Consider the following 47,020-nt stretch of genomic DNA (forward strand, 5'->3'; position numbering starts at 1 on the left):
GGCCCGAAGGCCGCCTGTTTTCGAAATTGGAGCGGGCGATGAGATTCGAACTCACGACCCTAACCTTGGCAAGGTTATGCTCTACCCCTGAGCTACGCCCGCCCCGTTTTCGGTATGCGCGATTTACAAACTATCGTTTCCCGCCGCAAGAGGGAAAAGCCCATATTCCATGAAAATTTCATCAGACTGACAAGATTCGCCGCGATAACGGATTCGTAACCATCCTGTTGCATGCTGAATTCAGGATAAAGCCTCCACACGGGAAGGAAAGATCAATGCAGGATACGGAGTTCGAGCGCGGCGTTACATCATCTGGCCGTATCATCGCGGCAGATGTCCTTACAGATTTGCGCGCCATCCGCCAGCTGGAAGGGGTGTTTGACGGTCTGGACGGGGCCGCGCGTGCCGCGCCTGCCCGCCGCAAAGGGGCCGTTTTCCTTACGGCCCTGAATGTCACGGTGGAACATGCCGCGCGCAAGGCACGTCATGGCAACTGACACGCAACACTTCACCCCGCCGGTCGGCGGGGTGCTGGCGGGCCGGATCAATCGCGGAAGTTGCGGCTTTCCTTGATCTGGTCCCAGGCCCAGACAACTTCTTGCAGGCGGTCTTCATCGGTTCTGGCGCCTGCGTTGCGGTCAGGGTGCAGGTCTTTCACAAGGCTTTTGTATTGCTTGCGAATCTCTGGTCGTGTCCATGTGTCGCGCGCATCCAGTATTTCCAATGCGCGGCGTTCGGTCGGCGGCAGTTTGCGCGATGCAGCGCCGCTGGTCGCCTTGCCGGGGTTGCGCGTTGCGTTGTCGCCCAGAACCTGATGCGGGTCCTCAATCCCAAGGCGCTGCCAGGCAAGGCGTTCGTCCTTGCTGCCCAGGGGCTGTGTCGCCCGCCCCCACACGCGGTCACGTTCCATCGCGTCCATCATCTCGGACTCGGTCTGCCCGTCGAAGTAGTTCCACTTAAGGTTGTATTCGCGCGCATGATCCTTGCAAAACCACAGGTATTCATTCAGCTGGTCGGGGGATTTGGGGCAGCGATATTGCCCTGCCTCCTCGCAGCCCGGATGCTCACATTGCCGCACCGACGTTTCCCACGCGCCCGACATGCCGCGCCGCCCGCGTGTGCGCTTCTTCTTGTCGCTGGACGCGCGAATGTCAAAATCAAATGGGGATTTGCGATCCATGCCTAAACCTGTTCTTGCCTGTGTCTTATGTCGAATGTGCCGTATTGCAACGAATATCCCGCGCGGGCCTTTCCGACTCGGAGGCAGCAGCTTAGTTATATTTTCGTCAGGTTAGAAGAGGGCAGAAAGACACTATGCATATTCGTGATCAAATCGAGGCAAATCTGCAAGCGGCGTTCAATCCGGCACAGTTGCAGGTCGTCGATGACAGCGAAAGCCATCGCGGGCATGCCGGTTGGCGTGAAGGCGGGCAGACGCATTTCAATGTGATGATCCGCGCCGAGGCATTCCGCGACCAGTCCCGCATTGCGCGTCATCGCGCGGTTCATGCCGCGCTCGGGCCGGACCTTGTGGGGCGCATTCACGCCCTGTCACTGGATATCGGTGTGTGATCAGCTGTCGGGCGCGTCGCCAGACCCGCCGCGCGTCGCCGTTTCACGAAACTGCGGTTCGCGCCGCGATTCGTGGATGGGACGCGCGCCGGATGCTGTGCCGATCACCGGCTCTGCGGGGGCGGCGGCGCGGGGTTCGGCAACCTGTGGATGCTCGGCCAGCATTTCGGCGCTGGGCCTGCGAAAAATCAGCATGTTGTTCTGAACCGTGACGGTTCCCGTCAGGCCCTTGCGTTCTTCACTGGGCAGAGAGTCGGACCGCCAGTATTCCCACCCTTCGCGTGCCAGATCGTTCAGCAAAATGGTCATCTGGTGCGCATAGCGTTCTGCCGGCGCTTTCAACCCTTTTACCTTTTGCCCTTTTACGGGCGCGGGCACCGCAAGGTATTCATAAGACTGCATGGCATTCCTGTCCTTATCGCACGACAAACCGGCACAAATTATCAGCCGCGTTTACGCCAGACTGCCGAATGTTGCAACATGATGCCGCGCGCGCCCTTAGCGCAGCGGGAATGTCGCGAACAGATACGCCGTGTTCAGTCCCGGATTCGGCTTATAGATGCCCGCGCTGGACCGGTGGTCCGCGCCGACCCCGAATTCCGCGCCCGATGCGGTCATATAGCCCACATCCAGCGATGTGCGGAACTGCAACGGCCCGCCCAGATTGCGCCCGCTGCCGCGTTTGTGCACACCGGCAAGTCCCGATACCCGCGCAAACAATCCGCCTTGTTGGGCGCGCAGCGTATATGCGGCGCCCACGCCAATATAGCCCGAACTGTTGCCCGCACCCGACAGGCCCACCACAGGCTGCAAGCCCCAGATAAGCGGCTCTCCGATATAACGAACCTGCGCTTCCGTGGAGCTGACAGAAAGCTGGCTTCCGACACTGCCGAAAATACGCGGGCTTTCTGCAAGGGCGGGTTGGGCAAACAGGGCCATTACAACAAGGGCTGGCTTCAACAGGTTCATCATACAAATCTCGACTCTTGGGGGCACAATTCCATGCATCGGGGGCTGTCAGTCGCGCCTGATGACGGAATTTCCGTGAAACGACAGATTTGCATACGCCAATTCTGCTTTATAAACAATTAATTCGCGCGCACCTTAAAAAGGCGGTGTTTTTTTGCAACGCTCTGGCTGTCGCGACAGTGATGCTGCCGCGACACTGCACAAGCATAGTGCAGGCGTTAAAGCCCCAGTTTTGCGGTCACAATCTCGTTCACGGCCTGCGGATTGGCCTTGCCGCCTGTGGCTTTCATGACCTGCCCCACGAACCAGCCCGCCAGTTTGGGGTTCTGCTGTGCCTTCTCGACCTGCGCGGGGTTGGCGGCGATAATGTCATCGACAGCCTTTTCAATCGCGCCGGTGTCGGTCACCTGTTTCAGCCCGCGGTCCGCCACGATCTGCGCGGGGTCACCGCCTTCGGTATAGATAATTTCAAACACATCCTTGGCGATCTTGCCGGAAATATCGCCCGACTTGATCAGCTTGATGATTCCCGCCAGCTGTCCGGTGGTCACGGGGCTTGCACTGATCTCGTGCCCTTCCTTCTTCAGGCGTCCGAACAATTCGTTAATGACCCAGTTCGCGGACAGTTTCCCGTCCCCTGCGTCCGCTGCCACCGCCTCGAAAAACGCGGCATTGGTGACATCGGCGGTCAGCACGCTGGCGTCATAATCCGTCAGGCCGAAATCGCGCATGAAACGCGCTTTCTTGTCATCGGGCAATTCTGGCAGGCTGGCGGCAATGTCATCGACCCACGCCTGTTCAATTTCCAGCGGCAACAGGTCGGGGCACGGGAAATAGCGGTAGTCATGCGCTTCTTCCTTGGACCGCATGGACCGTGTTTCATTCTTGTCGGGGTCATACAGGCGGGTTTCCTGCACCACGCTGCCGCCATCTTCTAGAATGGCGATCTGGCGGCGGGCCTCATAGTCGATCGCGGCCTGAATGAAGCGCATGGAGTTCATGTTCTTGATTTCGCAGCGCGTGCCCAGATGGCCGAAATCCTGAGTGGCCTGATATTTTTCATACTGGCCGGGGCGGCAGACCGACACGTTCACATCGGCGCGCAGGTTGCCGTTTTGCATATTGCCATCGCAAGTGCCCAGATACCGCAGGATCTGGCGCAGCTTGGTGACATAGGCTGCGGCTTCTTCCGGCCCGCGAATATCGGGGCGGCTGACGATTTCCATCAGCGCGACGCCGGTGCGGTTCAGGTCCACGAAACTCATGTTCGGGTCCATGTCATGGATGGATTTGCCCGCATCCTGTTCGACATGAATGCGTTCAACCCGAACCAGCCGCGCAATGCCCGGCCCCATTTCCACCAGCACCTCACCCTCGCCGACAAGCGGGTGATACAACTGGCTGATCTGATAGCCCTGCGGCAGGTCGGGGTAAAAGTAGTTCTTGCGGTCGAAGGCAGACCGCAGGTTGATCTGCGCCTTCAGGCCCAGTCCCGTGCGCACGGCCTGTTCGATGCAGAATTCATTGACCACCGGCAGCATGCCGGGCATCGCGGCATCAACGAAGGCCACGTTCGAATTCGGCTCTGCCCCGAATTTGGTGGACGCGCCTGAAAACAGCTTGGACTGGCTGGACACCTGCGCATGAATTTCCATGCCGATCACCAGTTCCCATTCTCCGGTTGCGCCGGATATGGTTTTGACTGGCGGGGCTTCATAGGTCAGATCAAGCATAAGCGCGTATTCCTGTGAAAATCCTGTTTCCGCCTTCTAGCGGCAGGGCGGCGGCACAGCAAGAGGCAGCAGTTTGGGCGGGGTTTCGCCGATTTTGCCCACCCAGCGGCTGCGTGATTTGTGTTTCACGGGCGAATCGCACAATGGCGCGCTGCAGCGCATATGGGTGCTGTGCCACATTCGGAAACCAGATGACACGAAAACTGCCTTTGCGCCTGATGGCCGTTGCCGCCTTGGTGACGCTTTTGGGGGGCTGTATGGTTCAGGCCACCGACCAGAATGACGGTCCGGAAATTGTGACCCGCTGGGACCACCGCCCCGAAGCGACATTGTGGACTGCGGCGCAGTTCGAGGCCCTTGACCATGAAGGGCGTGCATTGGTTGAAACCGTGCCCGATGATATCGACAGTTTCTGCCCCGGATATGAAACCGCCGATGATGAAGGGCGCAAGGCCTTCTGGACGGCGCTGTTTTCGGGCCTTGCCGGATATGAAAGCACATGGCGCCCCGACGCTGCCGGTGCCGGTGGCCGGTATCGTGGTTTGCTTCAGATATGGCCGACATCGGCGCGGTATTACGGGTGTGACCTTAGCCACCCGAACGGCCTTTATGACGGGGCGACGAATTTGCGTTGCGCATCGCGGATTGCCGCACAGGCGGTGGAACGCGATCAGGTGGTCGTTGGCGGCCCCGGAAACTGGGGTGGCGTGGCCAAGGACTGGCCGCCATTGCGCAATGCCAGCAAACGCAATGACATCGCGTCCTTCACCCGCAGCCTGCCTGCCTGTCAGGTGTGATCCGGCGGCCTGATCAGGCATGTCGCCCCTGAAAAATGTTATCTTTTTAGGGTTTGCTAACCTTTTTGCGGCAATGATGTCTGGCAAACGGGTGGCAATGCACGATGGATCAGGCAGAAGCGGAACAGAATAGCCGGACAGACCGGCAAACCCCCTTGGAAAGGATGGCGGCACGCACGCGTGCTGCGGCCAGTGCCGATAACGCGGCCTTTGACGGGGCGATTCGTGTTGCGTTCGGGCGTATGGCGCGCACGCGCCGTGGCTTGGATGCGGCGGTCACATCGGTGAAGATGTCACCGGCCAGTCTGGCCGAAGTGGTGGAAATTGCCGAACCGGGAATGTTCCTGTCCCTGCTGGAAGGGGAGGGCGACAGAATCGGGCTGGCTGTTATGTGTCACAGCCTGATGGCCGGACTGGTCGAGGCGGTGACCACTGCGCGCGTCGCCGATGCCCCGCCGAACCCGCGCAAACCCACGCGTACCGACGCCGCCCTGCTGGCCCCGTTGCTTGATACCCTGTTGCAGCACATCGCCCAGCGGCTGGCAGTGGCAGGGGGCGCGGCCGCGCAGTTTGACGGCTATGTCTACGGGTCTTTCCTTGATGATCCGCGCCCCCTTGGGGTGTTGCTGGAAGATGTGCCGTATCAGATGCTGCGGCTGCGCGTGCAATTCGGTGACGGCCCGCGCGAAGGGGATATGTATCTTGTCCTGCCGGATGTCGCGCAGGCACAGGGCACAACCGGACCCGCGCAGGACACCACCCGACAGGCGCAATGGACGGCCCAACTGGAAGCAACTGTTTATGCCGCCGAAGTGCAGCTTGATGCGGTGCTGTGCCGGATGCAGATGAAACTTTCGGCCGTATCAACGCTGAAACGTGGTGATGTGCTGTGCCTGCCCGAAAGCGCGCTGGAAGCGTTGTCACTGGAAACGCTGAAAGGGCATGTCGTTGCCAAGGCCCGTCTGGGTCAGGCGCGCGGGCAGCGCGCCGTGCGCCTGACCAGCCAACCCGGAGAGGCGCCGGAAGACTACGACGTGCCCTTCACCCTGCCGGTATCCGCCGCGCGCATCCTGCCAGCCGGTCCTTTTGACACGGGGGTGGACACGGATACCGACAGCGAAATGGATACGGATATGCACGGTTTCGCCATGCCCGACGATCTGCCCATGCAGACAATGGCCGAAGATATTGCCGCAATGCCAGACGCACCGACAGATGGGCAGTAGCGCATGATGCTAATGCAGTGTCATGCCAGACGGAACTGCAACGCCGGGTAAGTCTGGCCTGTCGCGGGCGTTGGGGCTTGGATGAAGCCCGCGCCATCGGTGGGCCGGGGTCTGCCGATCCGGCGTAATAGAAGTTCACTTTATGCTGGCGGCATATTCCGACTTGCAAGGCTTGGCCTGCCATCAGGGCAATCGGCAGGCCGCGGGACGGCCCGCCGATGGTGCGGCGGCCTGCGGCCTTGATTCCGCACCTTGGGCATTGCCCAATGCCTGCTTCCGGCCAACACCACCCGACCGGATGTTTCAACATGATCCGGTCACACCCGCAGTGGCGGACGGATCAGGGCAAGGCCGCGTGGCGGTTGACGTCCTTATACAGCAAATAACGAAACGGCGCAGGGCCGCCCGCATAGCAGGCTTGCGGGCAGAAGGCGCGTAACCACATGAAATCGCCCGCCTCCACCTCGACCCATTGCTGGTTCAGGTGATAGACGCCCTTGCCCTGCAACACATACAGCCCGTGTTCCATGACATGGGTTTCGTCAAACGGAATGCTTGCGCCCGGTTGCAAGGTGACGATGGTTACATGCATGTCATGGCGCATATCAGCTGGGTCCATGAAACGGGTGGTTGCCCATGCGCCATTTGTGCCGGGCATGGGGGCAGGGGGGATATCCTGTTCCTGCGCGACAAACGGGTCAGGATGGTCCAGACCCTGCACCGCCTGATACCGCTTGCGGATCCAGTGGAACACCGTTTTTCCACCGCTGTCATTGTGCAGCGCCCAGTCGCTTCCAGCAGGCACAAACGCGAAGCCGCCCGCACCCAGCATGTGGGTTTCCCCGCCAATGCGGACACGCAGCGCCCCTTCGACGACGAACAGCGCCCCTTCGGCCTGCGGGTCGGTTTCGGGCCGGTCACTGCCGCCACCGGCGGCCAGTTCAACGATATATTGCGAGAATGTTTCGGCAAAACCGCTAAGGGGGCGGGCCAGAACCCAGAATCGCGCCCCTGTCCAGAAAGGCAGGTAGCTGGTGACAATGTCCGACAGCGTGCCCTTGGGAATTATGGCGAATGCCTCGGTGAACATCGCGCGGTCGGTCGTCAGCTGCGATTGCGGCGGCAACCCGCCCGGTGGCACATAATAGCCGGGCTGTGGCGTGGGGCGCGTGATATCTGCGGTCATTGTGCTGCTCCGTCCGGAAGGGTCACACAGGCGTAGCATGGCCACAATGGGCCATGCCAGCGCGGTTTTCACAGACAGAGTTTCCTGAAATCCCGAAGAATTGGCAATCAGGCAGCTTCAGGTTACTGCGCAGGGACCAGCCGCATCAGGGGCACGTCCTCGCCATCGGCCAGCACATAGATTGTCCCGTCCTGCGGATCGACGGCGACATCGCGAATGCGGTGCCCTTCCCCCTCCAGCAGGCGGTCCACCGGTTCCAGCGTGCCGTCGGTTTCGTCAAACAGCCCCAGATACTGGTGGAACAGGTTGCCGATCAGCAAATGCCCCTGCCAGTCCGGAAAGGCATCGCCCGTGTAGAACGTCATGCCCGATGGCGGAAAGTGATCCTCGCGCCCTGCGGGCCAGACATAGACAGGGGCGTTAAATCCGTCGCCTTCCTGATGGGGTTCGGCAAACCGTTCACCCCCGCGATAGGTCACGCCATTGGCGGCCAGCGGCCAGCCGTAATTGGCCCCGCGTTCAACGATGTTGACCTCATCGCCGCCCGCCTCGCCATGTTCGGCCAGCCAGATGGCGCCGCTGTCGGGGTGCAGGGTCATGGCCTGAATATTGCGGTGGCCATAAGACCAGATCGCGCCTGCCGCCCCTTCGTCATCCACAAAAGGGTTGTCGGCAGGAATCTCGCCGTCCAGTGTCAGGCGGATCACTGCGCCATTCTCGCTTGTCAGGTCTTGTGAAATATGGTCCGGCCCGAAATCCTTGGACCCGCGATCCCCGAAACCGGCAAAGACATGCCCGTCAGAAAACACGATGCGCGACCCGAAATGCGCGCCGGAATCAATTGCGGGCGTAACGCTGTGCAGCACTTCCAGATCGACAAGCGCGCTTTCGTCGCGGTCCAGCCGCGCGCGTCCCAGATGGGTTGTCGAATTCTGACCGCCCACGCGGCCCGCCCATGTCATGTAGACCAGTCCAGAATCGGCGAAATCGGGCGCGGGTGCAATATCCAGCAACCCGCCCTGTCCGCGCGTGTCGACATCGGGCGCACCGCTGATGGGTTGCATCTGGCCGGTGGTCTGGTCCAGCAGCACAATGTCGCCGCCACGTTTGGTGATGATCATGTCGCCATTGTCAGGCAGGAACGCCATGGCCCAGGGGTTTGTCAGGCCCGTGGCAACCGTTTCCACGTCAAAGGATGATTGGGCGCTTGCCGGCAGGGAAAATGCTGCGGTAACGGCGCATGCGGCGGCAATCTGGCGTTTTGATATGGTCATATCTATCCTCATGTCTTGGCATCATATGCCAAAGACATGGGCTTTATCGCGCTTGCGGCAAGTCACAACAGCTTGTGCAGGCGGGGTCCGGCGCGGCCTATTCCCGCCCGATTGCCCGCAAAACACGGTCCAGCGCCTCGCCTTGTTGCGATGTTACCGGCGCGTTGCGCACGGCGTTGTAATACGCTTCGGGGTCATAGGTCGGAATGCCCAGCCGCAGGTGATCGACCGTCAGCAGGCCCATGGCCGCCATCAACCCGTAGCTGGCCACTTGCACCCCTGCTTGCGATTGCAACAGGACTGTGCGCGCATCCATCAGGTCGTTTTCCGCGTTCAGAACGTCCAGCGTTGTGCGCGCACCAAGGCGCGCTTCCTCTCTCGTGCCGTCAAAGGCGCTTTGGGCCGCGCGAACCTGTTGCTGGCTGGCGGCAATGCGGGCGCGCGCCACTTCCAGATTGGCCCATTGCACGGCCACATTCTGGATGACCTGCGCGACGCTGCGGTGCATGCCGGACCGCGCCGCATCGCGCCGCGCCAGTGCCTGCCGGTGTTGCGCGCTGATGGCGCCGCCCTGATAGATCGGGCGCGCATACCGCACCCCCGCCGAGGCCGATCGCGTGCTTGGCCCGCTGTTCAGCAAATCCGATGTGACCCCGATGCTGGCATCAGCGGTCACGCTGCCATGGCGTTGCGCGGCGGCGCGTTCGGCGTTCAACTCTGCCGCGTTCGCCTCGAACTGGGCCTGTTTGACGGACGGGTGGGTGTTGCGGGCGATATCCTGCGCGGCCTGCAATGACGATGGCAGGCTGGGCAGGGCAGGGGGCTGGCGCAACTGGCCGGGGTAACGTCCGGTGACCAGCTTGTATTCCTCGCGTGCGACGGCCAGATCCCCTTCGGCAGCGGCAAGCTGGCTGCGGGCGGCGGCAAGGCGCGCTTCGGCCAGCGACACATCGGTGCGCGTAATCTCGCCCAGTTCAAACCGTTCCTGCGCGGCGTTCAGTTCCTGTTGCGTCAGGCGCATGGTGGTCTGGCGCAGTGTCACGGTTTCCACCGCGCTGCGCACATCCATGAAGGCGCGCACGGCATCCAGCAGCACCTGTTGTTCCACATTCAGCAGCGCCTGCCGTGTTCCCATGACCAGCGCTTCGGCGGACTGGCGCGCAAGCGCGCCGCGCCCGAAATCGATCAGCGTGATTTCCGCCGACAGGTTGACCGATGCGGTCAGCGTTTCCTGTTGCAGCGCGCCGGTGGTCTGGCGCTGGCCGCGCGTCTGCGCCACGAAATTCAGAACCGGCCGCAAGGACGCGACAGCAAGCGCCACATCTTCGTCAGCGGCGCGCAAAACCGCGCGGTTCTGTTCCAGCAGGTCGGAATTCTGATAGGCGTTGATGAATGTATCGGCCAGCGATTGCGCGGCTGCGGGCATGACGGTCAGTGCTGTGCTGCATGCGACGGCCAAGGCGGCGAAAGTGGATCTGAACATTTCTGCCCTTTCAAGCGTTGCTCGATTGTCTTGACCGGGCGGATTCAGCGCCGCCCGTGTCCGGTCAGAAAGTGAACGCTTCCTGCTTTTCAAAGCCCGGCAAAACGGGCGCTGCGGCATTGAACACATCGCGCCATGCAATCTGGTCGCCCTGCCGCACACCAAGGCGCACAACCCCCAACTGCCCTTCCATGAACAGGCAGATGACGCGCCCGCCCTCGCGCAGTTGCGCAACCAGACCGGCGGGGAATTCCGACACACCGCCTTGCACGATCATCGCATCATAAGGGGCGTGATCGGGCGCACCTTCGCTTAGCGGTCCTTTGTGGACAATCACCGCTTCCGCGCCAACCTGCGCCAGCGCTGTTTCTGCATCCTGTGCCAATGTGTCGTCTTCTTCAACGGCGACAACAGCTTGTGCCATCTGTGCCAGAAGGGCGGATGAGTATCCCGCACCGCACCCGATATCCAGCACCAGCTCGCGTCCGGTGACGTCCAGCATGTCCAGCATCTTGGCCAGTGTGCGCGGTTCAAGCAGCACACGGTTTTCCGCAAGGGGAATATTCTCGCCGACATAGGCTGTCTCGCGCAGGGCATCGGGAACGAAGATTTCACGCGGAGTGTTCAGCATTGCGCCTATGATCGTAAATTTGGTCACATCCGACGGGCGCACTTGCGTATCAACCATCATGGTGCGACGGGCTGCATAATCCGGCATCGACTGAACTCTCCAGTTTGGTTTATGTAGAATGTCATTGCCACAGAACGCGCGCCACAGCAATATCCGTCGCGGCGAAAACATGTTTGTCAGCGCCGCTGGTGGCAATCCGGATCACACTATTGCGCCATATGCGGCCTGAATTTCCGCCGCAGTGGTTAATTCCGGCTTTTCAGGGCGGGGTGTGGCAGTGCATAAACATGTTTTGCACAGCAGGAGCAGGCCCATGTTTAAAGAGTTCAGAACCTTTATCACGCGCGGAAATGTCATGGATATGGCCGTCGGTATCATTATCGGCGCGGCATTTACCGCAATCGTCACGTCATTGGTGGATGATCTTGTAAACCCGCTTATCGGTATTTTTGTGGGTGGCGTTGATTTCAGCGCGGTCAGCTTCGGTCTGGGTGAAGCCCAGTTCATGATCGGCAATTTCATCAACGCGGTCATCAAGTTCCTGATTGTGGCCTGGGTTGTGTTCTTGCTGGTGCGCACGGTGAACCGGATCAGTTCCCTGAACAAGAAAGAAGAAGCGCCCGCCCCCGAAGCGCCCAAAGGCCCCACCACCGAAGAACTGCTGATTGAAATCCGCGATAGTCTGAAGGCGAAATAACGCCTGAACCACAGGGCGCGGGCGGCGCGCAACAGCGCGGCCCGTGTTCATATATCGATGGCGGTTGTCTGGACCACGTTGCGCAGCGCAAAGGATGATTGCATCTGCACAACGCCGGGCAACCGGCTAAGGTACCGGCGATGGATGCGCGCGAAATCGTCGCTGTCGGCGGCGATGACCTTCAGCAGGTAATCGGCCGTGCCCGCCATCAGGTGGCATTCCAGTACATCGGGCACGCGCGCGACCTCGCGTTCAAACGCGTCAAGGATATCCTCGCTTTGGCCCGACAGCTTGATTTCCACAAACACCACGGTCGCGCGGCCAATCCGGCGGCGGTCCAGCAGGGCCACATAATCCGCGATGATCCCGTCCGCTTCCATCCTTTGAACCCGCCGGTGACAGGCGGATGGCGACAGGTTTATCAACTCGGCCAGTTCCGCGTTGGTGACGCGCCCCTGCTTTTGCAAGACACGCAATATGCGGCGGTCCGTGTCATCTAGCTGCATTGCAGCGCAATCCTTTGTCGGAAAACGGGCGATATGCGCGAAATCTTCTTGTGATTTATTGCCTTGTGCGCGGAAATGTCAAGAATTCACCCCGACACAGCGATATTGTGCGAATATAATCACAGGGAGGTTCAGAATGCTGATTGGGTGCCCCAAGGAAATCAAACCGCAGGAATACCGTGTCGGGCTGACGCCTGTTGCCGCGCAGGAAGCCATTGCCAACGGCCATCAGGTCATTGTCGAGGCGGGCGCCGGACAGGGCGCAGGGTTTGACGATGACGCCTACCGCGCGGTCGGCGCGGATGTGGTGGACATGGCAGAAGAAATATTTGCCCGCGCCGGACTGGTGGTCAAGGTCAAGGAACCACAGGCGGGGGAACGCAAGCAACTGCGCGAAGGGCAGATCCTGTTCACCTATCTGCATCTTGCCCCCGACAGGGCGCAAACCCGCGACCTGCTGGCCAGTGGTGTGACGGCCATTGCCTATGAAACCGTGACCGACCGCGCTGGCGGGTTGCCGCTGCTGGCCCCCATGTCCGAAGTGGCGGGGCGGCTGGCCCCGCAGGTGGGGGCGTGGACCTTGCAAAAGGCCAATGGCGGGCGCGGCGTGCTGATGGGGGGCGTGCCCGGTGTTGCGCCCGCCCGTGTGGTCGTGATTGGCGGCGGTGTTGTGGGCACGCATGCGGCGCGCATTGCTGCGGGAATGGGCGCGGATGTGACGGTGCTTGACATGTCGCTGCCGCGCCTGCGCTATCTGGATGATGCCTTTGGCGGGGTGTTCAAGACCAGCTACGCCTCCAAGGGGAACACGGCCGAACTGGTGGAACAGGCCGATATGGTGATCGGGGCCGTGCTGATACCGGGTGCCGAAGCCCCCAAGCTGATAACCCGCGACCAGCTGTCACGCATGAAACCCGGTGCGGCGCTGGTCGATGTGGCGATTGATCAGGGCGGGTGTTTTGAAACATCGCGCGCCACCACACATGCCGACCCGATCTATGACGTGGACGGGATCATGCATTATTGCGTGGCCAACATGCCCGGTGCGGTGGCGCGCAGTTCCACCATTGGCTTGGGCAATGCGACCATGCCCTTCATGCTGGCACTGGCCAACAAGGGGTGGCGGCAGGCCTGCGAAGATGACGCGCATCTGCTGGCGGGGCTGAACACCCATGCGGGCCATCTGACCTATTATGCGGTGGGCAAGGCGCAGGGAATCGACGTCTTGTCGCCCGCCATGGCGCTGAAACTGTAAACCGGCGCGAGGTGGGGGCTTTTGTGGCCCTCGCCCCCCGCAGGCCACTTGCGCGCAGACCATCGCCGCGCGATATGGCATAAGGAGCAAGACACACAACCATATTGGAAGGCCCGATGCCTGTTCGCACACAAATCGCCTATTGGGGCATTGCCGGTCTGGGGTTTATCGCGCTGCTGTGGGTGATGGGCGATGTGCTGCTGCCCTTTGTGACGGGGGCAGCGATTGCCTATTTCCTGAATCCGGTGGTGATGCGGCTGGTGGCGGCGGGTGTGCCGCGTGTGCTGGCGGTCGCGGCGCTGATGTGCGTTGCGCTGGGCGCGGTCGTGCTGGCGGGGCTGCTGGTCATTCCAGCCGTGATTTCGCAGCTGGTGCAGTTCAGCGAAACCGCGCCCGACCTGCTGCGGCAGGCGCAGGCGTTCCTGACGCAGTATTTCCCCGATCTGGAGGAGACGCTGCAATCCTCGCTTGCCACGATGGGCAACGCCATCCGCGACCGTGGCGCGGATCTGGCGCAGGGGGTGTTGCGCGGGGTGTCGGGTGTGGTCAGCGCACTTGTGTTTCTGGTGATTACGCCTGTGGTTGCGTTCTATCTGTTGCTGGACTGGCCGCGCGTCATGCGCGGGGCGGATGACCTGCTGCCGCGACAGCATGCGCCCACGCTGCGCAATCTGGGCCGCGATGTGGACCGCGCCATTGCGGGGTTTGTGCGCGGACAGGTGACAGTATGCCTGATCCTTGCGGCCTATTACGCGACGGCGCTGGGCGTGGCGGGGCTGCAATTCGGGCTGGCCATTGGTGTGGTGGCGGGGCTGATTTCCTTTATCCCCTATATCGGCGCGATTGTGGGCGGTGTGCTGGCCATTGGCGTGGCGCTGTGGCAGTTCTGGGGCGAACCGGGCATGATTGCCGCCGTGATCGCCATTTTTGCCGTCGGGCAGGTGCTGGAAGGCAATATTCTGGTGCCGCGCATTGTGGGGAATTCGGTGCGGCTGCATCCTGTATGGCTGTTGTTTGCGGTGTCGGCTTTCGGCAGCATGTTCGGGTTTACCGGCATGCTGATTGCCGTGCCGGTTGCGGCGGCGATCGGTGTTCTGGTGCGCTTCGGTATCGCGCAATATCAGGGCAGTGCCCTGTACAGGCAGGAGTGACGGACCATGACGCCCCCCCGCGCCGGACAAATTCACCTGCCCCTTGCGCTGCCTGCGTCCTACAGCCGCGCCGATTTCGTGGCAGCGCCCTGTAATGCCCATGCGCTGCACATGATCACACAGGGCGGCTGGCCCGCAGGCAAGCTGGTTCTGACCGGACCGGAAGGGGCGGGGAAAACCCATTTGCTGCATGTCTGGGTTGCCGAACAGGGGGCGACCCTGTTGCGCGCGCAGGATCTGGATGGGGCCGATTTGCCCGCACTGGCCGCGCAGGGGGGCGTCGCGCTGGATGATGCGGGACAGGTCGCAGGACACCCCGCGCGGGAAGCGGCGCTGTTTCACCTGCACAACCTGCTGGCGGCAGGGGGCGGGCAGATATTGCTGACCGCGCGCAGCCCTGTGCGGGATTGGGGGTTGCGCCTGCCCGATCTGGCATCGCGGTTGCAGGCGGCGGCGCATGTGGCGCTGGCCGCGCCGGATGATGCGCTGCTGGCGGCGGTGCTGACAAAACTGTTCGCCGACCGGCAGGTCACCATTCCCGACACGCTGGTTCCGTATCTTCTGCCGCGGATGGAACGTTCGCTTGCTGGTGCGCAGCAGATCGTCGCGCGGCTGGATGCAGCGGCCCTTGCGCGCAAGAAATCCATATCGCGCATTCTGGCTGCCGAAATCCTGAACGACATGGACGACCAGACCGACCGGACCGGCACCAGCGATCCCGAATAAGTGAGCGCGGCGTTTTTCGCGCCCCGCCCCTCTTGTGTGTTGCGGGGGCGCTGCATAAGCTTGAGCTTATATATTTTTTGCCGGAGGCGTGCGTCTTGATCCGATTTCTAAGCGTTAGCATTTTTATGGTCATGGGGCTGGCGATTGCCCCCTTGGCGGCGCAGGATGATACGCGCCTTGTTGTCGGTCAGGTCATGGTGCTGGAACGCATGGCGCTTCCGGATGATACGATGCTGATGGTCGATATCAGCGATGACGCCGACACCAGCCTTGCGGCTGTCCGCATGCCGACAGATGGCGCGCAAAGCCCCTTTACCTTTGAAATTGAAGTGCCTGCCGATCAGGCGCTTGTGGTGCGTGCAGGGTTGCGGGCCATGGATGATGCGGTCTGGCTGACCGAACCTGTTGCTGTCGCGCCGGGCAGTGATGTGCTGGATCTGGGCACCATTCGGGCCTTGCGCACCCAGGCAATGGGGTTTGCGTCGCTTCTGGCCTGTGGCACCCAACTGATAGAGGTGGGGTTCCTGCCCGAAGATGTCCGCCTGCGGTTTAACGAACAACTTATCACGATGACCCCGTCTGTGGCGGCATCGGGGGCGTTGTTCACCGACCCCGATAGCCCCGCAACCTCTCTCCATATGAAGGGCGACACAGCCTTGTTGCGCATTGACGGGGCGGAACTGGCCGAATGCACCCTTATGCGGCCCGAACTGGACATTACCCAAGGGGTCTGGAACATTACCGCGATCGGCGACAAGGCGGCTGTGTTTCCGTCGCGCACCGAACTGGTGTTCTATTCCGATGGCCGGATGAGTGCGTCTGTCGGGTGCAACCGCCTGATCGGCGGCTACAGGCGTCATGGCGGAATCCTGTCCTTTGGGCGGATTGCCAGCACAATGATGTCCTGCCCCGATGGTATGATGGATCAGGAACACCAGTTCACGACAATGCTGCGGCGCGTGGACGGCTACCGCCTGTCGTCAGAATCCGGACGGCTGACATTGCTGGCCGGGGGGGTAGCTGTCATCACCGCGCGCCGGTAGCGCAGGCCGCAGATGGCCGCCCTGCGCCTGCACCGGTACAAACTTCGTCTACGCCGCAATAAAACTGTCACAATCCAGCGCTATCAGGACGCCATGACCCAGCCCCAGCCCTCTGCAGATTTCCTGAATGCCCCGTTCCCCGAACCACAGGTTCTGGACGGGTTCGACCCGCAAGGGCCGGAGCGTTTTTTCAACCGTGAAATGTCATGGCTGGCCTTTAACTGGCGCGTGCTGGAGGAAGCGATGAACCCGCGCGTGCCCTTGCTGGAACGGGTGCGGTTCCTGTCCATTTCATCAGCCAATCTTGATGAATTCTATACGGTTCGGGTTGCTGGTTTGCGGCAACTGGCGCGGGCGGGCAACAGCACGCCGTCGGATGACGGGCGCACGCCTGCCGAACAGCTTGTGCTGATCAATGAAGACGCCCGCCGCCTGATGGAAAAACAACAGGAAGTGTGGGTCATCCTGCGGCCGTTGCTGGCCGAAGCGGGCATTACCATCCTGTCGCATGAGGACCTGACCGCCGCTGACCGCACGGCGGCGGCGGATTATTTCCTGCAAAATGTCTTTCCCGTGTTGTCGCCGCTGGCGATTGACCCTGCACATCCGTTCCCCTTCATTCCCAATGCGGGTTTTTCACTGGCGATGGAACTGGAGGACAAGCGCGGGCGCAAACTGCATGCGCTGGTGCCCATTCCCGGCCAGATCGACCGCTTTCTGCGCCTGCCCGGTGACAGTATCCGCATGCTGCCGCTGGAAGAACTGATCCTTGCGGAAATGGATAACCTGTTTCCCGGCTACAGATTGCTTGGGTCGTGCACGTTCTCGGTGCTGCGCGACAGCGATCTGGAGGTTGAGGAGGAAGCCGAGGATCTGGTCCGCGAATTCGAGGTCGCCCTGAAACGCCGCCGCAGGGGCGAAGTGGTGCGCATGAAAATCTCCGCAGGGGCGCCGCAGGACTTGCGTGACATTGTCATGGAAGAACTGGACGTGTCCGACACCGAAGTGGTCGAGGTGCATGGCATCATGGGCATTTCCACGCTGAAGGAACTGGTGCTGGACGACCGCCCCGACCTGCTGTGGCCGGGGTTCACGCCGCGCGTGCCCGAACGTGTGCAGGACCACCATGGCGACATGTTCGCCGCGATCCGCCAGAAGGACATGCTGCTGCACCACCCCTATGAGACATTCGACATGGTGGTGCGGTTTCTGGAACAGGCCGCGCGCGACCCTGATGTGCTGGCGATCCGGCAAACCCTGTATCGCACATCGCGCAACAGCCCCATTGTGGCCGCGCTGTGCGAAGCGGCCGAGGCGGGCAAATCCGTCACCGCACTGGTCGAGTTGAAAGCGCGCTTTGACGAAGCCGCCAATATCCGCCAGTCGCGCAGGCTGGAACGTGCGGGCGCGCATGTGGTCTACGGGTTCGTGAACTATAAAACACACGCGAAAATCAGCGCTGTGGTGCGCCGCGAAGGGGACAGGCTGGTCACCTATACCCATTTCGGAACCGGAAATTACCACCCCATCACGGCGCGCATCTATACCGACCTGTCGCTGTTCACCTGTGACGCGGCGCTGGGGCGGGATGCAACGCGCGTGTTCAATTATGTGTCGGGCTATGCAGAACCCGCGATGCTGGAAAACCTGTCGATTTCGCCCATCAGCCTGAAACCGCGCCTGTTGCAACTTATCGCCGCCGAGGCCGAGCACGCCCGTGCAGGCCGTCCCGCGCAGATATGGGCCAAGATGAATTCCATCATCGACCCTGATGTGATTGACGCGCTGTATGATGCCAGCCGCGCGGGCGTGGAAATCAGCCTGATTGTGCGCGGCATTTGCGGTTTGCGTCCGGGCATCAAGGGATTGTCGGACAATATCCGCGTCAAGTCCATCGTGGGGCGGTTTCTGGAACATTCGCGCATTGTATGTTTCGGCAATGGCGCGGGCCTGCCATCGGAACAGGCGCGGGTGTTCATGTCCTCTGCCGACTGGATGGGGCGCAATCTGGTGCGGCGGGTGGAAACGCTGGTGGAAATCATGAACCCCACCGTCAAGGCGCAGATCGTGCGGCAGGTGATGGCGGCCAATCTGGCGGATGAGGCCCAAAGCTGGGTGTTGCAACCCGATGGCCCTGCGCTGCGCGTTCTGCCCCGCGAAGGCGAGGAACGCCGCCTGTTCAACTGCCACCGGTTTTTCATGGAAAACCCGTCCCTGTCGGGGCGCGGGTCGGCGGGGGCCGAAGATGTGCCCGAACTGACGCATGAAGATGATTGAGGCTGCGTAACGGGCCGGTAAAAAAGGCGCGCTGCACTGGCGCGCCTTTCTGTGTCATGGGGCCGGACGGCGTGATCAGTCGCGCAGCAATTCGTTGATGCCGGTCTTGGACCGTGTCTGCGCATCCACGCGCTTGACGATGACCGCGCAATACAGGTTTACGCCGCCCTTGGACGGCATGGTGCCCGACACGACCACCGAATAGGGCGGCACTTCGCCATAGGTGACTTCGCCGGTTTCGCGGTCCACGATCTTGGTGGATTTGCCGATATAGACGCCCATCCCCAGAACGGAGCCTTCACGGATGATGCAGCCTTCCACCACCTCGGAGCGCGCGCCGATGAAGCAGTTATCCTCAATGATGGTGGGTCCGGCCTGCATGGGTTCCAGAACCCCGCCAATGCCCACACCGCCCGACAGGTGCACATTCTTGCCGATCTGCGCGCAGCTGCCCACAGTGGCCCATGTGTCCACCATGGAACCGCTGTCCACATAGGCGCCAAGGTTCACGAAGGACGGCATCAGCACCACACCGGGCGCGATATAGGCGGATTTGCGTACCACGCAGTTGGGCACTGCGCGAAACCCTGCCGCGCGCCACTGCGCGGCATCCCAGCCCTTGAACTTGCTGTCCACCTTGTCCCACCAGCCGCCGCCCTGCGGCCCGCCGTCATGGGGTTCCATATCCTTGATGCGGAACCCCAGCAGCACGGCCTTCTTGGCCCATTGGTTCACATGCCAGTCGCCAGTGTCGCGCCGTTCGGCCACGCGCAGAGTGCCATTGTCCAGCGCGTCCAGCGTAGCCTCAATAGCGTCGCGCGTTTGCCCCTTGGTGTCGGGGGTAATGCTGTCGCGGGCATCCCACGCGGCTTCGATTGCGGTTTCAAGCGCGGCAGTGTCGGTCATCGGGGACTCCATTCCTCTGGTCATCGGTTGGGCTTGGCTATAGCGTTGGGACAGGCAAACCGCAACTTCCCCGCGCGATTGGAGGCCCTTTTGAACGAGAACGCCAAATACCGTATCTTTCCTGACGCAAGCGAAGACATCCAGCACTGGGATGACATTCCCGACACGGCGCAAACGCGCCACCCCGCCTATCGTCTGGCATTCGCCGACAAGGATTTCATGCTGCGTGACGAATTGCGCCCCGTGCGGCTGCAACTGGAACTGCTGAAGCCAGAATTGCTGATGAATGAACGCGGTATCCGGTCCACCATTGTCATGTTTGGCGGCGCGCGCATTCCCCGCCCCGAGCACGCGGATCAGGCCAGCACGCCAACGCTGGCGGGGCTGGCGCGGTTTTATGACGAAGCGCGCGAATTTGCCCGCCTGATGACATTGCGATCCGTGCAAAGCTACGGGCGCGAGGATGTGATCGCCACAGGCGGCGGCCCCGGTGTGATGGAGGCGGGCAATCGTGGCGCCAAGGACGCGGGCGGCATGTCCATCGGGCTGAATATCGTGTTGCCGCATGAACAGGCCCCGAATTCATATGTGACGCCTGATCTGTGCTTCAACTTCCATTACTTCGCCATCCGCAAGATGCATTTCCTGATGCGCGCCAAGGCGATTGCGGTGTTTCCCGGCGGGTTCGGCACGCTGGATGAACTGTTTGAAACGCTGACCCTGATCCAGACAGAACGCATGCGCAAAATGCCCTTTGTGCTGTTCGGGCGCGAATTCTGGCAGAAAATCATCAACTGGGATGCACTGGCCGAGGCGGGCACCATAAGCGCCGAAGATCTGGGCCTGTTCCATTTTGTCGAAACCGCAGCCGAGGCTATAGAAATCATTGATAATTTCAAACCTGACGGCTGCGATTGACCTGTTTTGGCCTGTCTTGACCTGACCCGATTTGGCGCGGGCTGTTTTCAGCCCTGCCAGTCTTCGCCCAGATAGGTTGAAAGATAGTCCAGCATAACCTCTCTCACATCGGGTTCAGGGTCCATCATGCCCTGATCCTCGACCATCCAGTCCAGCAATTCATCCCAGACGCGCCGCGAATAGCCGCCATTGGTGACTGTGCGCAGGCTGTGGCAGGCGATGCAGCCGTAATACACCTCATCGACACCCTCGCCGGGGGGCAGGGGGTAGAACTCGAAATCTTCGGGCACATCCGCAAGCGTTGTGATCCGTTCCTCTGCGCTGGCTTGATGTGGCGCGCCCAGAGTGAGCAGGGCGGCGGCCAGGGCCGCCCCGCAGATTGAAGTCAGGGGTTTCATGTTGGTGTGCTGTCCTTATACGGCCGTGAAATGGATGCGGTGGCAGGAATTGTTCAGATACCCGCGCGGGTTCCAGCCCGGCACAACCATGGGCTGGCTGTTGCCCTGATTGTCGGTCGCGCGTGCCCAGACTTCGTAATATCCGGCCATGGGCGGAATCACGGTCTGTTCCCAGCGCTGCCATGCATAGCGGTTGGCCGGTGCATGAAGCTGCGCCACCTGCCATGTCGCCCCGAAATCGATCGAGGTTTCCATTTTGACCACATGGTTGTCACCGGCCCAAGCCTGCCCGCGAATGGCAAAAGGCGCGCCCGCGCGCGTTTCAGCGCCCGCGACAGGGTTGGTGATGGCGGATTTCACGATCATGGACCCCATGACCATCATATCCTCATGCGCGACTTCTGCACCCGCTTCGACAGGGAAGCGCGGCACACGGTAGCTTAGGCCCGTCATGCCGGGGCCGTCATGTTCACGGTCGCGCACCCAGATGCGGGTGACCCATTTCTGGCTGACCGAACCTGCCCAGCCGGGGGCCACGATACGCGCGGGATAGCCGTGTTCAATCGGAATATCCTCGCCGTTCATTTTCAGCGCGATGATGGTGCTGGGGTCCATCATCTTGTCGATGGGGCCGCCGCGCGAAATGGCCTGGCGGTCGGGATCGCCGGACAGGTGTTCATCATAGCTGAAATGGCCCGTATACACCGCCGAGGGCTTCACTCCCGCGCGGCGCAGGATGTCGCGCACCCGCACGCCGGTCCATTCGGCATTGCCGATGGCCCCGATGGTCCAGGGGTTGCCGCGTGGCAGCGGGTTGAAGCCCGCGCGCCCGTTGCCGCCGCATTCAAGCTGCGCCTGCATGGTGACCTGCTCGAAATCATTCATCAACTCGTCATAAGAGAGTTCCAGTTCTTCATTCACCTCGCCGTCGATTTTCAACCGCCAGTCGGCCTTGCTCATGGGCATGGGCATGGTGCCGTTGTTGCGGATGAAGTGATGTGCCGCGGGGGTGATGTCGTCATCCAGCAGATGCACCGCGGCCTCGACATTCATGGGGCGGTCGTTATGCACGATCATGTCGGCATGTTTGGACTCGATGCTGAATTCGTTGATGGTTTCGGCAAGCGCCGCAGGCATGAGGCCCGCTGGCATATTGCTGCTGAACGGGATTGTGGTGCCCAGCACCGCCCCCATCGAGGCAAGCCCCGCGCCGCGCAGGAACCCGCGCCGGTCCGGCCCCGCCTTGCGCCCGAAAACCAGATATTCCGCACGTTCGGGATCGTCATTGTAAAGTTCGATAAGCCCGCGTTCTTTATGTGGCATGCTGTTCCATCCTCCCATGTCCAGAGCCAGAAGGGCACCGTGAAAGCGCCCGTAAGTATAAAGACGACTGCGCGATGTATATTATTCCATGCGGGTGCAAAAATATTTTTGCACCAAGGCAGGGGGCGCTCGCGCCCCCTCGGGCCTGCGGCCCTCACCCCCTGAGGATATTTGCGCCAGAATGAAACAGGCGTGCAGGTATCCGGGCTGTGGGTGGGGACGTGCCGGGCGGGGTCAGGCCAGACAAGGCAGCCGCGCGGCATTGATCAGGGCGATCTGGGCGGCGCTGGCGGGCAGGTGGTCGCGGCTTTTGGCATGGGCTGTTGTCGCGATGGTGGCGAAGCGCGACATGTCCATATCCTGCGAGACAATGTTGAACCGAAGCCCCGATGTTGTCCAGCTGGCCTGTTGCAGATGCTGGTCAAGATGGATGTCCAGGGCGCTGTCGGGCGCGTCATCGGGGTGGATGAACAGGCTGAGTTTGCAGGCATTCGCGCCCACATAGCCCAGATGCAGCCCGCCTTGCCAGTCACCGGAATAGGCCAGTTGCAAGCCGGTTGCGCGCATGACCGGTGTCAGCCATGTGAACTCATCAGGCAGATGCGCGGATGATGTGGCAATATCTGCGCTGGCCCAGCTTTGGTGCAGGTCAAGCGGGGTGTGTTGCGCGGTGCCGCGGGTCTGCGTGTCGGGTGCGTCAGGTCCGTTGGGGGGCGTTGTGAACCAGACTGCGCCAGCAATGACGGCCCCTGCCGCCGCAGCCGCCAGCGCCGCAGGCCAGCGCCATGCGATGCGGTCGGGCAAAGCAGGCAGCAGGGGCGGCGGAAGGACATCGCTGTGGAAGGTGGCGAGGGATGTTTTCAGCCGCTGCAAGGTGGCGACACGGCGGGCAAGTGCGGGGTCCTCGGCCAGTGCGGTGATCACGGATGCGGCCTGTTCCGGCGGGAGTTCCCCGTCGACAAATGCGTTCAGCATGTTGTCGGAGAATGGCTGTTGTGTCATTGGCCTATATCCCGGTGAAACGCCTGCCTTGCGCGCGCGGCAGGGCGATAAGCGTGTCGTCGTCTTGCAAGCTAAGCGCGAGGGCGGCGCGTGCGCGGCTGATCCGTGACATAATGGTTCCTTGGGGCACATCAAGCAGGTCCGAGGCTTCTGCATAGCTGAAGCCCGCGATATCCACCAGTGCCAGAACGTCGCGATGCGGTTTGGCCAGTTTCATGAAGGCCTGCCGCACGGCCAGCCTGTTCACGGTCAGGTCATCGGGGCGGTCCAGCGCGATTTGCAGGTCGATATCATCATCACTGGTCAGGTCCGGCAGGCGACCGGCGGCGCGCAGCCGGTCGACCCACAGGTTGCGCATGATGCGGAACACCCACACGCGCAGTGCGGTCTGGTCGTGCGGGACGCTGCGCGCGGACATGGCGCGCAGCATCGTGTCCTGATACAGGTCTTCGGCGTTCGGCAGGTTCGGGCAAAGTGCGCAGGCATAGCCGAACAACCTGCGGCGCAACGCCAGAAGCGCGTCATGGTGGCGGCGTTGTCTGGGCATTGGAACTCCCCTCCTGCAAGGGAAGCTAGCGCGCCTGCGACAGTTTGTCAGCCTGTTTCTGGCGCAGCTTTCCGGCGCAAGCCTGCCTTACAGCCGCATATGGCGTGCGCGTGCGCCGCGTTCTATGGCCGCCGCATGCAGGCGGTCGATCTGCAATTCATGGCGGATTTCTTCGAGCAGGCGCAACTCGGCCTGCGACAGCTTGCCATCCGATGCGGCCACGTCGCAGGCGATTGTATAGGCCGTTTCATTCAGTTTGTCGGGCAGGTTTTCGCGCACCAGCCCGAACAGGGCATCCAGCCCGTCTTCTTCTTCCAGCAGGTCGAACACGGTCTGGGCAATGGTCTTGATGCGGTCGGCATCATATTCGGCAAAGATGGGCAGGTGATTCACAAGCGCCTGAATTGCCACCAGTTCGGCGGTGCGGATTTCCTGATCGGCCGCGGAGACCGCGATCATAAGCGCGACCAGACAATCCTGCGGTGACAGAGGCTGAGGTAGGGGCGACATGGGAACGTCCTTTGGAATGTCTGTTTGGCGCGCAGAATATTGACGTGGCTTGCAAGGAGCAATAGGGAGTGAGGCTGTTATCCACCCCCCACAAGGAAGTGAAGTGTCCATGTCCGCATTGCGTGAGGCCGCCCTGACATCCAAAGCCTGGCCCTTTGAGGAGGCCCGCAAGCTGGTTGCGCGGATCAAGGGCAAGACACCCGAGAAGGGATATGTGCTGTTTGAAACGGGCTATGGACCGTCCGGCCTGCCGCATATCGGCACCTTCGGCGAGGTGGCGCGCACAACCATGATCCGCCGCGCCTTCGAGGCGATCTGTGATGTGCCCACGCGGCTGATCTGTTTTTCCGATGATGTGGATGGCATGCGCAAAGTGCCCGACAACGTGCCCGACCCTGATGCGCTGCGCGAACATTTGCAGCGCCCGCTGACATCGGTGCCCGACCCGTTCGGCAAGTATGAGAGTTTTGGCCATCATAACAACGCCATGTTGCGCCGGTTTCTGGACACGTTCGGGTTCGAGTATGAATTCATCAGCGCGACGGAATTCTATAAATCCGGCCAGTTCGATGCGGTGCTGTTGCGGGCCGCTGAACGCTATGACGATATTATGGCCGTCATGCTGAAAAGCCTGCGGGACGAGCGGCAGCAGACCTATTCCATTTTCCTGCCGATCCATCCGGAAACCGGCCGCGTGCTGTATGTGCCGATGAAACATGTGGACGGCAAGAACGGCACCATCACATTCGATGACGAGGACGGGCGCGAATGGACGTTGCCGGTCACTGGCGGCAATGTGAAGCTGCAATGGAAGCCCGATTTCGGCGCGCGCTGGGCCGCGCTGGATGTCGATTTCGAGATGTATGGCAAGGACCATTCGACCAACACCCCCATCTATGACCGGATTTGCGAAATTCTGGGCGGCAAGAAGCCCGAGCATTATGTCTATGAGTTGTTTCTGGACGAGAATGGCGAGAAGATCAGCAAATCCAAGGGCAACGGCCTGACGATTGATGAATGGCTGACCTATGCCAGCACGGAATCGCTGTCTTATTACATGTTCCTGAAGCCGCGCACGGCCAAGCGCCTGTCATGGGATGTGATCCCGAAGGCCGTGGATGAATATCACCAGCAGTTGCGCGCCTATCCCGACCAGACGCCGGAACAGCAGGTGGCCAATCCTGTGTGGCATATTCATGGTGGCAAGCCGCCTGCGTCGAATATGGTGGTCAGTTTTGCGATGTTGCTGAACCTTGCATCTGTGGCGGGGTCTACGGGCAAAGAGGGGCTTTGGGGCTTTATCCGCCGCTATGCGCCCGATGCGGCGCCCGAAACCCACCCCGATCTGGATCAGGCGGCAGGGTTCGCGCTGGCGTATTTCCGTGATTTCGTGGCCCCTGCGCGCAAGTTCCGTGCGCCAGGTGACATGGAACGCGCGGCGATGGAAGATCTGGCCGCACGGTTGCGCGCATGGCAAGGCGGGCTGGACGCCGAGGAATTGCAGACGCTGGCATTTGCCGTGGGCAAGGATCACGGGTTTGAAAACCTGCGCGACTGGTTCAAGGCCCTGTATGAGGTGCTGCTGGGCCAGTCGCAGGGGCCGCGTTTCGGCGGGTTCATCGCGCTGTATGGTGTGGATGAAACGGTCGCCCTGATTGACCGCGCCCTTGCGGGTGAACTGGCATAAGTGATCCGGACGTTCCCCTTTTGCGTAGGACTCCCATCCTAGCGTGAAAGGGGAACACCATGCGGGCCTTGTTTGCGGCCATGGGGCTTGTGCTGGCGGTCACGACCGCGCAGGCACAAGACAGCGCCGATATACGCCAGATTATCAAAGACCAGATCGCAGCGCTTCAGGCAGATGATTTTGATCGCGCCTTCAGCTATGCCAGCCCCAATATAAAGCGGCTGTTCGGAACGCCCGACCGTTTCGGGATGATGGTGCAGGACGGCTATCCGATGGTCTACCGACCCGAGGATGTCACCATGCTGGAGCAGTCGCAAACCCCCGCCGGTGTGGTCCAGCGCGTCATGATCCGCGATGCACAGGGGCGGTTGCATTTTCTGGCCTATCAGATGGTGCCCGCAGGCGATGGCTGGCAGATCAACGGTGTGCAACTGTTAAGGACGCCTGAAACAGGGGTTTGAGGCGAGGGGGGGCGCATGGCCTGACTCTGCCCCTCACACATGGATAAAGCCCGCGCCATCGGTGGGCCGGGGTCTGCCGATCCGCCGCCGGAGAAGTTCACTTTATCTAAGCGGCATACTCCCAAGATCATAGGCTTGGACTGCCATCAGAATAATCGGCAGGCCGCGGGACGGCCCACCGATGGTGCGGCGGCCTTCGGCCTTGTCCCGCACCTTGGGGCATCTCGGCAATGTCTCCAAAAGGCCAACCAGGCGTTGCCCCACAGAAGCAGCGCACGCTGCCCTCAGCGGGATTTAACGCCCCCTTGCTAAAGTCTGCACTGTCCGGATGATCGGTCAGGCAGGCCAACATACAGCCCCGCTCTGTCATCCGATTGCAGCACATCGACTGACAAGAAAGGGTCTTTCATGAACCTGGCCGTTACCAACCCGCAGGCAATCACGCCCCCGCCGTTTTCAGCCGGTCTGGACCAGTGGTCACAGACCACCGGCCGCCCCGGAACACCCACATATGACGCGGCCGCCTTCGCGGCCTTCGTGCCCGCCGACCCCGATTTCGGCGGCGCGCTGGAGGTGCAGAAAATCAGCGCCACAACGCGCCTGCGCTGGATGGGCGAAGTGCCCGTCCTGCCCGGCAGCTACCTGCGCGTGCGCGCGCGCATCAAGGCGGTGGCCGGTGTCATGCCCAATGTCCGCATTGCCGCATGGACCGGCGACAGCAGCGGCACCGAAGTTACCGGCCTGACAACCACAGGCGCGCAGACCACCCTGACCACCTATGGCCAGATCATTGAGGTGCAGGCCATCATTGGCACCGGCGCGCGCCCGTCGGTCGATATGGTCTGGCCGCTGTCGGTCAATATCGCGCATCTGGGGCTGGACCTGACCGGCCCCACCGGCGGCGTGGTGCGCATTGACGACCTGATCATCGAGGATATTACCGCCCTTTACACCCGCGACCTGCTGGGCCTTGTCGATGTGCGCGATTTCGGTGCGCTGGGCGACGGCGTCAGCGATGACCGCGCGGCCTTTCTGGCGGCGATGGGGGCGGCAAACGGGCGCAGCCTGCTGGTGCCTGAGGGCGTGTTTGCCATTGGCGATGACCTGACCATCCCAATGCAGGCGGTGTTTCGCGGCACGCTGGCCATGGACCCGCAGACCGTCCTGATCTTGCAGCAGAATTTCGACCTGACCGGCTATGAGGCGGCCTTCGGCAATGCCGAGGCGGGCTTTCGCAAGGGGGTGCAGGCGCTGTTTCACAGCAATGAACATATGGAATTCAACCTGAAGGGGCGGCGCGTGCCCTTGAACGGCCCCGTCGATGTGTTCGCGCTTGCAGGCTATGACAACACTTCGCGGCGCAGGGTTCTGGCAGATGGCCAGCTGGATTTCATTGCAAGCCCCGCATGGGATACCGAAACGGCAACCGCGATTGCCACCTACAGCCCGTCCAGCCCGCTTCTGCTAAGCGGTATCAGCAATGTGGCGGCCATTCCGGTGGGCGCGCGGGTCAGTGGCGTGGGCGTGGGGCGCGAAGTCTATGTGCGGTCGCGCAATGTGGCAGCGGGCACCCTGACCCTTAGCCTGCCGCTGCACGGGGGCGCGATGACGCAGGAATTCACTTTTGAGCGCTTCCGCTACGGGCTGGATTTTTCGGGCTTTTCCAGCCTGCGCAATTTTGAATTCCACAATCTGGAATTCATCTGCCGGAGGCGCGGATCGGCGGTCATGCTGGCGGAAGGGGGGCGTATTTTCCGCTTCAATCAATGCGATTTCAACCGCCCGCGCGACCGCGCCATCACATCCATCGGGGTGGCCTGTCAGGGGTTGATGATCGACAATTGCCAGTTCAGCAGTTCGCAAATGACACTGAATTCGCAAGATCGCACGGTCATCGCGTTCAATGTCAACAATAACGATGCCAAGATCCGCAATAACCGCGCTGTGTTGTGGGCGCATTTCGGGGTGATTGCGGGCAGTGGCCATATTGTCAGCGGCAACCATTTCTTTCAGGGGGACGGCACGTCTGCGGGCATTCGTCAGGCAGGCCTGATCCTGAGTGCGGGCAATGTCAAAACAACCGTGACGGGCAATTACATCGACAATTGCTTTATCGAGATGACAAACGAACATGATGCATTCCCCGACCACACAACCGGCTTTTCATTCGGGGGGTTGACGGTCACGGGCAATATTTTCTTTGCCATCAGCGTCGCGCCGTGGTTCCGCTATCTTATTTTCAAACCCTTCGGGACGGGGCATTTCATTCAGGGGCTGGTGGTGCAGGGCAATGTGTTCCGCCTGTCGGGCAATGCGATCGAACGGGTCGAGGCTGTGGACACCACCTATGCGGGCCTGCAATACAACCGGTTCCGCAATGTGCTGTTTCAGGATAACGCCTATAATGGCGTGGATTTCCCGACAGAAAGCCCGACTGTCATCATCCATGAACAAAACACCGAAGCCACCAGCTGGACGATTGAATCAGGGGCGAAAATGCCTTTTGGCGGGCGCGTGCGCACAGTGACGTCAGTGGTTATGGAAGATGCCGCGCGCGATGGCAGTGACGCGATCCGCCATGATGCGCCCTATGTGCAGGTCAATCAGGGGCCTGACAGCAATCAGGCGCGGTTGCGCTGGCCTGTGGCCACACGGGGGCGCGCGGTTGTGACCATGCGCGTGGACCGCCCGCTATAGGCGTGGTGCCCCGCCATGTGGCGGGGCGCTGCGGCTGGCGTGCAACTGCCGTTCGATGCGCCGCATGATCCGGCGTTTTTCAATCTGGAAGCGGCCTGAATCCAGATCGAAATACGGCCATCCATTGGCGGCGCATTGGGCCTTGATGTCCTTGCTGCGGCCAATGATCCTGCGCGCCAGCTGGCGCAGTTCCGCATCCGACTTCCGGCCCGATGTCCAGCAATCGCGGGCTTTGCGAAATGCGATCATGTGGCGGGCCTTGCGTGCGGGCGTGTCCTGCGAATAGCCGATGGCCACGCACCCTATGCCGCGCGATGCCGCCCAGTGCGGCAGGGTCACGCCATTGTCCAGAAACACAGTGCCGTCCAGTACCAACCCTGTCGGATAGGCCAGAAGCAGGCGCTTGTAGATGTATTTTATCACCCGCAGCTTGGTGGCATCGTCGCTGTTGATATAGCTTGCGTGGCGTAGCCTGTCGCTGGGAACATGGTACATGCGGTTGCGCCGCGCCACCCCGCGCGCCACCAGCGTCTTGCCGCAGCGCATGGTGCCGGTGACGATCAGGGACGGCAGGGGGGCGGGCGCATAGGCGGCGATATCGGACAACAGCACATCCAGATAGGCATCGATCGCGACCTTGGTCGTGACGGGTTTGTCCTGCGGCAGCGGAACAATCGGCAGCGCCGCAGGCGCCGCCTGCGGCGGAGGAGAGAGCCGCGCCCAGATGGCCTGAATGTGCTGCTTGAATTGCATATATGACCGCCCCTGTGCCCTGGCCTTTTTGCGCAACCCGCAATGCGTGTTCAAGCCCTTGTTTTGCGCCGTGTCATCGCGGCCACGGTGGTGTGACCGTCGCATGTGTGTTTGTGCTGGATTGAAACGCCGGTTCGGGTTAGAGTTTACGCATAGACCCGTAAAAACGGGCGTAAGCAGGCAATATACAGGCAATATAGCGGTTCTATCGAGGCAGTCGCATGACAGAAATGGTCTATGGCACCGCGCCCATGCGCGTGGTGGACCCTATCCTTCCGCGTTGGTGGCGCACCATTGATAAAATGACCCTGACAGGGGTTTTGTTGCTTATGGCCGTGGGCCTGCTTCTGGGGCTTGCCGCGTCCCCGCCACTGGCCACGCGCAATGGGCTGCCGCCGTTTTTCTATGTCCAGCGGCAAATGTTCTTCGGTATTCTGGGGCTTGTGGCCATGTTGGGCCTGTCGATGTGTTCGCCCGAACGCATTCGCCGATTTGCCGTGCTTGGGTTTTTCGCCAGCCTTCTGGCGCTGATGTTGCTGCCGTTTTTCGGCACGGATTTCGGCAAGGGGGCAACGCGCTGGTTCAGCCTCGGGTTCGGGTCGTTCCAGCCGTCAGAGTTTCTGAAACCCATGCTAGCGGTATTCGCCGCATGGCTTATGGCCTCCTCGCAGGATTTGAACGGCCCGCCGGGGCGGGCGCTGTCCTTCGGGTTCACGCTGCTGGTTGTGGGCTTGCTTGTGATCCAGCCGGATTTCGGACAGGCCGCATTGATCGCAGCGGGCTGGATGATCATGTATTTTGTGGCCGGTGCGCCCATGGCGCTGCTGGTGGGGTTTGCGGGGCTGGTGGTTGTCGGCGGCTGGGCGGCCTATAATTCGTCCGAGCATTTTGCCCGCCGTATCGACGGGTTTCTGGCCCCTGATGTGGACCCGCGCACCCAGATGGGCTATGCGCAAAACGCCATATCCGAAGGCGGGTTTTTCGGCGCTGGTGTCGGCGAGGGGCGCGTGAAATGGTCCTTGCCCGATGCCCATACCGATTTCATCATTGCCGTGGCCGCCGAGGAATACGGCTTCGTTCTGGTGCTGTTCATCATCGGGCTATATGCGATGATCCTGCTGCGGTCGCTGTTCCGGCTGATGCGGGAACGCGATATTTTCATCCGGCTGGCGGGGACCGGCATTGTGGCCGTCTTCTCGATTCAGGCCATGATCAACATGGGCGTTGCCGTGCGGTTGCTGCCGTCCAAAGGCATGACTTTGCCGTTCGTGTCCTATGGGGGGTCGTCCCTGCTTGCGACAGGCATGGCAATCGGTATGCTGCTGGCATTCACACGCAGCAGACCGCAGGGCGAGATTGGCGAGATCCTGTCGCGTCGCGGTCTGGGTTCAGGGGGCTGAAATGGCCAAGGCACCGCTTGTTTTGATTGCTGCCGGGGGGACGGGGGGACATATGTTCCCCGCCCAGGCCCTGGCCGAGGAACTTCTGGCCCAAGGCTGGCGGGTGAAACTGTCCACCGATGCGCGCGGCGCACGCTATGCAGGCGGGTTTCCGGATGCGGTGAAGGTTGAAACCGTGAATGCGGCCACCTTCGCGCGTGGCGGGCTTGTCGCCAAGGCCCTTGTGCCGGTGCGTCTGGGGTTGGGGATATTGCGCGCCGTGGCGGGCATGGTGCTGGACCGCCCGCGCGTGGTGGTGGGGTTTGGCGGCTATCCGTCCGTGCCTGCGCTGGGGGCGGCGGTCGTGCTGCGCGTGCCGCGTATGATCCATGAACAAAACGGCGTTCTGGGACAGGTGAATGCGTTTTTTGCCAAACGCGTCAATACATTGGCCTGCGGGACATGGCCCCTTCAGGGGGCCGATGGCATTGAGCCGGTGTTTACCGGCAACCCCGTGCGCGCCGCCGTGCATGAACGTGCAGGCGCGGGCTATATCGCGCCCGGTGATTACCCGATGGACCTGCTGGTGATTGGCGGATCACAAGGCGCGCGCATCCTGTCGGATGTGGTGCCGGACGCGGTTGCCGCGCTGCCTGATGCGTTGAAACGCAACCTGACAGTGGCCCATCAGGCGCGCGAGGAAGACATCGCGCGGGTGGTGGATGCCTATGATGCGGGGGGCGTGCGCGCCGAGATTGCGCCGTTTTTCGGTGATATTCCCCGCCGCCTGTCGGAATGCCAGCTTGTCATCAGCCGCGCGGGCGCGTCCTCGGTCGCGGATATTTCGGTGATTGGCCGCCCCAGCGTGCTGGTGCCCTTTGCTGCGGCCACAGGCAACCATCAGGCGGCCAATGCCAAGATGCTGTCGCGGGTCGATGCGGCCGTCGTGTTTCCCGAATCGCAATTCACAGCACCCGCCCTGACGGAAACATTGCTGTCCATCCTGACCAACCCCAAAGGGGCTGATGCCATGGCGCGCGCCGCATTGTCGGCAGGGCGCGCGGATGCGACCGCGCATCTGGTGTCGCTGGTCGAAGCCCTTGCCCGAAAGGAAAAGCCATGAGCCCCGCCACAAAACTGCCCACCGACATAGGCCCGATCCATTTTATCGGTATCGGCGGGATCGGCATGTCGGGCATTGCAGAAGTGCTGATGACACATGGCTACCGCGTGCAGGGGTCCGACCTGAAGGCCACGCCCATCACCGAGCGGCTGGCCGAGCTGGGCGCCGAAATCTTCATTGGCCAGCGCGCCGAGAATGTTGACGCGGCCGAGGTGATCGTGGTGTCCACCGCCATCAAGCCCGACAACCCCGAACTGGCAGCCGCGCGCCGCGCGGGTCTGCCGGTGGTGCGCCGCGCCGAGATGCTGGCCGAACTGATGCGCCTGCGGTCCAATATTGCCGTGGCGGGCACGCATGGCAAGACCACCACCACCACAATGGTTGCAACCCTGCTGGACCGTGGCGGGCTGGACCCCACTGTCATCAATGGCGGCGTGATCCATGCCTACGGGTCCAACGCGCGCGCAGGCGCAGGTGAATGGATGGTGGTCGAGGCGGACGAATCCGACGGGTCGTTCAACCGGCTGCCCGCAACCATTGCGATTGTCACGAATATCGACCCCGAACATATGGAACATTGGGGCAGTTTCGACGCGCTGCGGCGCGGGTTCCTGAATTTTGTCGAGGGCATTCCGTTTTACGGGCTGGCCATCTGCTGCACCGATCATGCCGAAGTGCAGGCGCTGGTTGCCAAGATCACCGACCGGCGGGTGGTCACCTTCGGGTTCAATGCGCAGGCCGATATCCGCGCGATCAACCTGCGCTATGAAAAGGGTGTCGCGCATTTCGATATTGCGTATCAGGATGAAGGCCGCGTGATCGAAGGGTGCAGCCTGCCCATGCCGGGGGACCATAATGTGTCCAACGCGCTGGCCGCTGTGGCGGCGGCGCGGCATCTGGGTATGAATGGCGCGGAGATTCGGGCAGCCCTTGCCGCATTTGGCGGCGTGAACCGCCGCTTTACCCGTGTGGGCGAAGTGGGCGGCGTGACCATCATTGACGATTACGGCCACCACCCCGTCGAGATTGCCGCCGTGCTGCGCGCGGCCCGGCAGGCGCTGGGCGGACAGGGGCGGGTCATTGCCGTGCACCAGCCGCACCGCTATTCGCGCCTGTCCAGCCTGTTTGACGATTTCTGCACCTGTTTCAATGAAGCCGATATTGTGGGAATCGCGCCGGTCTATGCCGCAGGCGAGGACCCGATTGCCGGTGCCAGCCGCGACGACCTGCTGGACGGGCTGGCGGCACATGGCCACCGCGCGGCCTTTGCTGTCAGCACCGAAGATGATCTGGAGGCGCTGGTGCGCGCGCATGCGAACCCCGGCGATATGGTCGTATGTCTGGGGGCGGGGACGATTTCGGGCTGGGCGCATGCGCTGCTGCCGCGGTTGCAGACGAAAGCCGCCTGATGGACGCGCAGACACTGATTTACCTGTTCATGGTGGCGGCGGGCTGTGCGGGCGCGGCGTTGGGATTTGTGTTGTTGCGCAACGACTGGCGCAGGGCCTTCGGGGCGGTGTTTCTGGGGCATGCGCTGATTGCGGGCGGGCTGTACTGGTCGCTGCGCGGCGTGTCCGGCACGGCTGACGGGGTGATGGCGGCCATTTTCCTGACGGTTTTTGTGTTGCCGGCAACATCGGGGCTGGTGCTGGGCGCGGCGATGGGGTGGCTGCGCGGCAGGCGCGATCTGTCCTGAGGGTGGCCTTGGGGGGCGGCTGCCCCCCAAACCCCCTGCCTGAAGGGGGGCACACCCCCCTTCAGAAACCCCGTGGATATTTTCACCAGAATGAAACCCTGCCGGACAGGGATACGGCCTGCCTGTCCGGCAGGGCAGCCGGATCATGAGCTGCGCGCAATGCAGGGGCTGAACCTGTGGGGTGTCGTGTGACAGGTGCTGCGGGAGTGTCACGCAGTGTGAAAAAACACATTATTTGGTTCAAAGCGGAGGTTTGGTCGCTTATAGGTTGAGCTTGGAGGAGGTGACTCGCGGGTCACATAGAGGAAACTGCAGGTTGGGCCTTGATACAATGCACCCCTAATCGGACCGGATGCCGCCCGACGCCCCTGATATTGGGGGCGTTTCTGGCCTTGTTGTCAGGGTGTATGGGCCTGCCCAAGTCCGAGCGCGAATTGCAGGCGCAGATTTCGCGCACCGAATGGGCCGTGATACCGGCGGCGACTGCGTGGATTGCCCTGCCCGAGGCGGGGCTGGTCATGGAACGCCGTGCGGGCGCAGTTGTGGAGCAACGCATCGCATTGGCGAATACCACGGTTTTGCAGGGGGATAACTTCGTTTTCCTGCGGCTGGTTCCGTCCAGTTCCCCCGGCGTGATCCGGATGGAGCGCGCGCTGGAGCAGGCAGGCGGCCTGCCATACCCGTTTGCGCAGGACGATCTGTCCGCGATGCGCGGGCGCGAGGATGAGGCAGGCGCGCTGAGCTGGGCGGAATGGAGTGACGGGGCAGGCACGACATGTGTTCTGGCGCTGCGCCGGTTGAGTGTTGCAACACGCATATTGCCGCGTCAGGCCGGTGCGGTTGATATGGTCATGCGCAACTGTGTGCGTGGCGATGCCGCAGCGGCCCTTGCGCCTGCGGCCCCTGATATTGTTGCCTATCCGGCCCGCGCCCGCGTGCCGGGCCAGCGGACGCAGCGCAATCTGACACCGCTTGCGGCGCCGTTGCCATGACGGGCGGGGGGACAAGGTCACTGGCATGGCTTCTGGGCCTGTTCTGGGTGCTGTTGATGGTGCCGGTTGTTGTGCTGGCCGCGACACCCACATCAACGCAGGTTCAGGCCCTGTTGGGCATGGTCACGGTTGCAATTGTCATTGTGCTGAAGCCCTTCGCGCGCGGGGTGATCGTGGCGCGTCTGGTGTTGCTGGCCGTCGCGTCGTTGCTGATCCTGCGCTACTGGATATGGCGGCTGACGGAGACGCTGCCATCGCTGGATGCGCCAGTCTCTTTTGCGGTGGCGGTGTTGTTATTTGCCATCGAGACATATGCGATTGGCGTGTTTTTCCTGACGGCGTTTATCAATGCCGACCCGATCGACCACCCCTTGCCCAAGCGTGTGCGCGCCGAGGATCTGCCGAGGGTGGATATTCTGGTCCCGTCCTATAACGAGCCGCCCGAGATGCTGAGCGTGACGCTTTCGGCGGCCAAGCAGATCTTCTATCCGGCTGACAAGCTGCGGGTTGTGCTGTGTGATGACGGCGGCACCGACCAGCGTTGCGCCCATGCCGACCCTGCAATTGCGGCCGCTGCGCGTGCGCGCCGTGCGCAATTGCAGGAAATGTGCGCCGAACTGGATGTGATGTACAGCACCCGCGCGCGCAACGAGCATGCCAAAGCGGGCAATATGAGCGCGGCACTGGCGCGGCTGGACGGTGATCTGGTGGTGGTGTTTGACGCCGATCATGTGCCCAGCCGCGATTTTCTGGCGCGCACGGTCGGGTATTTCGTGCATAACCCGCGTTTGTTTCTGGTCCAGACGCCGCATTTTTTCATCAATAGCGATCCGGTGCAGCGCAATCTTGGGCTTGCGCGTGACTGCCCTGCGGAAAACGAGATGTTCTATTCCGATATCCATCGCGGGCTGGATCGCTGGCAGGGGGCGTTCTTTTGCGGGTCTGCGGCGGTGCTGCGCCGTGCGGCACTGGACGATGTGGGCGGATTTTCGGGCGAGACAATCACCGAAGATGCCGAGACAGCGCTGGATATTCATGCGCGCGGCTGGGAAAGCATGTATGTCAACCGCGCCATGATCGCGGGTTTGCAGCCGGAGACATTTGCAACCTTTATCCAGCAGCGCGGGCGTTGGGCCACGGGCATGATCCAGATGTTGCTGTTGAAAAACCCGCTGTTCCGGCGGGGGCTGAAGCCGCAGCAGCGGCTTTGCTATATCAATTCCATGAGTTTCTGGCTGTTTCCGCTGGTGCGTATCGGGTTTCTGGTCATTCCGCTGTTCTATCTGTTTTTCGGGCTGGAAATCTTTGTGGCGACAGGGGCAGAGGTGCTGGCCTATATGGTCAGCTATTTGCTGGTCAGCTTTCTGGTTCAGAATGCCCTGTTTGCGCGGGTGCGCTGGCCGCTGATATCGGAAGTGTACGAGGTGGCGCAGGCCCCCTATCTGGGCATACAGATCCTGAAAACCATCTGGCGGCCGCGTGCAGCGACATTTGCAGTGACCGCCAAGGACGAGACACTTGACAGCGATGCGATATCGCCGATCTACAAGCCGCTGCTGGGCCTGTTTGCCTTGTTGGCATTGGGGCTGGCGGTTGCGGTGTTTCGTTGGTTTGCCTTTCCGGGGGACCGCACCACAATCGAGGTGGTGGGCAGTTGGGCGTTGTTCAATTTCCTGCTGACGGGGCTGGCGCTGGGGGCTGTTGCGGAAAGGCGGCAGCGCCGCAGTGTACCGCGCGTCGCAATGTCCACACCGGCTGTGTTGCGGGCTGCGCAGGACGGGGGCGGGGGTGATTTTGAACTGCACGCGGTGGTCAGTGACGCCTCGACTGGGGGGGTGCGTGTTGATATGCGCATGCCCGCGCATGACAGCCCTGATTATGCGCGCTGCATGGAGCTGGCCAAGGGGGCACGACTGACCCTGCGCCCCAGTTTCGCGGAAGCGCCACATCTGGAACGTGATGTGCAGACCGAAGTTCAATCCGTGGTGCGCAATTCCGCAGGGTTGATGATCGGGTTGCGGTTTGTCGCGGACCAGCCGGTGCAGACGCGGGCCTGTGTGGCCTATCTGATTTTTGCCGATAGCGAGAACTGGCGCCGGATGAGAGAGGACGAGACGCGGCCCAAAGGGCTGTTTGCCGGTCTGGTCTATGTGTTCCGGCTGGCAGTGATGTCCATTCCGCGCACCTTGCGGGATTTGTTGAACGAGCCCGCACGCCGCCGCAAGCTGCGCACGGTCGGTTCGCATGATCCTGCCGCAGTGCATTTGCTGGCCTTCGGAGAGGATTTTGACCCTGCGCCGCCCCCCGGTCAGGCGCAACCGCAGCCGCGCGGTGCGGACGGGCTGGATTTCATTCTGACCGACGGGAAGGGGGACACGCGATGACCACCTTTCGTGCATGGGCCGTTTGCGGGGCGCTGGCGGGGGTGTTCTGCCTTGCTGTGCCGTCATCGGCCATGGCGCAGCTGATCCAGCTGGACCCGCAGATCACCGACACCGCGCCGACTGTTTCGCCGCATATGTCCTTGTCGCAACCGCCGGACAGGCCTCCGGTCACGGAACAGGCCGACCGGCGGCGCGAAGGGACCGCGCCAGATGAGGTTGCCGCGCCCACGGATGTTCTGGTTCCGCTGCGCCCCGTCACAGTGCGCGCGGGCGCCCAAACTGCGATCCCCCTGAGTGGCGAGGCCGCGCAGGCGCGGTTCATCCTGTTTCTGCCACAAGATGCGGACGGGGCGGAATTGCGCATTGCCCATCGCACCGGCATTGACGCATTGCCCGAACGCTCCAGCCTGCGGGTTATCGTCAATGATGTCGATATCGGGGCCGTGCGCCCTGACAATTTCGGCGATTTCGGGCGTGATACGCTGCCTGTGCCGGACGGGGTTTTGCAGGCCGGACGCAACATTGTGGAACTGCGCGTGCGCCAGTCCCACCGCGTTGCCTGCGGGCCGGATGCCTCGTTTGCCCTATGGACCGAGATTGACACGACAAACAGCGGTGTGTTGATGCCTGCCGACAGTTTCGGGGCCGATCCGGTGGGCTTTCTGGCGGCGGTTGCGGCGCAGGCTACGCGCGGGCAGGCCATTACTGTCCGGCGGCCTGATCCGGATGCGTCGTTGCTGGATGCGGCCCCGTTTATCGGGCAGGTTTCGGCCGCGCTGGGCGGCACCCCGCCAGAGATTGAAAGCGCACCCTATTGGGTGCAGGCCCCTGCGCGGCCGGAACTGGCACGGCTGACCGCCCTGCCGCAGGGCGAAGGGCTGGCACAGCCGCGTTTCATGCGGGGCGGGGACGGGGCGATTGTCTTGCTGGTCGAACGGGATTCGGATTATGCGGCGATCAGCGCGTCCTTGATGGATATGGTCCAGCCCTTGGCGGCACCGCAGCTGGCGCAAGTGACACCGGGGCGGGAACAGACATTGGCCGAACTTGGCACGCCGCGCCTGATGGGGCAGGGGCGGTATATCCTGATGCCGGTCGATTTTGCCCTGCCGTGGAACTGGGCCTTGCTGGCATCGCAAAAGGCGCAGCTGGTGCTGGATTACCGTTTCGCGCCGAACCTGCCCGAAGGCGCGTTGTTGCTGGTCAAGGTGAATGGAACCCCTGTGCGCATGCTGCCGCTTGATCGCGCGGGCGGCGAGCGGTTGCCCAGCCTGCCCATTGCCTTCGGGGCGAACCTGTTGCGTGCCGGTGCGAACCGCCTGGAATTCGAGGCCCTGATCCCCGGTGACCCGCCACATATGGCCTGCCCGCCGATGGAGGGGCCGGTTCTGGAAATATCGGAAGGCAGCCGGTTGTTCGTGCCGCAATCGCCGTCCATGCTGTTGCCTTCTGTCGATATGTCGCTGGCAATGCTGGCCCCACAGAATATTCTGGCCACCCCGCGCGCGGCCCAGCAACTTGCACCCGGTGTGGTGCCGCAGATCGCGTCAGCGTTGATCCAGCCCCAATGGGGAAACGGCCCGCGCAGCCCCCATGTGCGTTTGACTGTGGGAACAACCGGCGACCTGCCGGACCTGTATGACCCCCTTGGGGGCGAGGCCCTGCGCGCATTGCAGGACGCGCTGAGTCTGGACATCATTCGCCCTGTCGCCGATACGGCCCCTGCAACCGCATGGGATATGGTCGACCGCGCGCCGGGCTTGTTCAGCCTGCCGCGTCTGGGGGCGGTGGCCGAATGGCCCGCGCAGCTGCGCCAGACGGGGGCCGCGCTGTTATTCGGGGATACTGCGGGGCTGGTTGACTGGTTGCATGGGCAAGAAGCACAGGCCGCACTGGTGCAACCCGACCCGCACCAACCGGAACATATCTGGCTGATATTCGCCCCGCATGCCACCCCATCGACCATTATTCAATCGCTGGCCGCCAGCCGCGATGCGCCTACGGGTCAGGTTGCCCTTTTCATCGAGGGCGAGGGGTGGCGCAGCTGGACCAACCCGCAGCGCCCGCTGATCCTGCAAGAGCCGGTCAGCGCAAGCAACCTGCGCGCGGTTCTGGGCAATTATGCAACCCTGTCACCGTGGCTGTTCCTTGGGGTGGTGTTGTCGCTGGCGACCCTCTCGGCGGGGATTGCGCTGATGATCCTGAAGATTACACGAAAGCCCGAACAATGAAACGACGTGCCTTTTTCACCAGCGCCGCTGCCGCAAGCCTGTGCGTGCCGGGTGCGCCGGCGCTGCATGCCCAGACGCAGGCCGATGACGCCTTGCAGCCGTTATGGCCGCTCTGGCAGGCATGGCGCGACACCTATCTGGATTTCAGCGGGCGGGTGATTGACGGGCCGCAGCGTGCCGCCAGCCATTCCGAGGGGCAGGGCTATGGCATGGTTCTGGCCGCGAAAATGGGCGACGGGGATGCATTCCGGCGCATGGCGGAATGGACGGATGCCAATCTTGCAATACGCGCGGACAATTTGCTGGCATGGCGCTGGCTGCCCGATACCCCCGAACGGGTGCCCGACATGAACAATGCCAGCGATGGCGACCTGTTCTATGCATGGGCGTTGCTGCTTGGTGCCGCGCGTTTCGGAACGGCGGCATGGCGTGAACGCGCGCGCGGAATTGCGGCCGATCTGGTGGAAAAATGCGTGGTCCCGCGTCCGGACCAGCCGGATACGCCAGTGTTATTGCCTGCCGAATACGGGTTCGACACGGCGGGCAGCGTCATCTTCAACCCGTCCTATGTCATGCCAGCGGCGTTGCGGGATCTGGCGATAGCCAGCGCGCAGCCGCAACTGGAACAGGTCGCGCTGTCAGGACTGGCGCTGATGGACCAGATCGCCACCCAAGGGCTGGTGCCCGACTGGCTGGAACTGACGCCGGGCGGGGTGCGTGCCGCTGACGGGTTTTCCGCGCATTCCGGATATGAGGCCATCCGCATACCGCTGTTCCTGATGTGGTCGGGCAATATGTCCCACCGTGCAGTGACACGCGCGGCCACTGCAATGGCGCAGGCCCCGCGCGGACAGGCGGCGACTGTTCTGGACGCCACCAGCGGCGCGATTGTGGAAACCAGCGGTGATGCAGGGTTCCGCGCCATTGCGGCGCTGGCCGATTGCGCGGTTCACGGCGGCATGGGCGCGGCCATTCCGCCCTTCACTGTGGATCAACCTTATTACCCGGCCACGCTGCACATGTTTGTGCTGCTGGCCCAAATCGAGTTCTTGTCGTCATGCCGACCTATCTGAGCAGTCTTGGCAGGATCATAGCGCTTGCCTGTGTCTTGGGCATGGGCGTGCCCGCTATTGCGCAAAGCCCGTCAGGCAGTGATCTGCAAGCGTTGCGGTTCTATCTGGATCAGGGTAATGATCTGGCGGTCTCGGCCGAATTGCGCCGGTTGCAGGCGCAGTTTCCCGACTGGACGCCGCCATCCGACATATCGCAACTGCAAGATACCGGCGGCCCCACCAGCATTGACCAGATTTACCGTCTGATCGAAGCAGGCGATTTCGACGCCGCGCGCGACCTGATTGCGCAAACCGACAGGGAATTTGCGGAATGGTCGCCCCCTGCGGACATGATGGATTTGCTGGCGCTGTCGGAAGGGCAGGCCGAATTCACAGCGGCAGTCGAGGCAGGGCAGGCGGGCGCCGCAATCGGGATCGTGCGCGCAGTTCCCGCGCTGCTGGCCTGCGAACGTGTCAATAACGCATGGGAACTTGCAGATATATACCTGATGCAAGGCGATACCGTGCAGGCTATCGGCATATTCCGGTCGGTTCTGCGGTCCTGCGCGGATCGTGGAATTGTGGTTGCCACGCTGGAAAAAGCCGATGCGGTTTCCAGCCTTGATGAACTGGCGGCGCTGTCCGATCTTGCCCAAAGCCAGCATGAAGATATCGCAGCGCTGGTCCGCCAGACCGAGGACCGGCTGCGCGCAGGCCGGCAGGAACCGGCACGCTGGGGCAATGATCTGCAGGTGATCGCGCTGGAGGATGCGCCCGTCCCGCAGACAGCGCAGCAGGCCCCGCCCGCGCGCCCCGCATCCCCGCAACCAGCCCCAACTGCCCCAACTGCCCCAACACCTGCGGCCCCGTCCACGCCTGCGCAACCCGCCGCGCCCGCGGGTGGTCAAAACGCAATCGAACGTGCGGCACAACGCGGCGCATGGGCGGAATGTCTGGCGCTGTCGGCCAATTCCAGCAATGTGAATATCGTGTTCCAGCGCGGCTGGTGTGCGTATAATGCCGAACGCGCCATGGAGGCGATTACCGCCTTCCGTGACGTCGCACAGCGCAGCGGTTCTGCGTCTGTGCGACGTGATGCGGCCTATGGCTGGATGTTGTCGTTGCTGAAATTGAACATGACCGAACAGGCCGCGCAGCTGGCCGCCGGTGTGGACCTGACGCGCGACCAGCGCATAGAGGTCGAGGGGCAGATTCTGGACCAGCGCGGTGTGCGTGCCTATGAAAACCGTGATTACGCGCGCGCCATCGCCTTCTTCGAGGCACATGAACAGCTGACAGGATATATGCGCCGCGACCTTGCATTGCTGCGCGGCTATGCGCTGCTGAATCAGGGGAAACGTGCCGAAGCGCGCGATATTTTCATGACCTTGCACCGCCAGCTTTCGACCCGAGAGACGCGCAACGCCCTTTCGGCATTGGACTGATCCGCCCGATGGCCCGCGCAGACCCTATACAAAAGGAACCCGTCATGCCCACACCCGCCAAGGATACCGCCGCAGAACTGGAGGGGTTTGTCGCGAAATGGGAAGGGGATCTTCCTGCGGAAATTGTCCCGGTCCTGCGCGAGCATTACCAGAACCTTCTTGTCCTGACCAAGGCCATGCAGGCCGCCGGCCGGTCACAAGATGAAATCCGCAACGACGTTCATATCCTGATCCGCAGCTATGAAGCCAAAATTCTTGAAGCGATCCGTCTGGAGGACATGTGATGACATTCACAGCAAAGCTGAAATCCAATGACGAACATGGCCGTTTGGCGGCGCTGAAACGGTACCAGATTCTGGACACCGCGCCGGAAGTGGAGTTCGAGGATATTATTTCACTGGTCAAGACGGTGCTGAACACCCCGATTGTGGCAATTTCACTGATCGACAGTGACCGCCAGTGGTTCAAGGCCATCTCCGGCGTTGATGCCAGCGAAACACCGCGATCCATTGCATTTTGTGACCATACCATCCGGCATGATGTCCCCCTGAAGGTCGAGGATGCAACGCGCGATCCGCGATTTGCAGGCAATCCGCTGGTGACCGGCGCACCCGGTGTGCGGTCTTATCTGGGCGTTCCGCTGCGATCACCTGACGGATATAACATCGGCTCGCTTTGTGTGCTGGGGGATATGCCGCGCGTGTTTACCGACGAGGAGGTGACCGTGCTGCAAAGTTTTGCAAGCGTGATTGTGTCACAGATGGAATTGCGGCTGGTGTCGCGGCATGACATGCTGACAGGGGTGTTGACGCGCAGCGCGTTTGAGGCGCGCCTTAAGGCAGAGTTTGACCAGCCCGAGAAAACGCCCGCTGCATTGCTGTTGCTGGATATTGATCATTTCAAGTCGATAAATGACAGTTTTGGCCACGCCACGGGCGATGTCGCGCTGCGTGCTGTCGGCAAGGTGTTGCAAAACAATCTGCGCGAGACCGACATGATAGGCCGTTATGGCGGCGAGGAGTTTCTGGTCCTGCTGCGCAATGTCACGCGGGAGGACGCGCTTGCCAAAAGCGAGCGTTTGCGCCGTAGCGTATCGCAGTTGCGCGTGACGGAACTGGCGGGGCGGAAACTGACCATCAGTATAGGGCTTGCGTGCTATACGGATACGCTGGGCAGCATTGACGAATGGATGCAGCGCGCGGACAAGTCGCTTTATGACGCGAAGAATGCGGGCCGCAATCAGGTTGTGGCCGCCTGAACGCGCGCGCCGCGCGGTGCCATATATACCAATCCGCCCGGCACTGCCGCGCCCCATCCGCCCGTGGTTGCGGGCGGCTATGGCGTTGTGTTGTGGTCAAACATACATGATGTGATCAAATTTCTTGCATCCCCGCCGTGAATGCCCAACAATGCGGCAATGCTGTGCCGGAAATGGCGACGAACGCGCCCGCGCAATGACAGCACGCAAAACACAACTTACGCAAAATGACGTAAGACCAACAGGAGGGTTCTGGATGTTCAACCGCACTTTGACCGCTGCAATAGGCTTTTCGGCCCTTGCAGTGTCCGCGCATGCGCAAACAAGCATGCCATTCGCACTGGATTGGCGGTTCGAGGGGCCGTCGGCGCCCTATTTCGTCGCCATCGACAAGGGCTATTTCGCTGATGCGGGCCTTGAGGTGGAAGTGACCGCAGGGCAGGGCAGCCTTGATGCGATTCCCAAAGTGGCAACAGGGGCCTTCCCTGTGGGCTTTGCTGACATCAACAGCCTGATCAAATTCCTTGACCAGAACCCCGATGCGCCGGTGATTGGCGCGATGATGGTGTATGACAAGCCGCCATTTGCCATTGTGGGCCGCAAGTCACTGGGGATCGAGGAACCGTCCGATCTGGAAGGGCGCATTCTGGGCGCGCCGCCGCCCGATGGCGCATTCGCGCAATGGCCGATTTTCGTGGCCGAAACCGGCATTGACGAAAGCACAGTGACCATTGAGCCGGTGGGTTTCCCGACGCGCGAGCCGTCACTGGCCGAAGGCACAGTTGATGCGGTGACCGGCTTTTCCTTCACATCATTCCTGAGCACGGCACGGCTGGGCGTGCCCGAGGATGACCTGACCGTCATACTTATGGCGGATCACGGCGTTGACCTGTATGGCAATGTCATCATCGTCAATACCGATTTCGCGGCGGACAACCCCGATGCGGTGTCCGGCTTCCTTGAAGCCGTTGCCAAGGGCTGGGTGGACACGATTGCCGACCCCGCAGCCGCGATTGAATCGCTGGTCAGCCGCAACCCCGCCATGGATGGCGAACTGGAATTGCGCCGCCTTGAACTGGCACTGGCCGATACGGTCGTGACCGATTGGGTCATGGAAAACGGCATGGGCATTATCGACCCCGACCGTTTCGCCAATTCGCTGGAACAGATCAAGCTGACCTATGAATACCAGACAGAACCCGATGCATCGGTTTATTTCACCGATGCGTTCCTGCCCGAAGGCGGGTTCAAGCTGGACTGATACGGACATAACACACCAGCGCGGCGCAGGTCGCGCTGGTGCATATTCCTTCGGGGGCGGGATGCAGAATCTTATCGAGATAAAGGGCGTGAAACACGCCTATCAGACGGATGCGGGGCCTTTGCCGGTGCTGGACGGGCTGGAAATATCCGTTCCCGAAGGCGGGTTCGTGGCAGTTGTCGGCCCGTCAGGCTGTGGCAAATCCACGCTGACGCGCCTGATTGCGGGCCTGATGAAACCTGACGAGGGCGAAGTCTGGCTGCATGGTGAACGTGTCAAGGGGCCGCGATCCACAGTCGGCATGGCGTTTCAGAACCCTGTGCTGCTGGAATGGCGCACGATTTTGAAAAATGTTCTGCTGCCGCTGGAAATTGTTCCCAGCAAGCTGACGCGCAAACAGGCCGAGGAGCGCGCGCGTTTCCTGTTGTCGCTTGTGGGTCTGGAAGGGTTCGAGGACAAGCGCCCGTCGGAACTGTCGGGCGGCATGCGCCAGCGCGCCAGCCTGTGCCGCGCGCTGATCCACCAGCCGGATGTGTTGATACTGGACGAACCTTTTGGCGCGCTGGACGCGTTCACCCGCGAAGACTTGTGGCAGACCATGCACCGCGTCAAGGAACGCGAGCCGTTTACCGGCGTGCTGATCACGCATGACCTGCGCGAATCCATTTTCCTTGCCGATCAGGTGGTCGTGCTGTCGGGCCGCCCCGCGCGCACGCAATATGTGCTGGATGTGCCGTCATCAGGGCCGCGTACGCTGGATGATCTTTATACCCCTGTGGCAGCTGAACAGCTGAATATTCTGCGCCACCAGATCCAGATTGCCCAAGGGCGCAGCCCCGCCGAGGAGGGCGCGGAATGAACAAGCATATTCGCGCTTTTGTGGTGCCGGTTATTGCCGTGGTGGTGTTCCTGCTGTTTTGGGAATGGCTGGTGTGGTTCAATGGCTGGCCACGGTTCAAGATGGCCGCGCCGTCGGACCTGCCGCCCGCGTTTGAACGCCACTGGCCGCTATTCCTGTCGATGGGCTGGCAGACGCTGTGGCGCACTGTGGTGGGCCTGTTTCTGGCGGTGGTGTTTGGCACGCTTCTGGGCATGATCATGGGGTTTTCGCGCACCATGCGCGATGCGTTATATCCGCTGCTGGTGGGGTTCAACGCCATCCCGAAGGCCACCGTGGTGCCCATTGTCGCGCTGATGTTTGTGGGCCAGCATGATTTCAACACTGTGTTGCTGGCGTTCATGATCTCCTTCTTTCCGATTGCCGTGTCGGTCAGTATTGGCCTGTCCACGCTGGAGCCGGAATACCGCGACATCCTGCGCAGCCTTGGCGCATCGCAGGCCACGATTTTCTGGAAGATTGCCCTGCCCAAAACGCTGCCGGAATTTTTCGGGGCGCTGAAAGTGGCTGTGACGCTGGCGTTTATCGGCACCAACCTGATGGAAATCGTCAGCCCGCACGGGCGGGGTCTGGGCGCGTTGTTTGACAGCGGGCGCACGAATTCGGATTTCCCGCTGATGTTTGCCGTGCTGATCGCGCTCGCGTTTCTGGGGATCGTTCTGTATTATTTCGTTGTCGCGCTGGAGAAGATTTTCGCAGGCTGGGCAGAACGCGCGCCCGGGTAGGTTGACACTGCCGCGCGCTTCCCCCTTGATGCGGGCATGAATGATCACCTGAAAGGGTTGCTGATCACGGGCCTTGGCGTCCTGTTCATTGTGCCCGATTCCCTGTTTGTGCGCCTGATAGAGGCGGATGGCCTGACAATCGCCTTCTGGCGAAACCTGACATCGGGCTGTTTTATCATGCTGTTCGTGCTGGCCACGCAAGGGCGCAGCACCGTTGCCAGCGTTTGGCGCAGTGGCGGCGCGGGGCTGACCTATGTGGTGTTTTTTGGCACATCGGCCACGGGGTTTGTGCTGGCGGTCACATTGACCAGCGTGGCCAATGTGGTGTTCATCATTGCCACAATGCCGGTTTTTGCGGCCATCCTGAGCCGCGTTTTTCTGGGCGAGATCATAAGCCGCCGCATGATGTGGACGATGGGCGGCGTGTTCGTGGGCATGGCCATCATTCTGGCGGGGTCACAGAAAACCGCAGGCGCGCATTGGCATGGTGACCTGATGGCGGTGGGCGTGGCCTTCTGTTTTGCCGCCGCCATGACCGCCTTGCGCAAGTTGCGCGGACGCCCGACATTGCCGTTGTTGCCGGTGGCGCTGATTGGGTCTGCGCTGGTGCTGGCGCCTTTTGCCGACATTATGGGGCCGGTTCCGGCGCAATGGTGGCTGTTGCTGGGGCATGGCGCGTTTATCACATTCGCCAGTTCGCTGATGACCTTGGGGCCGCGTTATATCACCTCGGCGGAAGTGACATTGCTGATTTTGCTGGAATCCATCCTTGCGCCGGTTCTGGTCTGGTATCTGCTGGGCGAGGATCCGGGCCAGTTGACGCTGGTGGGGGGCGCGGTGGTGATTGC

At 61.7% G+C, this 47,020-nt stretch carries 45 protein-coding genes and 1 tRNA gene; 29 read left to right on the forward strand and 17 right to left on the reverse strand.

What is annotated here, in order from left to right; all coding sequences use genetic code 11:
* Positions 1 to 27: 27 nt before the first annotated feature.
* Positions 28 to 102, reverse strand: a tRNA-Gly gene (locus ACTIE1_RS13235).
* A 173-nt stretch (positions 103 to 275) separates the two neighbouring features.
* On the opposite strand from ACTIE1_RS13235, the gene ACTIE1_RS13240 reads away from it, so the two are divergent.
* A complete protein-coding gene (locus tag ACTIE1_RS13240) occupies positions 276 to 497 on the forward strand; it encodes a hypothetical protein (RefSeq protein WP_439562974.1) in 222 nt (73 codons plus the stop codon).
* A gap of 47 nt (positions 498 to 544) precedes the next feature.
* Here the strand turns inward: ACTIE1_RS13240 and ACTIE1_RS13245 are convergent, their stop codons facing one another.
* Positions 545 to 1,180 carry a J domain-containing protein gene (locus tag ACTIE1_RS13245; RefSeq protein WP_439562975.1) on the reverse strand — a complete coding sequence of 212 codons (636 nt, stop codon included), beginning with the start codon at positions 1,178 to 1,180 and terminating at the stop codon, positions 545 to 547.
* Between the two features lie 134 nt (positions 1,181 to 1,314).
* On the opposite strand from ACTIE1_RS13245, the gene ACTIE1_RS13250 reads away from it, so the two are divergent.
* Entirely contained in the window at positions 1,315 to 1,572 is a 258-nt protein-coding gene (locus ACTIE1_RS13250) for a BolA family protein (RefSeq protein WP_439562976.1), read from the forward strand.
* Here ACTIE1_RS13250 and ACTIE1_RS13255 read toward each other — a convergent pair whose 3' ends face one another.
* The 3 genes from ACTIE1_RS13255 to gatB all read right to left on the reverse strand — a co-directional run bounded on the left by ACTIE1_RS13255 (position 1,573) and on the right by gatB (position 4,274).
* Positions 1,573 to 1,974: a DUF4177 domain-containing protein gene (locus ACTIE1_RS13255; RefSeq protein WP_439562977.1), complete on the reverse strand. Its 402-nt coding sequence runs from the start codon at positions 1,972 to 1,974 to the stop codon at positions 1,573 to 1,575.
* 96 nt (positions 1,975 to 2,070) lie between these two features.
* Positions 2,071 to 2,541 carry an acyloxyacyl hydrolase gene (locus tag ACTIE1_RS13260; RefSeq protein WP_439562978.1) on the reverse strand — a complete coding sequence of 157 codons (471 nt, stop codon included), beginning with the start codon at positions 2,539 to 2,541 and terminating at the stop codon, positions 2,071 to 2,073.
* A gap of 218 nt (positions 2,542 to 2,759) precedes the next feature.
* Positions 2,760 to 4,274 carry an Asp-tRNA(Asn)/Glu-tRNA(Gln) amidotransferase subunit GatB gene (gatB, locus tag ACTIE1_RS13265; protein ID WP_439562979.1) on the reverse strand — a complete coding sequence of 505 codons (1,515 nt, stop codon included), beginning with the start codon at positions 4,272 to 4,274 and terminating at the stop codon, positions 2,760 to 2,762.
* Positions 4,275 to 4,465: 191 nt separating this feature from the next.
* Here gatB and ACTIE1_RS13270 point away from each other — a divergent pair, with 191 nt between their 5' ends.
* Together ACTIE1_RS13270 and ACTIE1_RS13275 are read left to right on the forward strand one after the other, a co-directional pair.
* Positions 4,466 to 5,071: a lytic transglycosylase gene (locus tag ACTIE1_RS13270; RefSeq protein ID WP_439562980.1), complete on the forward strand. Its 606-nt coding sequence runs from the start codon at positions 4,466 to 4,468 to the stop codon at positions 5,069 to 5,071.
* 164 nt (positions 5,072 to 5,235) lie between these two features.
* The gene (locus tag ACTIE1_RS13275; RefSeq protein ID WP_439562981.1) at positions 5,236 to 6,297 is read left to right on the forward strand and encodes a FliM/FliN family flagellar motor switch protein; all 1,062 of its coding nucleotides are present in this window, start codon (positions 5,236 to 5,238) and stop codon (positions 6,295 to 6,297) included.
* 340 nt (positions 6,298 to 6,637) lie between these two features.
* Here ACTIE1_RS13275 and ACTIE1_RS13280 read toward each other — a convergent pair whose 3' ends face one another.
* From ACTIE1_RS13280 to ACTIE1_RS13295, 4 genes are all read right to left on the reverse strand, one after another.
* On the reverse strand, positions 6,638 to 7,483 hold the full coding sequence (locus ACTIE1_RS13280) for a bifunctional allantoicase/(S)-ureidoglycine aminohydrolase (RefSeq protein WP_439562982.1): 846 nt from the start codon (positions 7,481 to 7,483) through the stop codon (positions 6,638 to 6,640).
* A gap of 122 nt (positions 7,484 to 7,605) precedes the next feature.
* Entirely contained in the window at positions 7,606 to 8,757 is a 1,152-nt protein-coding gene (locus ACTIE1_RS13285) for a PQQ-dependent sugar dehydrogenase (RefSeq protein ID WP_439562983.1), read from the reverse strand.
* Positions 8,758 to 8,854: 97 nt separating this feature from the next.
* Positions 8,855 to 10,240: a TolC family outer membrane protein gene (locus ACTIE1_RS13290; RefSeq protein ID WP_439562984.1), complete on the reverse strand. Its 1,386-nt coding sequence runs from the start codon at positions 10,238 to 10,240 to the stop codon at positions 8,855 to 8,857.
* Positions 10,241 to 10,304: 64 nt separating this feature from the next.
* On the reverse strand, positions 10,305 to 10,958 hold the full coding sequence (locus ACTIE1_RS13295) for a protein-L-isoaspartate O-methyltransferase family protein (protein WP_439562985.1): 654 nt from the start codon (positions 10,956 to 10,958) through the stop codon (positions 10,305 to 10,307).
* 226 nt (positions 10,959 to 11,184) lie between these two features.
* Here ACTIE1_RS13295 and mscL point away from each other — a divergent pair, with 226 nt between their 5' ends.
* Positions 11,185 to 11,568, forward strand: coding sequence for a large conductance mechanosensitive channel protein MscL (gene mscL, locus ACTIE1_RS13300; protein WP_439562986.1), 384 nt, complete (start codon positions 11,185 to 11,187; stop codon positions 11,566 to 11,568).
* Positions 11,569 to 11,615: 47 nt separating this feature from the next.
* Here mscL and ACTIE1_RS13305 read toward each other — a convergent pair whose 3' ends face one another.
* A complete protein-coding gene (locus ACTIE1_RS13305) occupies positions 11,616 to 12,074 on the reverse strand; it encodes an Lrp/AsnC family transcriptional regulator (RefSeq protein WP_439562987.1) in 459 nt (152 codons plus the stop codon).
* 136 nt (positions 12,075 to 12,210) lie between these two features.
* On the opposite strand from ACTIE1_RS13305, the gene ald reads away from it, so the two are divergent.
* The 5 genes from ald (at position 12,211) to ACTIE1_RS13330 (ending at position 18,526) form a co-directional block, all read left to right on the forward strand.
* Positions 12,211 to 13,329 carry an alanine dehydrogenase gene (ald, locus tag ACTIE1_RS13310; RefSeq protein WP_439562988.1) on the forward strand — a complete coding sequence of 373 codons (1,119 nt, stop codon included), beginning with the start codon at positions 12,211 to 12,213 and terminating at the stop codon, positions 13,327 to 13,329.
* A gap of 116 nt (positions 13,330 to 13,445) precedes the next feature.
* Positions 13,446 to 14,480, forward strand: a complete 1,035-nt coding sequence (locus ACTIE1_RS13315; protein WP_439562989.1) for an AI-2E family transporter — start codon at positions 13,446 to 13,448, stop codon at positions 14,478 to 14,480.
* Positions 14,481 to 14,486: 6 nt separating this feature from the next.
* Positions 14,487 to 15,206, forward strand: a complete 720-nt coding sequence (locus ACTIE1_RS13320) for a chromosomal replication initiator DnaA (protein ID WP_439562990.1) — start codon at positions 14,487 to 14,489, stop codon at positions 15,204 to 15,206.
* A gap of 95 nt (positions 15,207 to 15,301) precedes the next feature.
* Positions 15,302 to 16,249: an META domain-containing protein gene (locus tag ACTIE1_RS13325; protein ID WP_439562991.1), complete on the forward strand. Its 948-nt coding sequence runs from the start codon at positions 15,302 to 15,304 to the stop codon at positions 16,247 to 16,249.
* 93 nt (positions 16,250 to 16,342) lie between these two features.
* Positions 16,343 to 18,526, forward strand: a complete 2,184-nt coding sequence (locus ACTIE1_RS13330) for an RNA degradosome polyphosphate kinase (protein ID WP_439562992.1) — start codon at positions 16,343 to 16,345, stop codon at positions 18,524 to 18,526.
* A 75-nt stretch (positions 18,527 to 18,601) separates the two neighbouring features.
* Here ACTIE1_RS13330 and dapD read toward each other — a convergent pair whose 3' ends face one another.
* Entirely contained in the window at positions 18,602 to 19,432 is an 831-nt protein-coding gene (dapD, locus tag ACTIE1_RS13335; RefSeq protein ID WP_439562993.1) for a 2,3,4,5-tetrahydropyridine-2,6-dicarboxylate N-succinyltransferase, read from the reverse strand.
* 114 nt (positions 19,433 to 19,546) lie between these two features.
* Here dapD and ACTIE1_RS13340 point away from each other — a divergent pair, with 114 nt between their 5' ends.
* Complete coding sequence (locus ACTIE1_RS13340; RefSeq protein ID WP_439563026.1) at positions 19,547 to 20,350, forward strand: LOG family protein; 804 nt, start codon at positions 19,547 to 19,549, stop codon at positions 20,348 to 20,350.
* Between the two features lie 47 nt (positions 20,351 to 20,397).
* Here ACTIE1_RS13340 and ACTIE1_RS13345 read toward each other — a convergent pair whose 3' ends face one another.
* The 5 genes from ACTIE1_RS13345 to ACTIE1_RS13365 form a co-directional block, all read right to left on the reverse strand.
* Entirely contained in the window at positions 20,398 to 20,748 is a 351-nt protein-coding gene (locus tag ACTIE1_RS13345) for a hypothetical protein (RefSeq protein WP_439562994.1), read from the reverse strand.
* Positions 20,749 to 20,763: 15 nt separating this feature from the next.
* Complete coding sequence (locus tag ACTIE1_RS13350) at positions 20,764 to 22,071, reverse strand: sulfite oxidase (RefSeq protein WP_439562995.1); 1,308 nt, start codon at positions 22,069 to 22,071, stop codon at positions 20,764 to 20,766.
* 234 nt (positions 22,072 to 22,305) lie between these two features.
* Positions 22,306 to 23,073, reverse strand: a complete 768-nt coding sequence (locus ACTIE1_RS13355; protein ID WP_439562996.1) for an anti-sigma factor family protein — start codon at positions 23,071 to 23,073, stop codon at positions 22,306 to 22,308.
* A gap of 4 nt (positions 23,074 to 23,077) precedes the next feature.
* Positions 23,078 to 23,620 carry an RNA polymerase sigma factor gene (locus ACTIE1_RS13360; RefSeq protein ID WP_439562997.1) on the reverse strand — a complete coding sequence of 181 codons (543 nt, stop codon included), beginning with the start codon at positions 23,618 to 23,620 and terminating at the stop codon, positions 23,078 to 23,080.
* A gap of 87 nt (positions 23,621 to 23,707) precedes the next feature.
* Positions 23,708 to 24,130, reverse strand: a complete 423-nt coding sequence (locus ACTIE1_RS13365; RefSeq protein ID WP_439562998.1) for a tellurite resistance TerB family protein — start codon at positions 24,128 to 24,130, stop codon at positions 23,708 to 23,710.
* A 109-nt stretch (positions 24,131 to 24,239) separates the two neighbouring features.
* On the opposite strand from ACTIE1_RS13365, the gene ACTIE1_RS13370 reads away from it, so the two are divergent.
* The 3 genes from ACTIE1_RS13370 (at position 24,240) to ACTIE1_RS13380 (ending at position 28,975) form a co-directional block, all read left to right on the forward strand.
* Entirely contained in the window at positions 24,240 to 25,817 is a 1,578-nt protein-coding gene (locus ACTIE1_RS13370) for a lysine--tRNA ligase (RefSeq protein WP_439562999.1), read from the forward strand.
* 59 nt (positions 25,818 to 25,876) lie between these two features.
* Positions 25,877 to 26,278: a DUF4864 domain-containing protein gene (locus tag ACTIE1_RS13375; protein ID WP_439563000.1), complete on the forward strand. Its 402-nt coding sequence runs from the start codon at positions 25,877 to 25,879 to the stop codon at positions 26,276 to 26,278.
* 408 nt (positions 26,279 to 26,686) lie between these two features.
* Complete coding sequence (locus ACTIE1_RS13380; RefSeq protein WP_439563001.1) at positions 26,687 to 28,975, forward strand: right-handed parallel beta-helix repeat-containing protein; 2,289 nt, start codon at positions 26,687 to 26,689, stop codon at positions 28,973 to 28,975.
* Here ACTIE1_RS13380 and ACTIE1_RS13385 read toward each other — a convergent pair.
* Positions 28,970 to 29,728: a hypothetical protein gene (locus ACTIE1_RS13385; protein WP_439563002.1), complete on the reverse strand. Its 759-nt coding sequence runs from the start codon at positions 29,726 to 29,728 to the stop codon at positions 28,970 to 28,972. The genes ACTIE1_RS13380 and ACTIE1_RS13385 overlap by 6 nt on opposite strands.
* A 221-nt stretch (positions 29,729 to 29,949) precedes the next feature.
* On the opposite strand from ACTIE1_RS13385, the gene ftsW reads away from it, so the two are divergent.
* The 15 genes from ftsW to ACTIE1_RS13460 form a co-directional block, all read left to right on the forward strand.
* Positions 29,950 to 31,128 (forward strand): putative lipid II flippase FtsW, encoded by a 1,179-nt coding sequence (gene ftsW, locus ACTIE1_RS13390; RefSeq protein WP_439563003.1) that lies wholly within the window; start codon positions 29,950 to 29,952, stop codon positions 31,126 to 31,128.
* A gap of 1 nt (position 31,129) precedes the next feature.
* Complete coding sequence (locus ACTIE1_RS13395) at positions 31,130 to 32,230, forward strand: UDP-N-acetylglucosamine--N-acetylmuramyl-(pentapeptide) pyrophosphoryl-undecaprenol N-acetylglucosamine transferase (RefSeq protein ID WP_439563004.1); 1,101 nt, start codon at positions 31,130 to 31,132, stop codon at positions 32,228 to 32,230.
* Complete coding sequence (gene murC, locus ACTIE1_RS13400; protein ID WP_439563005.1) at positions 32,227 to 33,639, forward strand: UDP-N-acetylmuramate--L-alanine ligase; 1,413 nt, start codon at positions 32,227 to 32,229, stop codon at positions 33,637 to 33,639. The genes ACTIE1_RS13395 and murC overlap by 4 nt, the downstream gene beginning before the upstream one ends.
* Positions 33,639 to 33,926 (forward strand): hypothetical protein, encoded by a 288-nt coding sequence (locus ACTIE1_RS13405; RefSeq protein WP_439563439.1) that lies wholly within the window; start codon positions 33,639 to 33,641, stop codon positions 33,924 to 33,926. Before murC ends, ACTIE1_RS13405 begins: the two co-directional genes overlap by 1 nt.
* Positions 33,927 to 34,333: 407 nt before the next feature.
* Positions 34,334 to 34,918 carry a hypothetical protein gene (locus ACTIE1_RS13410; protein WP_439563007.1) on the forward strand — a complete coding sequence of 195 codons (585 nt, stop codon included), beginning with the start codon at positions 34,334 to 34,336 and terminating at the stop codon, positions 34,916 to 34,918.
* Positions 34,915 to 37,302: a UDP-forming cellulose synthase catalytic subunit gene (gene bcsA / locus ACTIE1_RS13415; protein ID WP_439563008.1), complete on the forward strand. Its 2,388-nt coding sequence runs from the start codon at positions 34,915 to 34,917 to the stop codon at positions 37,300 to 37,302. The genes ACTIE1_RS13410 and bcsA overlap by 4 nt, the downstream gene beginning before the upstream one ends.
* Positions 37,299 to 39,533 carry a cellulose biosynthesis cyclic di-GMP-binding regulatory protein BcsB gene (locus ACTIE1_RS13420; RefSeq protein WP_439563009.1) on the forward strand — a complete coding sequence of 745 codons (2,235 nt, stop codon included), beginning with the start codon at positions 37,299 to 37,301 and terminating at the stop codon, positions 39,531 to 39,533. Before bcsA ends, ACTIE1_RS13420 begins: the two co-directional genes overlap by 4 nt.
* Positions 39,530 to 40,606, forward strand: a complete 1,077-nt coding sequence (locus tag ACTIE1_RS13425; RefSeq protein WP_439563010.1) for a glycosyl hydrolase family 8 — start codon at positions 39,530 to 39,532, stop codon at positions 40,604 to 40,606. The genes ACTIE1_RS13420 and ACTIE1_RS13425 overlap by 4 nt, the downstream gene beginning before the upstream one ends.
* The gene (locus ACTIE1_RS13430; protein WP_439563011.1) at positions 40,591 to 42,030 is read left to right on the forward strand and encodes a hypothetical protein; all 1,440 of its coding nucleotides are present in this window, start codon (positions 40,591 to 40,593) and stop codon (positions 42,028 to 42,030) included. The genes ACTIE1_RS13425 and ACTIE1_RS13430 overlap by 16 nt, the downstream gene beginning before the upstream one ends.
* 44 nt (positions 42,031 to 42,074) lie before the next feature.
* Complete coding sequence (locus ACTIE1_RS13435; RefSeq protein WP_439563012.1) at positions 42,075 to 42,314, forward strand: hypothetical protein; 240 nt, start codon at positions 42,075 to 42,077, stop codon at positions 42,312 to 42,314.
* Positions 42,314 to 43,288 carry a sensor domain-containing diguanylate cyclase gene (locus ACTIE1_RS13440; protein ID WP_439563013.1) on the forward strand — a complete coding sequence of 325 codons (975 nt, stop codon included), beginning with the start codon at positions 42,314 to 42,316 and terminating at the stop codon, positions 43,286 to 43,288. Before ACTIE1_RS13435 ends, ACTIE1_RS13440 begins: the two co-directional genes overlap by 1 nt.
* 256 nt (positions 43,289 to 43,544) lie before the next feature.
* Positions 43,545 to 44,549: an ABC transporter substrate-binding protein gene (locus ACTIE1_RS13445; RefSeq protein ID WP_439563014.1), complete on the forward strand. Its 1,005-nt coding sequence runs from the start codon at positions 43,545 to 43,547 to the stop codon at positions 44,547 to 44,549.
* Positions 44,550 to 44,610: 61 nt separating this feature from the next.
* Positions 44,611 to 45,408 (forward strand): ABC transporter ATP-binding protein, encoded by a 798-nt coding sequence (locus ACTIE1_RS13450; protein ID WP_439563015.1) that lies wholly within the window; start codon positions 44,611 to 44,613, stop codon positions 45,406 to 45,408.
* Positions 45,405 to 46,172 carry an ABC transporter permease gene (locus tag ACTIE1_RS13455; protein ID WP_439563016.1) on the forward strand — a complete coding sequence of 256 codons (768 nt, stop codon included), beginning with the start codon at positions 45,405 to 45,407 and terminating at the stop codon, positions 46,170 to 46,172. Before ACTIE1_RS13450 ends, ACTIE1_RS13455 begins: the two co-directional genes overlap by 4 nt.
* A gap of 36 nt (positions 46,173 to 46,208) precedes the next feature.
* A partial coding sequence (locus ACTIE1_RS13460) for a DMT family transporter (protein WP_439563440.1) occupies positions 46,209 to 47,020 on the forward strand: 812 nt, incomplete at its 3' end.

This window comes from Roseinatronobacter sp. (assembly GCF_051859525.1).
Classification (GTDB): domain Bacteria; phylum Pseudomonadota; class Alphaproteobacteria; order Rhodobacterales; family Rhodobacteraceae; genus Roseinatronobacter.

Excerpts from the sequence above, each read along its gene's own strand:
- ACTIE1_RS13240 (WP_439562974.1), top strand. The coding sequence starts at position 276 with ATGCAGGATACGGAGTTCGAGCGCGGCGTTACATCATCTGGCCGTATC.
- ACTIE1_RS13245 (WP_439562975.1), bottom strand. The coding sequence starts at position 1,180 with ATGGATCGCAAATCCCCATTTGATTTTGACATTCGCGCGTCCAGCGAC.
- ACTIE1_RS13250 (WP_439562976.1), top strand. The coding sequence starts at position 1,315 with ATGCATATTCGTGATCAAATCGAGGCAAATCTGCAAGCGGCGTTCAAT.
- ACTIE1_RS13255 (WP_439562977.1), bottom strand. The coding sequence starts at position 1,974 with ATGCAGTCTTATGAATACCTTGCGGTGCCCGCGCCCGTAAAAGGGCAA.
- ACTIE1_RS13260 (WP_439562978.1), bottom strand. The coding sequence starts at position 2,541 with ATGAACCTGTTGAAGCCAGCCCTTGTTGTAATGGCCCTGTTTGCCCAA.
- gatB (WP_439562979.1), bottom strand. The coding sequence starts at position 4,274 with ATGCTTGATCTGACCTATGAAGCCCCGCCAGTCAAAACCATATCCGGC.
- ACTIE1_RS13270 (WP_439562980.1), top strand. The coding sequence starts at position 4,466 with ATGACACGAAAACTGCCTTTGCGCCTGATGGCCGTTGCCGCCTTGGTG.
- ACTIE1_RS13275 (WP_439562981.1), top strand. The coding sequence starts at position 5,236 with ATGGCGGCACGCACGCGTGCTGCGGCCAGTGCCGATAACGCGGCCTTT.
- ACTIE1_RS13280 (WP_439562982.1), bottom strand. The coding sequence starts at position 7,483 with ATGACCGCAGATATCACGCGCCCCACGCCACAGCCCGGCTATTATGTG.
- ACTIE1_RS13285 (WP_439562983.1), bottom strand. The coding sequence starts at position 8,757 with ATGACCATATCAAAACGCCAGATTGCCGCCGCATGCGCCGTTACCGCA.
- ACTIE1_RS13290 (WP_439562984.1), bottom strand. The coding sequence starts at position 10,240 with ATGTTCAGATCCACTTTCGCCGCCTTGGCCGTCGCATGCAGCACAGCA.
- ACTIE1_RS13295 (WP_439562985.1), bottom strand. The coding sequence starts at position 10,958 with ATGCCGGATTATGCAGCCCGTCGCACCATGATGGTTGATACGCAAGTG.
- mscL (WP_439562986.1), top strand. The coding sequence starts at position 11,185 with ATGTTTAAAGAGTTCAGAACCTTTATCACGCGCGGAAATGTCATGGAT.
- ACTIE1_RS13305 (WP_439562987.1), bottom strand. The coding sequence starts at position 12,074 with ATGCAGCTAGATGACACGGACCGCCGCATATTGCGTGTCTTGCAAAAG.
- ald (WP_439562988.1), top strand. The coding sequence starts at position 12,211 with ATGCTGATTGGGTGCCCCAAGGAAATCAAACCGCAGGAATACCGTGTC.
- ACTIE1_RS13315 (WP_439562989.1), top strand. The coding sequence starts at position 13,446 with ATGCCTGTTCGCACACAAATCGCCTATTGGGGCATTGCCGGTCTGGGG.
- ACTIE1_RS13320 (WP_439562990.1), top strand. The coding sequence starts at position 14,487 with ATGACGCCCCCCCGCGCCGGACAAATTCACCTGCCCCTTGCGCTGCCT.
- ACTIE1_RS13330 (WP_439562992.1), top strand. The coding sequence starts at position 16,343 with ATGACCCAGCCCCAGCCCTCTGCAGATTTCCTGAATGCCCCGTTCCCC.
- dapD (WP_439562993.1), bottom strand. The coding sequence starts at position 19,432 with ATGACCGACACTGCCGCGCTTGAAACCGCAATCGAAGCCGCGTGGGAT.
- ACTIE1_RS13345 (WP_439562994.1), bottom strand. The coding sequence starts at position 20,748 with ATGAAACCCCTGACTTCAATCTGCGGGGCGGCCCTGGCCGCCGCCCTG.
- ACTIE1_RS13350 (WP_439562995.1), bottom strand. The coding sequence starts at position 22,071 with ATGCCACATAAAGAACGCGGGCTTATCGAACTTTACAATGACGATCCC.
- ACTIE1_RS13355 (WP_439562996.1), bottom strand. The coding sequence starts at position 23,073 with ATGACACAACAGCCATTCTCCGACAACATGCTGAACGCATTTGTCGAC.
- ACTIE1_RS13360 (WP_439562997.1), bottom strand. The coding sequence starts at position 23,620 with ATGCCCAGACAACGCCGCCACCATGACGCGCTTCTGGCGTTGCGCCGC.
- ACTIE1_RS13365 (WP_439562998.1), bottom strand. The coding sequence starts at position 24,130 with ATGTCGCCCCTACCTCAGCCTCTGTCACCGCAGGATTGTCTGGTCGCG.
- ACTIE1_RS13370 (WP_439562999.1), top strand. The coding sequence starts at position 24,240 with ATGTCCGCATTGCGTGAGGCCGCCCTGACATCCAAAGCCTGGCCCTTT.
- ACTIE1_RS13375 (WP_439563000.1), top strand. The coding sequence starts at position 25,877 with ATGCGGGCCTTGTTTGCGGCCATGGGGCTTGTGCTGGCGGTCACGACC.
- ACTIE1_RS13380 (WP_439563001.1), top strand. The coding sequence starts at position 26,687 with ATGAACCTGGCCGTTACCAACCCGCAGGCAATCACGCCCCCGCCGTTT.
- ACTIE1_RS13385 (WP_439563002.1), bottom strand. The coding sequence starts at position 29,728 with ATGCAATTCAAGCAGCACATTCAGGCCATCTGGGCGCGGCTCTCTCCT.
- ftsW (WP_439563003.1), top strand. The coding sequence starts at position 29,950 with ATGACAGAAATGGTCTATGGCACCGCGCCCATGCGCGTGGTGGACCCT.
- ACTIE1_RS13395 (WP_439563004.1), top strand. The coding sequence starts at position 31,130 with ATGGCCAAGGCACCGCTTGTTTTGATTGCTGCCGGGGGGACGGGGGGA.
- murC (WP_439563005.1), top strand. The coding sequence starts at position 32,227 with ATGAGCCCCGCCACAAAACTGCCCACCGACATAGGCCCGATCCATTTT.
- ACTIE1_RS13405 (WP_439563439.1), top strand. The coding sequence starts at position 33,639 with ATGGACGCGCAGACACTGATTTACCTGTTCATGGTGGCGGCGGGCTGT.
- ACTIE1_RS13410 (WP_439563007.1), top strand. The coding sequence starts at position 34,334 with ATGGGCCTGCCCAAGTCCGAGCGCGAATTGCAGGCGCAGATTTCGCGC.
- bcsA (WP_439563008.1), top strand. The coding sequence starts at position 34,915 with ATGACGGGCGGGGGGACAAGGTCACTGGCATGGCTTCTGGGCCTGTTC.
- ACTIE1_RS13420 (WP_439563009.1), top strand. The coding sequence starts at position 37,299 with ATGACCACCTTTCGTGCATGGGCCGTTTGCGGGGCGCTGGCGGGGGTG.
- ACTIE1_RS13425 (WP_439563010.1), top strand. The coding sequence starts at position 39,530 with ATGAAACGACGTGCCTTTTTCACCAGCGCCGCTGCCGCAAGCCTGTGC.
- ACTIE1_RS13430 (WP_439563011.1), top strand. The coding sequence starts at position 40,591 with ATGCCGACCTATCTGAGCAGTCTTGGCAGGATCATAGCGCTTGCCTGT.
- ACTIE1_RS13435 (WP_439563012.1), top strand. The coding sequence starts at position 42,075 with ATGCCCACACCCGCCAAGGATACCGCCGCAGAACTGGAGGGGTTTGTC.
- ACTIE1_RS13440 (WP_439563013.1), top strand. The coding sequence starts at position 42,314 with ATGACATTCACAGCAAAGCTGAAATCCAATGACGAACATGGCCGTTTG.
- ACTIE1_RS13445 (WP_439563014.1), top strand. The coding sequence starts at position 43,545 with ATGTTCAACCGCACTTTGACCGCTGCAATAGGCTTTTCGGCCCTTGCA.
- ACTIE1_RS13450 (WP_439563015.1), top strand. The coding sequence starts at position 44,611 with ATGCAGAATCTTATCGAGATAAAGGGCGTGAAACACGCCTATCAGACG.
- ACTIE1_RS13455 (WP_439563016.1), top strand. The coding sequence starts at position 45,405 with ATGAACAAGCATATTCGCGCTTTTGTGGTGCCGGTTATTGCCGTGGTG.